Source organism: Thioalkalivibrio sp. ALMg3 (assembly GCF_000381225.1).
Taxonomy (GTDB): Bacteria; Pseudomonadota; Gammaproteobacteria; order Ectothiorhodospirales; family Ectothiorhodospiraceae; genus Thioalkalivibrio; species Thioalkalivibrio versutus.
The window spans coordinates 57,672-113,217 of record NZ_KB906226.1; the positions used below are offsets into that span (position 1 = coordinate 57,672).

Here is a 55,546-nt window from a genome sequence, read left to right on the forward strand (position 1 = left end):
GCATCTGGGTATCGACGCCCGAGCCAATCATCAGATCACCACCAGCTCCGCACGCAGGGCACCGGCCTCGCGCAGGGCCTCCAGGATCGCGACCAGATCGCCCGGGGCCGCGCCCACGTTGTTCACGGCGCGGACAATCTCGTCCAGCGAGGTGCCCGGGTCGAACAGGAACATGGTGTTGTCACCCTCCTCGATCGCGATGTCGGTATCCGGCTGGATGGCGGTCTCGCCCCCGCCAAAGGGCGCAGGTTGGACCACTTGCGGTGCCTCGCTGATGGTGACGGTCAGGCTGCCGTGGGAGACGGCCGCAGGCGTCACCTGCACACTGGAACCGATCACCACGGTCCCGGTACGCGAGTTGACGATCACGCGCGCCGGCGGTGTGCCGCGTTCGATCGGCAGGTTCTCCAGCTCGGCCACGAAACCGACCCGGTGATCCGGGTTCGCCGGCGCCCGCACCCGCACGGACGAGCCGTCCAGGGCATGGGCCACGCCATGGCCGAAGGTATCGTTCACCGTCTGCACCAGGCGATTGGCGGTGGTGAAGTCCGGCCGGTTGAGGTTCAGGGTGACGTGATCGCCCTGGGCAAACGCGGTCGGGACCTCGCGCTCCACGGTTGCGCCGTTGGGGATACGGCCGACGCTGGGCACGTTCACGGTGATGCGCGAGCCATCGGTGCCCTCGGCGCCAAAGCCACCCACGATCAGATTGCCCTGGGCGATACTGTAGGTCTGGCCATCCGCCCCCTTGAGCGGCGTCATCAGCAGCGTGCCACCGCGCAGGCTGGTCGCGTTGCCCATGGACGACACGGTGATATCGATCCGCTGGCCCGCCTTGGCGAACGGTGGCAGTTCAGCCGTGACCATCACCGCGGCCACGTTGCGCAGCTGCGGGTTGCCCGCATCCGGCGTCAGCCCCAGCTGGCCCAGCATATTGTTCAGGCTCTGCACGGTGAACGGGGTCTGGGTGGTCTGGTCCCCCGTACCATCGAGGCCGACCACCAGGCCATAACCGATCAGCTGGTTATCCCGCACGCCGGAGACACTGGCCACATCCTTGACCCGCTCCATGTAGCTGCGCTCCTGCATGGCCACCTGCTGCTGCATCGCGGTTTGCGCCGAGACCGCGGCACTCCCCAGCCCCGCCACCAGCAGCGCCGCCAGGAGCAGCAGTCCCAGCCGGCGCCAGTCGCCGAACGGCGCAGCCGGTAAGCCTGAGGCGCGTTGTGTCGTGCGTATGGGATCCATGTCGTACCTCGCCACGGTCATGCCGGGTCAGAAGGGCCAGATCGGGCTGTTGAAGAAGCGCGTGATCCACCCGGGTGTGTTGCTGTCCGCCAGTACGCCGGAACCGCCGTAGTACACACGGGCGTTGGCCACCTGGGTGGAAAGCACGGTGTTGTTGGTAGTCACATCCACTGGGCGCACGATGCCGCGAAAGCGCACGTACTCCTCGCCCTGGTTGATGCCCAGCCATTTCTCGCCCTGCACGACCAGGTTGCCGTTCGCCAGTACCTCGGCCACGGTCACGGTGATCTCGCCGTCGAGCTGGTTGCTCTGCGAGGAGTCCCCGGACCCATTGAAGTCCCGCGAACTCGAGTTGCTCGCCCCAAACAACGGGCGACCGTTGAACGTGGCATCGCGGCCGAAGGCCGAGAGATTGCCCAGCTCCAGGTTGGAATCCTTGCCGGTGGAAGTCGACGCCGACTTCTGCGCGTTGGTGCTCTCCGCCAGGATGACCGTCAGGATGTCGCCGACATTGCGCGCCTTGTAGTCCTCGAACAGCCCCTGGGAGTGGGCGGCCTGGTAGATGCCGCCATTGTTCTGCGACTGCGGGACCGGCTGCGCCGGCATCACCGGCTGGTACTCCGGGTTGTCGTCCGGCTTGGTCGTCTGAGTGGCGGCGCAGGCGGACAGCAGCAACGCGGCGGTCACGGCCAGGGCCGGGCGGAGAACGGTTCCGAGGCGCGTCATCAGATCACCCGATCGTCTGGTTGACGAACTGCAGCGACTGGTCGGCCGCGGAGATCGCCTTGGAGTTGACCTCGTAGGCGCGCTGGGTCTCGATCATGTTCACCAGCTCCTCGGCAATGTTCACGTTCGAGGTCTCCAGTGAGCCCTGCACCACGGTGCCGGTGCCGTTCAGGCCCGGCAGGGACTGCTGCGCCACGCCCGAGGCCGCAGACTCGCGGAACAGGTTCTCGCCCACCGCCTGCAGACCGGCCGGGTTCACGAAGTCCGCCAGCTGGATATTGCCCAGCTCCACCGGTGCGGCCTGCCCCGGGATCTGCGCGGTCACCGTGCCGTCCTTGCCGATCGAGAGGGACTGGGTGTCCTCAGGCACGAACAGGCCCGGCTGCAGCGGGTAGCCATTGGACATCACCACCTGGCCGTCCGAGTTCAGCTGGAAACTGCCGTCCCGGGTGTAGCCGACATTCCCGTCCGGCAGCAGGATCTGGAAGAACCCGCGCCCCTCGATGGCCATATCCAGCGAGTTGTCCGTCTGCTGCAGGTTGCCCTGCTGGAACATCTTCTCGGTGGAGACGGCGCGCACCCCGGTACCGATCTGCAGGCCCGAGGGCAGCTGCTGATCCTGAGTGGCCTGGGCGCCTGGCTGGCGCACGGTCTGATAGATCAGATCCTCGAACACCGCCCGGTCCTTCTTGAAACCGGTGGTATTCACGTTGGCCAGGTTGTTCGAGACCGTCGACATGCGCGTGTGCTGCGCGTCGAGGCCGGTCTTGGCGATCCACAGTGCCTGGTTCATGGTGTTCTCCTGTTTTCTCTCAAGTGCCGCGCGAGTCCCGGGAAATTACCCGAGGCCCAGCAGGCGGTTGCTGCTTTGTTCCAGCGTGTTGGCGCTATCCATCATCTTCACTTGCATCTCGAAGTGGCGGGACAACTCGATCATCCGGGTCAGCGCCTCCACCGTGTTCACGTTGCTGCCCTCCAGCATCCCGGAGACCACGCGCACCTCGGCATCCGCCGGGGCCTCGCCCCCTTCCGCCAGGCGGAACAGGCCGTCATCCCCGCGCTGGAGCTCGTCGGTGTCCGGGTTGACCAGGCGGATGCGTTCCACCGCCGCCAGGGCCTCCGGGCCCACGCCCAGGGGGCGCACGCTGATGGTCCCGTCAGTGCCGATCTCGATCTGCTCCGCCGGCGGGATGGCAATCGGACCGCCATCCCCCAGTACCTGGTGACCCTGCGCGGTGCGCAGCAGCCCAAAGGCATCCACATGCAGCGAGCCGGCGCGGGTGTAACCTTCCTCCCCGTCCGGGCCCTGCACCGCGATAAAGCCTTCGCCCTCGATGGCGATGTCCATATCGCGCCCGGTGCTCTGCATCTTGCCCTTGCTGAAATCCACCGCATCGTTGCCGATCTGGGTGTAATCACGCGAGGCATGGCCCGGCCCGCGCACCGGCAAGGTGTCCGCCGTAGCCAGGGCCTGGCGAAAGCCGTCGGTGTTGGCGTTGGCCAGGTTGTGGTTGTTGATGGCCTGTGCGTGCATCGTCTCCTTCGCACCGGACATCGCGATGTACAGAAATCGATCCATGCTCAAGCCCTCTTCAGCGTCTCATCCGCGACTTAACGGATGTTGATGATCGTCTGGGTGACCTGATCGGCCGTGGAGATGGTCTGCGCATTCGCCTGGAAGTTGCGCTGCGCGGTGATTAGGTTGACCAGCTCCTGGGCGATATCCACGTTCGAGGCCTCAAGGGCACCCGCCTGTACCGCCCCGAGGTTGCTGGATCCGGGGCGACCCATTCGCACGTCACCCGCCGCGAAGGTCTCGGCCCAGTTGTTATCACCCAGCTGCTCCAGCCCCTGCGGATTGGAGAAGTTCGCGAGCGTCAACTGGCCCAGCGCAGTGGATTGGCCGTTGGTGAAGCGGGCAAACACGACACCGGTGTCGTCGATATCAATGCCGGTCAGCTGTCCGGAGGCAAAGCCGTCCTGGTTCAGATCGTTCACCGAAAAATCTCCCCCGAACTGGGTGGTACCATCGAAGTCGATGTCGAAGACCAGTGGTTCTGCCCCGTCCAAATCACCTTCCGGTCCGCCCGGGACAGTTAGACCCTCAGCCGCGGGGTCAACAACGTCCAACTGACCGCTGGGATCGAATTCCAGCGTCAACGGGCCTTCGGATCCTCCCCCGTAGTCCTCAAGTTCCATTAGGTTTCCGTCGTCCCGTCGTACCGCGACGTGGGCATTCCACTCATTCGGGGCGGTCTTCACGAAATACAGGCTGGCGTCCCGAGCGATGCCCAGGGAGTCGTACATCGTCAGCGACGTTGAGAAGTTGTAGGTCTCGGGCTTTTCCAGGTCGAATTCGTCTTCAATCGTGCCGGCATCCGAGCGCAGGTTGATCAGGGCCTCGAGGTTCGTGGTGGCCTGGGGTGCCGCGGTATCGGTCTGAAGGCGTAGATCGTCAACACGGTTGCTATCAACTCCGTCATAGCCCTGCAGACGCTGCCCCTGGCTGTTCACTAGAAAGCCGTCGCGATCGACCTGGAACTCCCCCGCCCGGCTGTAGACCTTACTGCCCTGGTCGTCCAGGACGAAGAAGCCCTCGCCGTTGATGGCCAGGTCCAGACCGTTCTCGGTGAACTCCGTGCGGCCCTGCGAGAATTGCTGGGTCACCGCCTGCAGGCGCGTGCCGGAGCCGATCGCCGTCTGGCTGATGCCGCCGAAGCTCTGGGCAAACACGTCACCGAATTCCGCCCGCGAGCGCTTGAATCCGGTGGTCCCCGAGTTGGAGACGTTGTTGCCGGTGGTCTGCAGGTCGGCCTGCGCCGCGTTCAGTCCGCTCAATCCAATATTGAAGGGCATGGGGTCTTTCCTCCGTTAGGGTTCTTTTGTCGCGGTTTGGGCGTCAGCCGCCAATCCGTCGTACATCCGAAAAGCTGATCTCGCCCAGGCCTTGCACGGTCAGTGCCAGCCCGGAATCGTTACCCACCGCGACGCTCTCCACGCGGGCATCCAGGAAGGTATCCACGGCCTCGGACTGGGTACCGGAGCGGGCCGTGGCCTTGAACTCGTAGACGCCCGGGGGTGCGAAGGTCCCGTCGTCGCGCATGCCGTTCCAGCTGAACTCCTGCAGGCCGCTGCCGGCGGCGCCCAGGTTCATGCGGCGGATGCGCTCGCCGTTCGGGCTGTAGACGTCGATCTGCAGCTCCTCCGTGGAGCGATCCAGGTCCACCGCACCCTTGATCAGGCCGTCCGGACCCAGCTCGCCGAATTCGACGGGAACCAGCACGTCCTTGCCTACCAGGGATGCCGCCTGCAGCGTCTGGTTCTGCCCCAGCGACTGCGCCAGCTGCTGGAACGACTTGGACAGCTCCTCGATGCCGGTTACGGTCGAGAACTGCGCCATCTGGCCCAGGAAGTCGCCGTTGTCCATCGGCTCCATCGGGTCCTGATTCTCCAGCTGGGTCGTCATCAGCTTGAGGAAGTCGGACTGGCCCAGGCGGTCCATGTCCTTGTCCTGTTTCTGCTCGGGGCGCGAGAGGCCCAGGCGATCCAGCAATTCGGGGGATATCTGTGTCATCGATGGCTCCCTAGCCTTGACCGATCTGCAATGTGCGCTGGAGCAGCTGACGCGAGGTCTCCATCACCTCCACGTTGGCTTCGTAGTTGCGCGAGGCGGACATCATGTTGGCCATCTCCTCCACCACGCTGATGGCCGGACGGAAGATGTAGCCCTCCTCGTTGGCCTGCGGGTGATGGGGTTCGTAATGCGCATGCGGCGCCGCCTGCGACTCGGTCACGCCGGCCACCCGAACGGCCGTCGACGAACCGTTCGGGTTGGCCTGGTCCATCACGCTCTGGAACAGCACCTGCTTGGCGCGATAGGCCTCGTCGGGGTTGGTCGCGGCGGTGTTCGCGTTGGCCAGGTTCGAGGCCACGGTGTTCAGGCGCACCGACTGCGCCGACAGCGCCGAGGCGGAGGTATTGAACAGGCTGAAGAGGTTGCTCACGACATCGATCTCCCGATCAGGTCCGCGTTAAGGAAACACTGATTGATGTACACGCTCGCGCTCGAGTCGCTTTTGCGTGCGAACAAGGCGCGGTGACTGCCGTGCAGTCATTCTGCACAAAGGAACCGCAACGCCGTTCCCGCGCCCGTTTTTGATAACAACGGGCGGCCGACCCCCTACTTTCTATGACTTGCGGGGGTTGGCACCCCAGGTTCCCCGATCCTGCGTTGCGGCACTTGCCGGTAGAACCACTACCGGCTGCGCACCGCGCCTTGGCACGGAAAACCTGGGGTACCAACGCGAGTGTGTACATTAATCAGTGTTTCCTTAACGATCGCCCCGCAGGGCTTCGCGGATGCCGGAGACCCGGCGATTGAGGAATTCCAGGCTGCTCTGATATTGAACGGCGTTCTCGGCAAAGGCGGCCCGCTCCATCTGCGGGTCCACCGTGTTGCCATCCAGCGACGCCTGCGAGGGGACGCGGTAAAGCGCCTCGACCTGCCCGTTCATCGCGCCAGCGTTGGGGTCGAGATGCGCCGCCTGGCTGCGCGCCATGGGCAAGGTATTGCCGCCGCCGGCCGCGGATTCGAGCACCGCACGAAAATCGATATCCCGCGCCTTGTAGTTCGGGGTATCCGCGTTGGCGATGTTGGAGGCCAGCAGCTCCATGCGCTGCGCCCGCACGTTCACCGCCTGCGGAGAAATACCCATCGCCTTGTCGAGAGAGAGACTCATCGCTTCCGTCCTGTCCGCCCGTGGCGGACCCTCGCTTGGAGAACGGGGCGCACCGATTGCGACCCTTCGCAGGGGAACTGAAGCAATCGTTATGCCATTCTCGAGCGACGTGCCGCAGGGGCGCAGGCACAGTGGGCAGCCAGGGGAAGGGATGGAGCGACTCGCCGCCCGCATTGCACGGGCGTTCCCGGGGATCAGCCCCGGGGCTGGATTACGTCAGGACTTCAGACGAAGTACCGAGCCGTACTCGGTTCGTACGGTCTCGAAGGCCTGGGTGTAGGGCCCTGCGGTCTCGGAAGCGCCAAGAAACAGATACCCGCCCGGATTCATCTGCCGGGCGATAGCGTCAAGAACCTGTCGCTTGGTGTCGCCCGAGAAATAGATCAGCACGTTGCGGCAGAACACCAGGTCGAACTTGCCCAGCGCCGCATAGCTGTCGATCAGGTTGAGCTTCTGAAAGCGACAGCGCCGCTGCACATCCGGGATCACCTTGTGGCCATCCGCGACGGTCTCGAAGAAGCGCGCGCGCCGGCTCTCGCTGAGCCCGCGCACGATGCTCAGGCCGTCGTACACGGCCCGTCGCGCATCGTCCAGGATCTTCTCTGACAGGTCCGTGCCCAGAATGGAGACCGGCACCTTCCGAGCCGGCCGCGACTCCTCCCATTCCGAGACCACCATCGAGATCGTATAGGCCTCCTGCCCACTGGAGCATCCCGCGGACCAGACCTTGATGCTGCCTCCCTTCGCCGCCAGTTCCGGCAACAGCACGTGGCGCAGGATCTCGAACGGAAAGCCATCGCGGAACCAGGACGTCTCGTTGGTCGTCATCGCATCGATCACGCGGGTGCGCAGGCGCGGATTCGGGGCCTGCCGCATCGCATGCAGCAGTTCCGGGACGCTCTTGAAGTCGAACTCGTCGAGCAGCCGCGACAGACGACTGGAAACCAGGTACTGGCGGCTGTCACCCAACACCAAGCCGCAGCAGTCCTGCAGGAAGCGGGAGAACTCCTCGTAGTCGCGGGAATCGATCACCGAGTCATCCCTGAGCGCTGTCCATCGTGATTAGGCATCCTGATGACGAATCCTTGACCGGGGCCGCTTGGCCGGAAAACCGGGGTAAGCCCGAAGATCGGATCGAGTATACGGCGTCGCGCGCATGGCACCATACACACCGACTTCCGGCCACCCATCGCCGCTCCGGGCTTGGCGGGCGGCAACGCGGTTCCGCCCGACCGCTCATTCGGCCTGCTGACTCTCGCGCCCGGTCTGATCCAGTACGGCATTGGCCAGCTCATCGGGATTGAACTTGGAGAGAAAGGCATCCGCGCCCGCGCGCTTGACCATGTCGGTATTGAACTCACCGCTCAGCGAGGAGTGCAGCAGCACCTTCAGGTCCTTCAGCGCGGTGTTGTCCCGGATGCGCGCGGTCAGGGTGTAGCCGTCCATGCGTGGCATCTCGATATCCGAGATCACCATCTCGATCTGGTCACCCACCGGCCCTTCCGCGGCCTTCTGTTCAAGGAAATCCAGTGCCTCCTGGCCATCCTTGAAGACGTCGTATTCGAAACCGAGGCCCTTGATCGCGCCCTCGATCTGCTTGCGCGCCACCACCGAGTCATCGACGATCACGACCTTGCGCCCGCTGGCCTCTCTGGCGTTCTCGCGGATGGATGGCGAGACCTCGCTGGGCAGCGGATTGACGATGGAGAGCACCCGTTCGACGTCGATGATCTCGACCAGCTTGTTGTCGATCTCCGTGACGGCCACCAGGAAGGATTCGCGTCCGGTTCCGCGCGGGGGCGACTTCACGTCTTGCCAGTTCACGTTGACGATGCGGTCCACCGCCGACACCCAGAAGCCCTGCACCGAACGATTGAACTCGGTGACCACCACTTTCTGCTCCCCGTTGTCGACCGCCCCGACGGCGCCACGCAGGCCCATCGCTCGCGCCAGGTCAATGATCGGCACGGTACCGCCACGCAGCGACGCCACCCCGCGCACCACGCTCATGGAGCCGGGAATCTGACGCAGCGGTGGCGACGGAATCACCTCGCGGACCTTGAAGACATTGATCCCGAAGGTCTGCGACCCGCCCAGATGGAACAGCAGCAGCTCCATGCGGTTCTGCCCCACCAACTGGGTTCGCTGATTCACATCGTCAATGAATTGACTCATCGTGCCGCTCTCCTTGCCCCGATTGCTCTAGGCACCGGACAGGCCTCAAAGGCCAAGTGTGCACCGCGCAACCCCGGCCTGTCATTTGCATTCGCGCGCATGCGCCTGCTGGCGCCGCCTCATGGTGATAACGGCCGCCCGCGACGGGCCTTGAATGCACGCGTGGCGCCGGATGATCAGTCATTGGCACGACATCTGCATGTTTTTGCGTACTGAAACCGCACGCGATTCGCTCGACAACGACGCAAGATCCGTCAAACCCGAGCCATTCGCGCACAGTCCGACGCCCGCACCGACCTGGCTGCGCAGGACAGGACCAAACAGGACCGCAACATGAACCAGCGCCGACCCATTTCAGAATTTTCTTCCGCTTCCAGGGAGACGCTGATCCGTTCGCTCGTTCGCGTTGGGGCCCTCTTCGTTCCGGAAAAAGGCGGCCGGTCCGGTGCCTCGCCAGCGAGCGCAATCGACTCGAGCGCAAACGTGCGAACCCTTCCGCGTCTCCTTGCCGGAGTCGCCCTCTTGTTCACCCTGGTGCTGCTGTCTACCAGCGTCCGGGCCGAAGTGCACCCGGTTGACGACATCCGCCACGCCGCCGAGCAGTTCCTGATTCAGGAACTGGGCGTTACCGATAGCGAGGAGGATGTTTCCATCGAGATTGGCCAGCTCGACAAGCGTCTGCGCCTCGTCCCCTGCACGGACGGCCTGGAAGCGCGTTTCCCACCCGGCGGGCGGCGTGACGGCAACACCGCTGTCCATATCCAGTGTGCCGGCCCGGTGACCTGGCAGTTATACGTGCCGGCAACCGTCGAACGGTACGCCGAAGTGCTGGTTGCGAACCGCACCCTGCCGCGCCAGCACACCCTCTCGGCGGGCGACCTGCGTTTCCAGCGAATCGAGACCTCGCGCCATGCCGGCAGTTATCATGAGGAAAAGAATGCCCTGATCGGCCAACAGACCCGCCGCAGCATCCGCCCGGGTCAGATCATCGGCACCCAGCACGTGAGCCCGCGCGAGATCATCAGTCGCGGCCAGCGGGTTACCATCCTGGCAGAGAACGGCTCCATCGCCATCCGCATGCAGGGCGAAGCGCTGGAGAACGGGACGCTCGGCGAGCGAATCCGCGTCAAGAACGCATCCTCCGGGCGCGTCGTCGAAGGCGAAATCCAGGCCTCCGGCCACATCCGGGTAGCGCTTTGAGGCCTCGCCACACCAGGCACGCCGATGATTTTCGAAGCGGACTGTGAAGCCCGTTACACTTTTCCGCCCCCGAGGCCTACAGTTTCAGCACCGCTGGCCGTAAACAATTGCAGCACAGTTACAACGACAGGAAGGCATCATGGATATCAAGGGCCTCAACACGAACAGCCTGCGCCCCGACAGCCAGAATCCCGGGGTAAAGGGTCGCGACGAGTCCGGCAACACGGCGAGCCGTGCCCCGGCCTCCGGTAACGCATCGGCGCCAAACAATGATTCGGTCACGCTCACCGGGGCCGCCCAGGCGATGAATGCCGCGGCCGGCGCGGGTGACACCGCACCCTTCGACGCCGCCCGCGTTGCCGAACTGCGCGAGGCGATCTCCAGCGGCAATTATCCGGTGGACAACCAGCAGCTGGCCGATCGCATGATCGACCTCGAAAGCCTGCTGCGCTAACCCGGTCTATCGCCCATGAATGCCGACGCGCACCACAAACTGCAACGCTCGCTCGAGACCTCAATCCGGCTGGCTCATCAGCTGGAAGAGAGCCTGCTACAGGAGACGCGCGCAGTCGAAGCGCGCCAACCCGATACGCTGCAGGACGTGGTGACCGGCAAGCAGACCCTGCTGCATGAGCTGGAAACCGAGACCCGCAACCAGCAAGGCCTGGTCGAGGCCGCCGGCGAGGCCTTCAGCCCCGAGGGCGTCGCGCGCCTGTTCTCGAAGATGGACGATGGCGTAGTACTGAACGACCTGTGGCAAGCCCTGCGCCAGTCCATCGAACGCTGCGACACTCTGAATCAGGGCAATGCGCGCCTGATCGACCGTGACCGCCAGCGCGTGGAACTCTCCATGCAGATCCTCCGCGGCGAGGAAACCGGCCCCGCGGCCACCTACGACCCGTATGGCCGCGCCCGCCCCGGAAGCCGCGGCGGACGCCAGATCACCCAGGCCTGAGAGCCCGGTCCTGGTGGAGGCTGGCTTTTCGCGGCATCCACCAGTACCTTGCGTCCTCACACTTTCCTAACACTTCGGACGCATGGACGACACCGACTATACCGTCGACAAGCCGGACCGGATTGCCGGCATCCTCAAGGACCTCGACCACAAGCTCACCGTCGTGAGCGTTCGCGTGGATACCGACGGCCCCCTGTACACCTCGGCCCTGGTCCGTCTGGACCCAGCCGCCAAGGAACTCTTTCTCGACGAGCTGACCCCGCCTCGGGCGCACCAGCAGGTTCAGGCCGGCATGGACTTGCGCGTATTCGCGGCGCTGCGCGGGGTCGCAGTGCGATTCGGCACGCACGTAACACGCATCGAGCAGGAGCAAAAAGGCGCGCTCTACGTCTGCACCTATCCGGAGACTTTGCACTACCTGCAACGCCGCGAAACGTTCCGCGTGCACATTCCGATGGCACAGCGCCCTCAGATCGAACTCCATGCGAAGGCCTGGAGGGATCCCGTGATCGGCGAGGTTGCCGACCTCTCTGCCCAGGGCATGTGCATCGAGCTGCCCACCACCCTCCTGGATGCGCTTGAGGAGCAGGCGAACCTGGCCTTCGAGAACCTCTTGCTCCCCGATGTCAGGGAACGCCTTTCCGGGAACCTGCGTCTGGCCAACCGTCGCCGCAGCACACGTGATGGCTTCGAGTTTGCGGGCTTCGAGATCGTCGGCATGACCCAGTGGATGGAACGCCAGACCAACATCGCCCTGCTCCATTACCAGCGCGAGGCACGCCGCCGCTCGATGGATTGAGCCTGAGCCCAGGCGACGCCGCAACCTGCAACCCCGAACACAAAAAAGGCCGCTTGAAGCGGCCTTTTTTGATCGTTCCTGTTTGGTCGGGACGGCAGGATTTGAACCTGCGACCCTCTGCACCCCATGCAGATGCGCTACCAGACTGCGCCACGCCCCGAAGCCGCGAACTATATCCGATTCCCCGCCTTCACGAAAGCATCGGCCACCCCATTGCTGCGAGATCCGTGCGGACCATTCGTGCCACGTACACCGAGAATGGCGCATTGATGCGACTCGCTGCGCTCGTCGCATCCTACAGAGCGGAAATTTCGAACTGGAGTTGGGTTCAGAAGGACACCGCAGGATGCGACGAGCGCAGCGAATCGCATCAATACGACGTCTGGGCGTCCCCTAGGGAGCCTCAGGCGCGCAGAACGCGCAGAACCGACTCGAGCTCGGAGATGGTGTCCTGGATGATCTGCTGGGCCTGCTGACGATCACCCTTGGCCTCATCGCCGGAGAGCTTCTGACGGGCACCATTGATGGTGTAGCCCTCTTCGTACAGCAATGCGCGAATCTGACGGATCAGGATCACGTCCTGACGCTGGTAGTAGCGGCGGTTGCCGCGCCGCTTGACCGGCTCCAGCATCGGGAATTCCTGCTCCCAGTACCGCAGCACATGCGGCTTGACCTGGCACAGCTCCGCGACTTCGCCGATGGTGAAGTAGCGCTTGCCCGGGATGGCGGGCAGTTCCTGGTGGTTACTCGCCTCCAGCATAGCTCTCTACCCGCTCGCGCAGTTTCTGTCCCGGCCGGAAGGTCACCACACGACGCGCGGAGACCGGAATCTCTTCGCCCGTCTTCGGATTGCGCCCTGGCCGCTGGTTCTTGTCGCGCAGGATGAAATTCCCGAACCCGGAAAGCTTCACGCCCTCGCCGGTCTCCAGCGACTGCCGCATCTCCTCGAAGAACATCTCGACGAATTCCTTGGCCTCGCGCTTGTTGAGACCCAGTTCCTCGTTTAGCGCGGCGGCGAGATCCGCCTTGGTTACAGCTGCCATCGGCTATTGTCTCAAGGTTGCGTTGAACCGGGCCTGGAGATGCTGCACCACCGCGTCGGTGACGCCAGCCACGTCCTGTTCGCCTAGGGTGCGATCAAAAGCCCGTAAAATCAAGCCCAAAGCCAGGCTTTTTTCGTCCGGATTCAAGCCTTTGCCCTGGTACACATCGAACAGGCGAACATCCTGAAGGATCTCCAGGCCAAGCCCGTCGATGGCCGCCAGCACATCGCCCGCCGCCACCGACTCGGCCACCACCAGCGCCAGATCCCGACGGATGGACGGGTACGGCGACAACGGCGAGAACTGCGCCACCGGGGCTTGCACCACGGCAGTCGCGTCCAGATCGAACAGGTAGACCGGCTCCACGTCGAAGCGCTCGCACAACGCCGGGTGCAGGCGCCCGACCCAGCCGATCGGCTGCCCGTCGACCAGTACCCGTGCGGATTGCCCGTCATGCAGCGCCGGATGACGGTCTGCGCGAAAGCCGAGCGCGCCGGCGACGCGTTCGCACAGGCCTTCCACGGTGCCCTTGGCGTCGAAGAAATCGACCTTCTTCGCCTCGCCTTCCCAGGCCTCCGGAGCCACCCTCCCACCGAGCAGGCCGGCCAGTCGCGGCTCCTGCCGCAGACCGGACGCATCCGGAACAAAGCGCAGGCCATGCTCGAACAGGCGCAGGTCCGATTGCTGGCGCGCCTGGTTGTAGGCGGCGGTGGTCACCAACCCAGGCCACAGTCCCGGGCGCATCACCGCCAGATCGGACGAAATGGGGTTCGCCAACGCCAGGGGTTCGACGTCCGGGTAGAACGCACTGGCGGCCTCGCGAGCGATAAAGCTGAAGCTGATCACCTCATGGAAGCCCTGGCGGGCAAGCCCGTTGCGCAGTGACCGCAGACCCGACTCCGGTGTCACCGGCGCAACCGGCTTCGGGAGTGTCTGCGGCAGGGCGTCATAGCCGTGCACCCGGGCCAGCTCTTCGATCAGATCCTCCTCGCGTTCGAGGTCGAATCGGGCCCGCGGCGCGCGTACCGACCAGCCGCTCTCGCTTGTCTCCATCCGGCAGTCCAGTGCCTCCAGGATCCGCTCGACCTCGGAAGCCTCTAGGGTCACCCCAAGCAGGCGCTGGACACGATCCGGGCGCAGGACGATCGCCTGTTCCGCATGGGAGGCCGGCGTCTCACCCACTTGCTCGACCGGGCCGCACTGTCCGCCGCAGAGCTCCAGCAGCAGCTGGGTCGCGCGTTCCATCGCCTGCGGGACCAGGGTCGGGTCGACACCCCGCTCGAAACGGTGGGAGGCATCGGTATGCAGCCCGTGGGCCCGCGCCCGACCGGCCAGGGCGCGCGGTGCGAAATGCGCACATTCGAGGATCACGCGGGTGGTGCTGGCATCGACCGCGCTGGCGGCGCCGCCCATCACTCCGGCCAGCGCCAGGGGGACGTCATCACCCGCAATGACCAGATCCTGCGGCGACAATTTCACCGTCTGGTCGCCTCCGAGCAGCGTCAGGGTTTCCCCCTGTTTGCCCTGGCGCACCTGGATCGGGGCGCCCGTGCGATCGGCATCAAAGGCATGCAGTGGCTGGCCCAGTTCCAGCATCACGTAATTGGTCACATCCACGATCGCGCTCAGCGGGCGCACCCCGGCACGGCGCAGGCGTTCGGTCATCCACAGCGGCGTCGCGGCCTTGGCGTCCAGGCCCTCCAGCACCCGGGCGGCATACAAGGGGCAGGCCTCCGGATTCTCGATGACGACGCTCACCCGGGCATCGTTGGCGACGTCCACGCCCGGCATCGCCGGGGCATGCAGCGGCCGGTCCAGCAATGCCGAGCACTCCCGCGCAATCCCGCGCATGCCCAGGCAATCGGCCCGGTTCGGCGTCAGGTCCACTTCCAGGATGGTGTCGTCCAGCCCCAGCGCCTCACGCAGGTCCTGGCCGGCCTCCAGCGTCGCCGGCAGGGACATCAGGCCTTCGGCATCATCTGCCAGGCCAAGCTCGCGAGCGGAGCAGAGCATGCCCTCGGAAGCCACGCCGCGCAGCTTGGAGCGCTTGATACGGAAATCGCCGGGCAATACCGCACCGACCACCGCCACCGGCGCCCGCATCCCTTCATGCACGTTGGGCGCGCCACAGACGATGGTCAGCGGCTCCGCCTCGCCCGCTTCGACCCGGCACACGCGCAGGCGATCCGCGTCCGGGTGCGGATCGACTGCCACCACATGGCCCACCCGCACCCCACTGAACGCGGGCGCCGCCGCTTCCATCGCATCCAGTTCCAGACCCGCCATGGTCAGGCGATGGCCCAGTTGTTCCGGGGTCTCGTCGATCTGCAGCCATTCCTGCAGCCACTGCACACTGATACGCATTAGCCTGTCTGCCCGAATTGCCCGATGAAGCGGATATCGTTGTCGAAGAACAGCCGGAGGTCATTCACACCATGGCGCAGCATCGCCATGCGTTCGACGCCCAGGCCAAAGGCAAAGCCGGTGTACTGCTCGGCGTCGATCCCCACGTGACCCAGCACGTTGGGGTGCACCATCCCGCAACCCATCACCTCCAGCCAGCCGGTGTGGCTGCAAACGCGGCAGCCGTGACCGCCGCAGTGCACGCACTGGATGTCGACCTCGGCCGACGGCTCGGTGAACGGGAAGTACGACGGCCGAAAGCGCGTGGCCAGATCGTCCCGATCAAAGAAGGCCTGAAGAAATGCACTCAACACGCCGCGCAGATCCGCGAACGTGATGTCCGTATCCACGCAAAGCCCTTCCACCTGGTGGAACATCGGGCTATGCGTCAGATCCGAATCGCAGCGATACACGCGCCCTGGCGCGATCACGCGAAGCGGCGGGCGCTCCTGTTCCATGGTGCGGATCTGCACCGGCGAGGTATGCGTGCGCAGCACGCGGTGGGCATCAAAGTAGAAGGTGTCGTGCATCGCCCGCGCCGGGTGATGCTCGGGGATGTTCAGGGCCTCGAAGTTGTGGAAGTCATCTTCCACCTCGGGGCCCTCGGCCACGCGGAAGCCCAATCCGGCAAAGAAGGTCTCGATGCGTTCCAGGGTTTGTGTAATGGGGTGCAGCGCGCCATCGGCCTGACGCCGCCCCGGCAGGGTCACGTCGACCTGTTCGCCCGCCAGCTGTTCCGCCAGCGCGCTCTGCGCCAGGGCCTCCTTGCGCGACTCAATCAGGCCGGCGACCTCGGTCTTGGCCTCGTTCACTTTCTGCCCCGCCGCCGGCCGCTCCTCCGCCGGTAGCTTGCCCAGCTCCTTGAGCTGTGCCGTGAGTGCGCCCTTTTTGCCGAGATAGTGCACCCGGACCTCGTCCAGCGCCTTCAGGTCCGTGGCCCCTTCGACGCGCTCGCGCGCCTCGGCGACCAGCTGTTGCAGTTGTTCCACGACTTCCCCCGACTGGTACGGGCCTCCCCGGCCCCCTATTCGCCTGCAAGGCAGCGGCCCCCGAGTGCGGGCCGCTGCCTTGCAGGCGCCTCGTTTCCTGTTCCCGAAACAAAAAAGGGAGGGCATCGACCCTCCCTTCTCGGGACCCGCCGGCACACCGCCGGCGGGCAGTCCTTCAGGCCCTGCGCCTCAGGCCGGCAGTGCAGCCTTGGCCTTCTCCGCGATCTTGCCGAACGCGGTCAGGTCGTGCACGGCCAGATCGGCCAGGGTCTTGCGGTCGATATCGATCTCGGCCTTGTTCAAACCGTTCATCAAACGGCTGTAGGACAGATCGAACTGACGGGCCGCCGCATTGATGCGGACGATCCACAGCGACCGGAACTGACGCTTCTTCTGGCGACGGTCACGGTAGGCATACTGACCGGCCTTGATGACGGCCTGGTTGGCAACGCGGAAGACGTTCTTCCGGGCGCCGTAGTAGCCCTTGGCTTGCTTCAGGACTTTCTTGTGACGGGCGTGAGCGGTTACACCGCGCTTGACTCGTGGCATGTCTCGATTCCTCGGTCAGTTCAACGGTACGGCAGCAGCTTGCGCACGGCCGGGGCATCCGACTCGTGCACCATCGCCGGACTGCGCAGGTGACGCTTACGCTTGGTAGGCTTCTTGGTCAGGATGTGGCTGCGGTGCGACTGGAACCGCTTGAACTTCCCCGACCCGGTACGGGTGAAGCGCTTGGCCGCACCCCGATTGGTCTTGATCTTCGGCATTACTCTCTCCGGCATTTTGGGCCGTACCCACTGCGGGCCGACCGTTTATGAAAAAGCGATGCGGGTATGCGGAAACCCGATCGCCCTTGTCGTCTGACGGACTTACTTCTTCTTGCCCGTCAGCACCATGATCATCTGGCGCCCTTCCATCTTCGGCCGCTGTTCCACGACCGCGATATCAGCCATGTCTTTCTCGACCTTGTCGAGCAGCTCGCCACCCAGTTCCTGGTGGCGCATCTCGCGCCCGCGGAAGCGGATGGTCACCTTGCCCTTGTCACCGGCCTCGATGAAGCGGCGCAGGTTGCGAAGCTTGACGTTGTAGTCGCCCTCGTCCGTACCCGGACGAAACTTCACTTCCTTGATCTGGATCTGCTTCTGCTTCTTCTTGGCTTCCTGCGCCTTCTTCGCCTGCTCGAACTTGAACTTCCCGTAATCCATGATCCGGGCCACGGGCGGCTCGGCATTCGGCGAGATCTCGACCAGGTCCAGACCACCTTCCTGGGCCATTTCCAGGGCCTCTGCAGTGCTGCAGACACCGCGATTCTCGCCTTCGGCGTCGATCAGTCGGATCTGCGGACTCGTGATCTGATCGTTCAGGCGGACCGTTTTCGCTGCGCTAATAGCCTTCTCTCCAGTTCAGGGTTCAGTGTTGGCGACTGCCGACCTCCTCCCGGAGGCGTTCGCCGAAGTCCTCGAGGCGCATCACGCCGAGGTCTTCCCCACTCCGCGTACGCACCGCCACCTGCCCATTTTCCATCTCCTTGTCTCCAAGGACCAGCAGGTACGGCACGCGCTTGAGCGTGTGCTCGCGAATCTTAAAGCCGATCTTCTCGTTTCTCAAGTCGGCCTCGACCCGGAACCCCATCGCGCGCAGTGTCTTCGTGACCTCGCGGGCGTATTCATCCTGCCTTTCGGTAATGGTCAGCACCTCGGCCTGCACCGGGGCCAGCCACGCCGGGAAGTGTCCGGCATAGTGTTCGATCAGCACGCCGAAGAAGCGTTCCACCGAGCCTAGCAGCGCGCGGTGGATCATGATCGGACGGCGTCGCTCGTTGTCCTCGGCGACGTATTCCATGTCGAAACGCTCGGGCAGATTGAAGTCCAGCTGTACCGTGGAGCACTGCCATTCGCGGCCGATCGCATCGTGGATCTTGATATCGATCTTCGGACCGTAGAAGGCACCGCCGCCCTCGTCCACCGAGTAGTCCAGGCCCTTCTTCTCGATCGCCGAGCGCAGCGAAGCGGTCGCGTGTTCCCAGATTTCATCCGAGCCGACCGCATCCTCGGGCTTGGTCGACAGGTTCACGTCGAACCTCTCGAAGCCGAAGGTCTGCAGAACCTCGAGGGTCAGATCGATCACGCCCATGACCTCGGCCTCGATCTGGTCCTCGCGGCAGAAGATGTGGGCATCGTCCTGGGTAAACCCGCGCACCCGCATCAGTCCGTGCAGCGCACCGGACATCTCCCGGCGGTACACCGTGCCCATCTCCGCCCAGCGCAGCGGCAGGTCGCGGTAGGAATGCAGCCGGTCCTTGTACATCAGCACGTGGAACGGGCAGTTCATCGGCTTGAGCTGGAAGGACTGGTGTTCGTCCTCCATCGGCTCGTACATGGACTCGGCGTAGAAATCCGCGTGGCCGGAGGTCTTCCACAGCTCCAGGTTCGCGATATGCGGCGAGACCACGAAGTCGTAGCCGGCCTTCTCGTGCATGTCGTACCAGTACTTCTCGATCTCGCGGCGAATGCGCGCGCCCTTCGGGTGCCAGAACACCAGGCCACCACCGGCCTCGTCCTGGATCGAGAACAGATCCAGCTCCTGGCCGATCTTGCGATGATCGCGGCGCTCGGCCTCCTTCAGCCGATCCAGATGCTCCTTCAGCTGGTCCTTGTTCGGCCAGGCGGTACCGTAGATACGCGTCAGCATCTCGTTGTCGGAGTCGCCGCGCCAGTAGGCACCGGCCACCTTGGTCAGCTTGAAGGCCTTCAGCTTGCCGGTGGACGGGATATGCGGGCCCCGGCAGAGATCGACAAAGTCGCCCTGCTTGTACAGCGAGATGTTCTCGCCCTGCGGGATGCTCGCGATGATCTCGGCCTTGTACTTCTCGCCCATGTTGCGGAAGTACTCCACCGCCTCGTCGCGGTCCATCAGCGAGCGCTCCACCGGCAGGTCCTGCTTGGCCAGCTCCTTCATGCGCTTCTCGATCTTCTCCAGATCCTCCGGCGTAAAGCCGCGGTCATAGGCGAAGTCGTAGTAGAAGCCGTTCTCGATGGTCGGGCCGATGGTCACCTGCGCGTCGGGAAACAGCTGCTTGACCGCCTGCGCCATCAGGTGCGCGGTCGAATGCCGGATGATCTCCACCCCTTCCGGGTCGCGGTCGGTCACGATCGCCAGCGCGGCGTCTGTGTCGATCTCGTGGCGGGCATCGACCAGTTCGCCATCGACCTTGCCGGCCAGGGTGGCCTTGGCCAGGCCGGGACCGATGTCCTTCGCCACGTCCAGCACGGTGACCGGGTGATCGAACTCGCGGCGGCTGCCGTCGGGGAGGGTTATTGCGGGCATTGCGAGGCTCCTTCGCCGACCCATACGCGGGGTCGAACGTCGCGTATCAGAAATTTGGAGTTGCCGGAAACGACAACGGCGCGAAGCATACCATGTGCCCCGCGCCATCGGCAGATCTCCCGGGCTGTGGCCGGGATTACCGTGCGGTTGTTACATGTTTCCTTCGATGAACAGGTAGGTCCGGTTCACGTTCGGGCGGTGCCAGTCATCGTAGTGGCGCAGGTGCTTGAACTGTTCCAGATCCGCCAGGCGGTCGACCACCTCGTTAAGCGATTCCCAGTCCTCGATGCCTGCCGTCACCTCGCGCACCAGGAGTTCCAGGTAATCACCCGTATCCTGGCGTGCCTCGGCCATGTCGGTCGCGCGGCCGTGCCCCGGCACGACGATCTCCGGATCGATGGATTCCAGGTGCCGGAAGGCCTCGAGCTTCTCCACCGGGTTGCTGAAGGGATGGATGCCCAGCATGCGCTCGGTGTAGACGATGTCACCGGTAAAGACGACGTCCTCACCCGGAAGGTGAACCATGATGTCGCCCGGGAAGTGGGCATCCCCGGCATAGATCAGCTCGAAGTCCACACCGCCGACGGTCAGGGTGTATTCATCGGCATCGATGGGGTTCGGTGCCGGAACCGGCTGGGTGCCCTCCATCGCCTCTTCGCCCACGGAATTGGCCAGCGAGGCGATCTGCCCCTCCCCGCGATCGGCCTGGGTGCTCGCGGTCCGCTGCAGCGCAACCAGCTCCGCCCCCTGCTCGTGGAAGTAGCCGTTGCCCAGCCAGCGGTGGTCCTGGCTGCCCACCGAAATCACGTGCGTGATCGGCTTGTCGGTGACCCCGGCAATCGCCTTCTCCATGCGCTGGGCGACCTGGTAGCTCGGCCCCGAATCGATCAGCACCACGCCTTCGTCGGTCACCACGAAGCCGGTGTTGTTGGTGAAACCGAGATTGGTCGGCGTGCGGTTCTCGAGCGAGCCGTAAAAGTAATGAACCCGGTCGGTCAGCTGAATCGGCTCCAGCACCTTCTCGATCGGACGATCCAGCGACGCTTCCTCCGCCTGCACGGCGGCCATGCCGAAGCCCATCAGGCCCAGCGCGAGGAAGGCCACCTGACCCTGGCGCAACAAAACATTCAATGTCATGGAAAACTCCTTGTGTCGTTCGCGCCCCGAGTCGGACAGCGCACGCAATATGTGACGGGATCGTTCGTTGAACTTCGAGATTGTATCCAGCGGTGCGCGCTCCACGGCCGCCTCCCAACGGTAAACCCTATTATATACGCGATGGCAGATACTGCGTGCGTGCTAGTCCGCGCCCGGGTTCTCCAATCGAGCCCGCCTGCGGCGCACGGCATTCACCAGCCAGCGCGCCAGGAGCGGAAAAAGCCCCGTGGTAACCAGGGACAGGACCAGCACCGGCGAGAGAATGCCCTCGATGCCATCAAGCCGCCCCAACTGCGTCCCGGCATTCGCGAACACCGCCGTGGCCGGCAGCATCCCCACGAGTGATACCCAGAAATACGTCCAGATCCGGATCGGCAACAGGCCCATCCCGGCGTTGATCAACAGGAACGGGAACACCGGAATCATCCGCAGCGCGAACAGGTAGAACGCGCCCTCGCGCTCAAAGCCCGCATTGATGCGCCCAAGTTGGTTCTTGTAACGACGCTGAACAGCATCGCGCGCCAGCGCCCGCGCCACAACAAAGGTCAGGGTCGCCCCCAGCGTCGAAGCCAGCGACGACAGCACGGTGCCCCAGACCACGCCAAACAGGGCACCGCCGGCCAGGGTCATCACCACGATCCCCGGCACCGAAAAGGCGGCCACCACCATGTACAACAGGAAGAACACCCAGGCCGTGACGAACGGGTGCGCGACCCGCCAGTCCTCCACCTGCAGGCGCGCGACCTGCAGGGTCTCCAGATCCAGACCCGGGCCCATCGCAACCACCAGCCAGACGGCGACGAGACCCACCAGGGCAACAACCAACCCCCAGTAATAGCGATTCAATCGCGACTCCTCGCGGTCAATTTGCCGGAACCATGCGCGGCAAACCCGTACACTGCAAGCATGCATGCACATCCGTACGACGAACTGAAACCCGGTGTCATCCTCGACGCGGTGGAAACGACCGGTCTGCGCTGCGACGGGCGCCTGCTGGCCCTCAACAGCTACGAAAACCGCGTCTACCAGGTCGGCATCGAGGACACCACACCGGTCATCGCCAAGTTCTATCGTCCGCAACGCTGGACACCCGCCGCCATCCGCGAGGAACACGGCTTTAGCCAGGAACTTGCAAGCCGCGAGATCCCGGTAGTCGCCCCTCTGGCCGATCCTGAAGGCGAAACCCTGCACGATCACGCCGGGTTCATGTTCGCCGTCTACCCGCGCTGCGGCGGCCGGGCGCCGGATCTGGAGCAGCGCGACACCCTGGTCCGCATCGGCCGCTTCATCGCGCGCATCCACGAGGTCGGACGCGCCGCCCGCTTTCACGAGCGGCCGGTCCTCGATCCCGTCCCGCGTGGCGAGGAGGCGCGCCAGGCCGTGCTCGACTCCGGCTTTCTGCCCCCGGAGCTGGAATCCGTGTACCGCGATCTCAGCGCCGACCTGCTGGGGCGAATCCAGCGGGACCTCGACACGATCGGGCCGGTCCCACAGCTGCGGCTGCACGGCGACACCCACCCCGGCAACATCCTGTGGACCGACGACGGCCCGCACTTTGTCGATCTGGACGACGCCTGTACCGGCCCCGCCATGCAGGACCTGTGGATGTTCCTGTCCGGCGAACCGCCCGAGATGGCCTGGCAGATGCAGGCCCTGCTGGAAGGCTACGAGACCTTCGTACCGCTGGATCGCCGCCAGCTCGGGCTGATCGCCCCGCTACGCACCCTGCGCATCCTGCGCCACGCCGCCTGGCTGGCCCGGCGCGCCGACGACCCGGCCTTTGTCGACGGCTTTCCGATCTTCTACACGCCGCGCTTCTGGGAGGATCACATCCTCACCCTGCGCGAGCAGGCCGCCGCCCTCGACGAACCCGCCCTCGACCTGGGTTACTGAGGCCCGGTCTCACCGCAGGTTCCGGATCAGCTCCAGCACCGAGTCGCGGGTATCGTCGAGGCACGAGAGCACTATCAGAAAAGAGACAATGGCGCCGCCGTACCGAGGCAACTGCGCCCGTATCCGGTGGCGCCTGGGGGACAGCGATTTCCTGCTTCCCTTGCGGCTGCCCTGGACGTTGCCCATGTCCGGGCGTCCGGGTCTGCGACGTGCGCGTCCGGTCCCTCCGCCTCAGGCGGATGCGCGGTCAGTGCGGGTCCCCACAATGGCACCCAGCCCGTGGTAGTGCTGCAGCAACTGGCGTCCACTGGCCACCAGCTCGCCCGAGAGTTCCAGCCCGAAATCGCCGGCCACCCGGCGGATCTGTTCGTCGCCGGTCGCCGGTGTCTCGATCACCCGCCACAGCAGCCGGGCGCCGAGCGGGTTCAGCTCGGCAAACCGCACCCGCTCCTCCCCGGTGCGGTACGCCAGCAGGTAGGTGGGCACCTCTCCCGGTTGATCGGGCTGGAAGTCGGCCCCGATCCGGTGCACCGGGTACTCGTAGGCCAGCAGCCGCGCGGCGGCCGAAAACACCGGAACCTGAGCCATAAGATCACCGTCCGGCGTCACATCCGGAGGTTGCGTGGTATCCGCATAGACCAGTTCGGTCTCCACCCGCTCGTAGTGGGCCAACTCGGCCAGGAAGGGCAGATCGCCGGGCTGCGCCGGGCGTTCTTCCGCCAGGTAGCGCACGAACTCCGCCGCCAACTGCGGAAAATACGGCGTTTCGCTGCCATGATCGCGATAGAAGTCGCGCACCAGCTGTTCCCAGGCGGCCGCCTCCAGCAGTCCCCGCAGGACCGGGAACCCCCGGGCCAGCAGGTTGGCCACGTTGTTGAAGAACAGACGCCGGTAGATCGCCAGGCGCCGGCTCTCGATCCCCTCCGGGGCCGGATAGCGCTCCGGGTCACGCAAGTGCCGCGCGAATGCCTCCTGCACCTGCTGGAAATCCGCCTCAGGCATGCAGGAGCCGCTCTTCCTGGCCGGCGCGCGCCCGCAACTGCAGATCCCGAATCCGGTCGGTCTCCGCCAGCAGTTCCTCCAGCGGCGGCAAGTTGAAGTCGCGCTCGAGCAGGGTCGGCACCGGCCCGATGCGGGCATAGGTGGCCTCCAGCAGCGCCCAGACATCGGAACAGATCGGCTGGCCATGGGTATCGACCCGCAGGTCCGGGGCCTCCTCCTCGTGCCCGGCAATGTGCAGGTAGCGCACTCGCTCCAGCGGCATTGCATCCAGGAACTCGGTCGGCTCGTAGCCGTGATTGATGCTGTTGACGACGATGTTGTTCACGTCGAGCAGGAGGTCGCAGTCGGCCTCCTCCAGCACGGCCCGCACGAAGGTGATCTCGTCCAGTTCGGCCCCCACCGGGGTGTAATAGGAGACATTCTCCAGCGCCACCCGGCGCCCGAGGATGTCCTGCACCTGGCGCACGCGATCGGCAACGTAGCGCACCGCCTCCTCGGTGAACGGGATCGGCATCAGGTCGTACAGATGCCCCTGGCCGTCGCCACAGGCGGAGAGATGCTCGCTGTAATCCTCGATCCCGTGGGTATCCAGGAAAGTGCGCAGGTCCTGCAGGAAGGTCTTGTCCAGCGGGCGCGGCCCGCCGATGTCGAGAGACAGCCCGTGACAGACGAAGGGCTGGGCCTCGGTGTATTCGCGAAAGATGCGGCCCAGACGTCCGCCCAGGTGCATCCAGTTCTCCGGTGCCGCCTCGAAAAACCCCAGACGTTCCGTCGCCTCCGGGGCCTCGGCCAGCGGGCCCAGCAGGGCCCGCCGCAAGCCGAGCCCGGCGCCGCTGACGCGGGCCGGGTTGGCAGGGTGGACGACCTTAGCCGCCACAGGTCCCCTCGCCACAGGCGCCTTCGGAATCCTTCTCGTCGCCGTCCGAGCCACCGCAGGTGCCCTCGCCGCAGCTGCCTTCACTATCCTTGGTATCGCTCGCGCCACCACAAGTGCCTTCGCCACAGGAACCCTCGGCCAGCATCAGCGGCGACTGGCCGCCCTGCTGATAGCCGTGGTTCAGGTCGGCCGAGGCAAACACCGGGCTGGTGGCCATGGCCATGCCGATCGCCGCCGTGCCGACGGCACCGGCCAGGGCCTTGGTGGAAAACAGATCGTTCTTCATGGTCGTACTCCTCGTCTTGCGATGATGGATCCGCTGGACCCGTTGTGAAATGGCTGCTGAAACAGCTCTTGGAGTTATCCCCTGCTCATCATCCTCCGACGGATGTAATAGTCGATGCTGACATAACGTCCCGCTCCCCAGAAGAACAGAACCAGAAGCATCACGAAGAAGGTCGCGGCCATCTCGATGCCGTTGTTCACGATCGCGAAGTTTCCGGTCTCGGTCAGCCAATTGTAGTTGCCATGCTCCTGCAAAATGGACTTGGCGCGATCCAGACGCATCTGCGCCTGTTCGACCCCGGAACAGTTGAACAGGCACATCATCGGATCGGAGATCCGCTGCCACCCGTGTTCCAGATGCACGGTCACGGCCGCCACGACCATCGTGATCATCAGCGGGATCGAGAACCAGCGCGTCGCCAGACCGAGCAGCAACGCAAGCGCGCCCAGAACCTCGGCATACGCCGACAGCATCACCATCAGATAGGGGAAGGGCATGCCCAGCCCCCAGTCCGCGTTGCCGTACCACATCACCACGTTCTCTTTCGGCAGGATGCCGTCCAGCTTGTTGGTCCCCGCCATCCAGAACACCGGGGCGAGGTAGAGCCGCAACAGCAAAGGCGCCAGGAAGTCCGCACCTCGCGTCCAGTCCAGCCAAGCCTGCAAGCGCACTGCCAAGGTTCCAGTCGCAGCCATCGTCCTGATCTCCTTTTCCCCTTCTACTGGGTATAAAGCCTAGACCGCGGGCTCACGCTGTACGCGGGGTGATCCGCCGGCTTTTATGTCCGATCGTCCGGGACCACGCGGAGAGGCCCGTGACGCCCGGCAACCGGGCGCCCAAAGGTCTAAGGTGAAGAAAGGCAAAAGGAAGGTTTGATGGACATCAGCCCCCACGAAGACGTGCTGTCGACGGTTCTGGCCGCCTACAACTTGCGTGCCCGCATCGACACCAACCCGCGCCTGTGCGGGGAGTGGCAGCTCAGCACGACGGGCTCGGGGAATGCCAGCTTTCACCTGGTGGGGGAAGGCGGATGCTATCTGCACATGGAGGCGATGGCCCCCGTCTGGATGGAGGCCGGCGATCTTCTCCTGCTGCCGCATGACGACTGGCACCTGATGTCCAGCCGCGACACCGTGCCCGACCGCGACAACCACCTGACGCTGGTGGAAGGCGAGGATCCGCCGGATATCCCGGTCACACAGCTCCTGTGCGGCCACTTCGAGTTCGATTCCGGCCGCCGCAACCCGATCCTGGCCGCGCTCCCCGATCACATCATCATCCGCCGCCGCGAATCCGGCGACCGGCTGTCACACCTGGCGGACCTGATGAACATCGAACTCGCGGAGCGTTCCTCGGGCTACCGGCCCGTGCTGGACCGCCTCGCGGACACCCTGTTCGTGATGGCCGTGCGCCACCACATCTGTTCGCAACGCGAACACTCGGAGGGATCGCTGCTCGCCGCCCTGGCCGACGACCGCATCCGCCGGGCACTGGATGCCCTGCACGCCCACCCGGAGGCGGCCTGGACCCTGGAGGGGCTGGCCAGCGAGGCGGCCATGTCGCGCAGCAGCTTTGCCGAACGTTTCCACGCGCTGGTCGGCCAGACGCCCATCGACTACCTGACCCAGTGGCGGATGGTCCTGGCGGAACGCCTGCTGCGCGACGGGCGGAAGTCGGTCGCGGGCGTAATGGACGCGGTGGGCTATACCTCGGAGGCGGCCTTTCGCAAGGCCTTCAAGCGGGTGCACGGTTTCGGGCCGGGGCGCATCCGGCAGCTACTGCGCCGGCTCGGTGGCGGCCAGGCTTGACTGCCAAAGAGCGGATCAGAAGGTGTTGGCGACGCTGGCCACGCCCGGCGCACGCGACCGAACCAGGCGTTCGACCACATTCTTGAGATCCAGCGTGGAGCGCGGACAGCCCACACAGGCCCCCTTGAGCCGGACCCGTACGGTGCGGCCATCGAGCTCCACGAATTCGATATCGCCACCGTCCTGCATCATGATCCGCCGCGCCTCCTCGATCGCGGCGCGCACCGCGTCGACGTCGATCGGGCCATCGGCCGGCACGTCGGCCGCCTCGCGTTGCGCATGGGTCTGGGCCCGGTCCAGGCGCAGCGCGAGCTCCGGATCGAGTTCCTCGATCGCGTCCAGTTCATCCTCGCTGTACACGTGATCGGGCTCGTCACTCAGCAGGTGTGACACGTCCACCATCACCTGCGCATTGTCGGGTCCAGCCATGTTCGGGCCTCCGGGTACTCGGCTTTTCGCCAGTATAGCAACGCCCCGCTCCACCCCCGCGCGAAGCCGCACCCGCCAGCCGGGATCCACCACCTCGCGCGCGGGCGACCAGCGCAACCGCACGCGCAGACGGCGCAGGTCCTCCGGATGCATGCGCCCGGCGTGCAGCCACAGGCGCCATACCCGGCCGGTCGCGGGCACCCGAACGACGAGGATGACGACCCGACGCAACACTCGTGTATCGGGCAGCACCTCGACCCAGTCCACCTGCTCCTGGCGCAGGCCCTCGGCGGTGGCCAGCCAGGTTGCACCCTCGGGCGTCTGCCCCAGCCAGTCCCAGGCCGGCGGTTGCGAGCGCCCTTGCCACCACCACCCGGCGATGGCCAGCCCGAAGACCGGGGCCAGCGTCCACAACGGGCTGTACACCAGCACATAGGCGGCCACAGCCAGGAGCAGGAGGATCTGGCCCGCGAGCGCGAGCCGGGGGAGGACCGGGTCAGGTCGGAGCCGAAGCCTGAGTGGCGGCGCGGATCGCCGGGACAAGGCGGGCTATCCCCTCGTCCACCGTGGTCTGGCGACCCATGACCACATCCAGCAGCACGTTGTCGGGGTAATCGAGCAGGCGTTCGAAGGCATCGCGACCCTCCTGGTCCAGTTGCGCATATCCCTGCGCGAGAAAGTGGCCGAGCAGCCAGTCGTTCTCCAGCATGCCGCGGCGACAGCGCCAGCGTGTCCGGTTATCCGGTTCCATCACCGAAATGCCCCACCCGCGCCCCGGTAGATACCGTCTTGCCCTACGGGGGCTGGATACCCGTTGCGGATCAGGCCACTCACAGCGACTTCTTCAGCATGGTGCGGCGGATGTCGCTGATCGCGCGGCTCGGGTTCAGGCCCTTCGGGCACACCTGGGTGCAGTTCATGATGGTGTGGCAGCGGTAAAGCTTCCAGGCATCATCCAGCTGTTCGAGACGGTGCTCGGTGGCCTCGTCGCGGCTGTCGTGGATGAAGCGCGCGGCCTGCAAAAGCGCCGCCGGCCCCAGGAACTTGTCCGGGTTCCACCAGTAGGATGGGCAGGCAGCGGAGCAGCAGCCGCACAGGATGCACTCGTAGAGCCCGTCCAGTTGTTCGCGGTCTTCGGGGCTTTGCTTGCGCTCCACCTCGGGCTCCGGGCTGTCGTTGACCAGCCAGGGCTCGGCCTTGCGGTATTGCTCCCAGAAGTTGTCCATGTCCACGATCAGGTCGCGGATCACCGGCATGCCCGGGAACGGGCGCAGGGTCACGGGTGAGTCCAGCTCCGCCAGCGGGGTGATGCAGGCCAGGCCATTGGTGCCGTTGATGTTCATGCCGTCGGAGCCACACACCCCGTGCTGACAGGAGCGGCGAAAGCCCAGGGAGTCGTCCTGTTCCTTCAGCAGAAGCAAGGCATCCAGCAGCATCATCCCGGGCTCGACCTGGTCATCGGGCAGGCTGAAGCGCTGCATCTTCGGCAGCGTGTCCGTTTCCGGGTTGAAGCGGTAGATCGAGAACTCCATCGGTATCTCCTGTCGGTGACCACGGCCACCGTTGTCACACGCGTCGGTAAGCCCCAATCAATCCTGTTACTGCGCCTCGGCACAGGCAATGCATCGCTCGACCGACGGATCGATCTCCAGCCGCGAGCGCGCAATCGGCTCCAGGCAGTCGATGCACAGTCCGCCCTCGCCCTCCTCCAGCCGCTTCAGCGCCCGGCGGGCACGAACACGCTGGGCCTCGCGCCGCTGCTGGCTCGCCTTGGCCATGGCCTGGCCCTGCAGCGCGTCCATCCGCGAGAGCCGTCCGGTGCGTTGCTGGTCCAGCTCCACGGTCGCGCCGCTGTCGGCGGCGCCCGCGAGCGCGGCATCCAGCTCCGTCAGCAGCGCCTCGAGCTGCTCGTGCAGCCACACCTCGGGTACCGGTTCGGCAGGGTTGCTCATTGCTCATCTCCCATTGGGCGCAATGCCCATGGTTGAACGCGCGGGCTGCCATGCCCCCTGATGCGATTCGCTACGCTCATCGGCATCCTACGGTCGAGTCGACCCATCAATAGACGCGTTCCTTGGGCGGGAACGAGGCCACGGTATTCGGCTGCGTCCGCACCGGCTTGTAGTCCAGGCTGTCATCCGCCAGCGAGTACAGGCTGTGCTTGAGCCAGTGCTGATCGTCGCGCTCGGGGAAATCGATCCGCGAGTGGGCGCCGCGGCTTTCCTCGCGCCCCAGCGCGGAGCGGATGGTCGCGATCGCGCAGTCCATCAGGTTCTCCAGCTCCATCGCCTCCACCCGCGCGGTATTGAAGGTGCTGGAGTGATCCGCGATCACCGCGTGGTTCAGGCGCTCGCGGAGCGCGCGGACCTTCTCCACGCCCTCGCGCATCACCACGTCGGTGCGGAATACCGAGCAGTGGTCTTCCATCACCTTGCGCAGTTCGCGCTTGAGCGGCTCGACCTGCTCGGCGGAGCCATCGCCCGGGTCCTTGCGATCCCAGCGCGTGAGCCGCGCCATCGCCTGTTCCACGGCCGACTCGTCCAGCGGCCGGTGGTAACGGTTCTCGGCCAGGTACTCGAGGATGTGATTGGCCGCCGCGCGGCCGAACACCAGGATGTCGAGCAGTGAATTGCCACCCAGGCGGTTGGCCCCGTGCACCGAGACACAGGCCGTCTCGCCGGCCGCGTACAGCCCCGGGACCGGGTCCTCCGGCGTGTCCTTCTCGGGCGCCACCACCTGCCCGAAGCGATTGGTCGGGATGCCGCCCATGCTGTAGTGACAGGTCGGGAAGATCGGGATCGGCGCCTCGATCGGATCGACCCCGAGAAAGGTCATGCTCGTCTCGCGAATCCCCGGCAGGCGCTGCATGATCGTATCGGCCCCCAGATGGCGCAGGTCGAGCAATACGTGATCCGCATTGCGCCCGCAGCCGCGTCCCTCGCGCACCTCGGTGGCAATGGAGCGGCTCACCACGTCGCGCGAGGCCAGGTCCTTCGCCCGCGGGGCGTAGCGCTCCATGAAACGCTCGCCCTCGGCGTTGATCAGGAACCCGCCCTCGCCGCGCGCGCCCTCGGTAATCAGCATCCCGCGCCCGGCGATCCCGGTCGGGTGGAACTGCACGAACTCCATGTCCTCCAGCGGTACCCCGGCGCGCAGGGCCATCGCCATGCCGTCACCGGTGTTGATCAGCGCGTTGGTCGTGGTGCGGAACAGCTGTCCCGCCCCGCCGGTCGCGATCAGGGTGGTCTTCGCCTCGATCACGATCGGCTCGCCGGTCAGGATCTCGAACGCCAGCACGCCCAGCACGTAGCCCTGCGCGTCGCGCAGCAGGTCCACCGCGAAATACTCGTCGAAGAAGTGCGTGCGCGCGCGCAGGTTCTGCTGGTACAGCGAGTGCAGGATCGCGTGCCCGGTGCGGTCCGCCGCCGCGCAGGTGCGCGCGGCTTGATCCTGACCGAAATTCTGGCTCTGCCCGCCAAAGGCGCGCTGGTAGATGGTGCCGTTGTCCAGGCGCGAGAACGGCACGCCGAAGTGGTCCAGCTCGTAGACCACCTTGGGCGCGGCGCGACACATGTATTCGATCGCGTCCTGGTCGCCCAGATAGTCCGAGCCCTTCACCGTGTCGAACATGTGCCAGTGCCAGGAGTCCGGCAGGACGTTGGCCAGGGCGGCGTTCACCCCGCCCTGCGCCGCCACCGTGTGCGAGCGCGTGGGAAACACCTTGGAGACCACCGCGACCTTGGCATCGCCATTGGACAGCTGTAGCGCCGCGCGCAGGCCGGCCCCGCCGGCCCCGATGATCAGGGCGTCGAACTTGCGTCGCGCCACGTTCATGCCAGTCCCTTCATGCCAGTCCCGCCCGAATCAGAATGAAAAATGCCCACAGCCCCGTCAGGAGCAACCCGCCGGCGGCCAGCACGAACACCAGGAGCCGCGTGCCGGGCGCATGCACGTAGTCCATCACCACGTCGCGCAGCCCGATCCACGCATGCAGCAGCATCAGCAGCACGAACACCGCCGTCAGCAGCCCAGTCACCGGGTGCCCGACCACACCCAGCCATGCGGCATGATCCGCCGGCGCGGCCAGCACGAAGAATCCGAGGGCCAGGATCACGTACACGCCCACGTACACCGCCGTGATGCGTTGCAGCAGCCAGGCGCGCTGTCCGCTCAGCAGCCTCATAGCACCAGCCCCAGCCACACCAGCACGGTGCCGAGGATGCCCGCGTACAGCGCATCGCGCGCCGTGCGCAGCGAGCCCGCGCGATCCTCGCCGATGCCGAATTCCATCAGCAGGTAGCGAATCCCGGCAAACAGGTGATGCAGCAGCCACCAAAGCCCCAGGGCCAGCGCCACCAGGCCGATCGGATGATGAATGATCGCCACGACCTGGGCGAAGCCCTCGGGGCTGGCCAACGAGCGGTCCAGCAGCCAAAGCAGCACGGGAATCGACAGAATCAGGAAGACACCGGTGATCCGGTGCAGAATGGAGACCACGGCATTCAGCGGCAGTCGGATCTTGCGCAAATCCAGAAAGACGGGACGTCCCTGCCGAGTCATGCCAACCCCTAATAGCCGGAAGAAAAGGACCGTCAGGCTGACACCCCGCGTGGGGTTCGTCTACCATCGATCCACCGAATCAGCTTACCACTCCATGCTGCCGTCGTGACCCCGTATCGCCGCCTCCCTCGCGGTACGCCCGGCGATGGCATGGGCAGCAGTCCACTGGAGATCCTCGATGCGCGAAGACTGGAAAGACCACATCACCGATGCGGGTGCCGAGTTCGAGGAGGACGACCTCCTGCACTACGGCAACCCGGAACGTGAACGCCGCATGGCCATCAACGGCGAGGTGATCTGCGACCTCTCCCATCGCGGCCTGCTGGAGGTTCGCGGCGACGACGCCACCGACTTCCTGCAGGGCCAGTTCGGCAACGACATCCGCGCGGTGGACGCGCAACACAGCCAGCTGTCCAGCTACTCCAGTCCCAAGGGCCGCGCCTACGCCGTGTTCCGCGTGCTGCGTACCCGCGACGGCTACCTGCTGGAGATGCCCGCAGACCGGATCGAGCCGGTGGCCAAGCGCCTGCAGATGTTCGTGCTGCGCGCGAACGTAATCATCGAACAGGCCGGCGACTCCCGCATCCACTTCGGCTGCTCCGGGCCGGATGCCGAGAAGGAGCTGCAAAGCGCGCTGGGTGTCTGTCCCGCCGAGGTCGAGGAGGTCGTCGAGAAAAACGGCGTCACCGTGGTCCGGGTACCCGGGGTGCACCCGCGCTTCGAGCTGTTCGGCGAGATCGACGCCATGCGCAAGGCGTGGGACGGCCTGAACGTCCACGCGGCCCCGGTGGGCCCGCGCGACTGGGCACTGCTGGACATCCTGGCCGGGGTCCCCACCGTGGTGGAGGAAACCAGCGAGAAGTTCGTGCCGCAGATGCTCAACCTGCATGCCCTGGGCGCGGTCAGCTTCGAAAAGGGCTGTTATCCGGGCCAGGAGGTCGTGGCACGCATGCACTACCTGGGCAAGCTCAAGCGGCGCATGTTCCGCCTGGCGATCCATACTCAGACTCCACCCCAACCCGGCTCGCCTGTGTTCCAGGCCGGCGGCAACCCGGACCAGTCGGACGGCGAGATCGTCGCAGCCGAATTGCACCCGGACGGGCTGTACTCCGCCCTGGCGGTACTGCAGGTCGCGGCCGCCAAGGGCGAACTGCGCTGGGACGCACCCGACGGCGCCAAGGCCGAGGTCGTCGAACTGCCCTACGCAGTCCCCGAAGGAGCCTGACGCATGCGCTTTTTGTTCTTCTTTTTCGTCCTGATCCTGCTGGCACTGTGGGCGGCCTTCTTCAGCCGCCCCGACAACCCCACGCTATCCAACTGGCTCTACGCCCTGGCCGGTGTATTGGCAGTGCTGTTCCTGATCGGCTATTTGCGCCTCGACGGGGTCATATGACCCGAACCCTCTGATCCGCATCGCCGCACCCCCGCGGGCCCGGCACCGGCCGGGCCACGCGTCTCAGGACGCCAGCCGGGTTCGGGTATCCGCCACCGGCTCGCCCAGGCGCGTCTCCAGGTCCCGCGCCTGGCGTGCATGGCAACCCGACAAGGCAAACCCCTCGAGCCGTGCATCGACGTGATACTCCAGGTGACGCCCTTCGCCGTCGCCCGAGATCTCCACCCATTCGCCCCCGTCCGTCTGCGGCGGGCAGACGTTCAACGGCAGGCTCCCGGTCTTGACCTGCACGATCCCGGCATCCGGCCGGTACACCGTCGGCTCGCCGGACAGCGTTCGCGCCAGCGCAGCTGCTTGCCCGCGCAGGGTCTCCACGTAGGGGCGTAACTGGCCGTCGAACTCGCAACCATCGCCCAGGGCGAAGACCGCCGGGTCGGTGGTGCGCAAGAGTGCGTCCACCTCGATCCCCGCGTGGCAGGCCAGACCGATCCGCTCGGCCAGCTCGCGGTTGGGCACCAGCCCGAGCGCGCTGATGACCACCTCGGCCTCTACCGATTCGCCGCTGGCAAGGACGAGACGGGTCGTTCCCTCCGCCACCGGTTCGATGCGCTCGACGGTCGCCTCGGTGTGCCACTGCACGCCGCGGTCGGCCAGCGCCTTCTCCAGATCGACGCTCAGCGGCTCGGGCAGCAGATTCGGCAGCGGCCGTGACGCACACTCGATCAAAGACACCGGATGGCCACCCGCCGCCAGGTCGTCCGCCAGCTCGCAGCCCACCAGGCCGGCGCCGATGATGGCCACACGGGTATGGGCCGGTGACCCGGCTTGCGCCTCGAGGGCCGCACGCAGCGCGCGGTAGTCCTCCAGCGTGTTCACCGACAGCGGCGCCCCGGCCCCACCCGGGAACGCCATTTGCCGCGGGCGCGCCCCGGTGGCCAGCACCAGCTGGCCGTACGGCACGCCGCCACGGGCGGTGATGATTTTTTGCTGCGCCCGCTGGACATCGAGCACACGGACAAACGGCATCAGGTCAATGCCTAGCCGGGCCGCCCGCGCCACGCCAGTCTCCTCCACCAGATCCGCGACCGCGACGCCCCGGGCAAAGGCATTGGAGATCCGCGGCTTGGTGTAGTAATCACCGGAATCGGCGGTCAGCAGGCGGATCGTACGCCGCGGATCCCGCTCGCGCAGGGCCTCGGCCAGGGCCCAGCCCGCCATGCCGCCGCCGACGATCACCACCGCATCCGGATCGGCCGCGCCGGCTCCGGCACTCCAGGCCATCGCGGCGGCACCGGCGTCCGCGGTCTCGGCGCGCGGCTCCAGGGCGGTGAAATCCGCCTTGGTCACATTACAGTCGGGGCAATACCAGTCGTCGGGGATATCCTCGAAGCGGGTCCCAGGGGCCAGACCGGAATCCGGGTCGCCCTTGGCCTCGTCGTAGATATACCCGCAGACTTTGCAGATATAGCGCTTGAACTCGTCGGTTTCGGTGCTCATCACGCGGCCTCCACGGCATCGAGAATGGCCTTCAGCTTGGGGTCCAGTTCGGACCCGATGGCGTCCAGATCGGGGTTGGCCCACGGCGCGAAGACGTCCCGTGCGGAGCGCGCGCTGACGCGCAGCATCTCGCCATCGCCGGAGACGTGGATGCGCAACGGGATGTCGATGCCGGCCGGCTTGCAGGCCTCCCAGACACGCACCGCATAGCTCGGGTGGAAGATCTCCAGGATCTGGTCGGTCGGGACCTCGACCCCGATCTTCGCGGCATTGGCCTGGCCATTGATGTGCGAGACCAGCTTCAGCCCCTGGGCGTCAATCGCCTCCTTCAGGGTCGCGACCGCGGTCTCGGGGTCCAGTCGGGTAGTGGTTTCCAGCATGACGATTCCTTCGTTCGGTGCGGGGCCCCGGTAGGCCCCGACCGTGGGTGGTGGACTAGTGCGCGTGGATCCGCGCCAGCTCCTTGCGCAGGTGCTTGATCGCCGGGGTGACGATGGCCACGAAGTACGACTCGCGAAGCTTGCGCTGGGCGGCGGCATTCGCCAGATACCCCCGGGCCCCGGCATGCAGCAATGCCGACTGCGACGCACGCAGCGACAACTCGGAACCGGTCAGGCGCATCTGCAACACATCGGCAAAGAAGCCTTCGGACTCGTCGAAGGGCGTTTCCGAAAGCGCATAGCAGGCTGCACGGCCATCCTCCAGCGCCTCTTCCAGTTCGCCCACCTGGTCATCCAGATAGCCATTCACGTGGGACAGCGTCTCGTTGGCCTCGCGCATGGTCTGGATGCAGCCATCGATCAGCCCCAGCCCCATCCCCATCTGCAGCAGCACGAACCCCGGTCGGATCCGGCGGATGTACTCGGGCAGGGCGTCGGCCAGCACGTGCTCATCGGGCACGAACACGCGATCGAAATGGCAGCCAAAGGTGCGCGAACCCTCCAGCGCAGTGAACTCGGGACAGGCCGTCAGGCTGAACCCGGGGTCGGAGCAGTTGATCAGCGCCATGACCGGCCGCGGGTTCGCGCCGGTGGTGCGGAAGATCGCGCCGAAGTAGTGGTCCTCGCCCAGGTTGGATACCCAGGGCAGCGCACCGGAGACCACATAACCGCCGTCCACACGTTCGGCGGAGAGCTTGAGGTCCTCGATATTGGCAAACCACTTCATCGGGTTGGACAGCGCGGTGGCACCCAGTGCCTCGGCATTTGCCAGCCTCGGCAGGGCCTCGCGCTTCAGGGTGTCCGAGGCACTGTTCTCCACGTACCAGGCACAGGCGTTCTGGCACCAGGCGACAAAGCCGGTGGTCATGCACTCGGCCGAGATCACCTCGTTGGCGCGGATGGCGCTGGCGATATCCGTGGTGCCACTGGCGTTCTGGCTGGCCAGGTGGCGATTAAAGGCGCCGAGGCGCCCGGCCTCGCGCAGGAAGTCTTCGGGGTACAGGCCTTCGCGGTCGATGCGGGCGGTCAGCGGAGCCAGATCGCGCTCCACCAGCGCCTGCAGCGCGGCATCGGCATCCGCCGGCCCTGCGGCCGGCGATACCCCCGTCACGTCTTGAGTGCGGGTTTCAAGCATTGGGGTTTACTCCCGTTGGGCAGCAGGACCGGAATCAGGCGAGCTCGACACTGAGCTTGACCGGGTTTCGCATGGTGTTGGCGACCGGCGACCAGAAGTCGGCATGGGCAACCAGTTCCTTCAGCTGTTCCTCGCTGGCATCCCCTTCCAGGTGCGCCTTGACGCGGATATCGGAGAAGCCGAGGTGCTTGTTCACGTCGGTGTCCCCGACGCCCCATACGGCGGTCACGTTGATGTCGCCCTCCAGGGTCAGCTCGAGCTTGGTCAGGGTGATACCGCGATCGATGGCGTTGGCGTGCATCCCCACGGACAGGCAGGCACCCAAGCTGGCCAGCGCGGCCTCGGAGGGGTTCGGCGCGGTGTCGTCGCCCAGCAGGTGCGGCGGCTCGTCGATCACGTGGGCCTCGAGGTCGCGCACGAAGGTCAGGTTACGGAACTTGCCTTCGCAGACCGTGGTGGCCTTCAGCGTCACGATGTTCTCGGGGTTGGCCTTGCCCTTGGCGGCGAGGTTATTGAGGCCATCCTGGTCGATCGGCTCCAGGGCGTTGATGGACAGGGAGGTGGTGGCTTCGGCTGCAGACATGGTGGTGCTCCTGATAGTTGGGATTCGTGGACCCCCGGCATTCGACCGGGTCGTCCATCCCGGTGCAGAAGCCGTGCCAAAACCGTGCGGACCGCACCACAAAGCCATTTCCAGCCGGGCCACCCGAATCCAACCCATCCCCCCGTCGGACAATCCGTCCGCTTTGTCCACTCGAACTGGTCCGCATTGTCCGGATTGTCCACTTCTCGCCCCCCACGCCGGATCCCCCCGCTTCTGCGATGCCTCGTTCGCCGCTCCCTGTATTGCGCACCAGCGCGCCGTTTCGCCCCCGGTCCGGAGGAAATTCCCGGGCAACACGACGGGTTTGGCACGCCCCTTGTAAGGAACCCCCTTGAACGCGCCGCCGATCCGATCCATCCGGCGGCTCATGAACGAAGGTCAAGAGGGAAACGCCATGGGCGCCGCCATCTCCATCGACTACATCACCCACCACTATCCCGGGCAGGAAGCCCCCACGCTCCAGGACATCCAGGTCACCGTCGCACCGGGCGAGACCGTGGCCCTGATCGGCCAGAGCGGCTGCGGCAAGTCCACCCTGCTGCACATGCTCGCGGGCCTGCTGCTGCCGAGCGAAGGCTGCGTGCGCATCAACGGCCACCAGGTCATCAAGCCGAGCCCGCGCTGGAACATGATGTTCCAGAAGCCCTCGCTCTACCCCTGGATGACGGTGCGCAAGAACGCCTCGCTGGGCCTGATCTTCCAGGGCCGCAAGACCGACATGCGCGAACGCATCGACCAGCTGCTGGAGACCGTGGGCCTGAGCGAGAAGTCCGAGGTCAACGTGCAGTCGCTCTCCGGCGGTCAGCAACAGCGCGTCGCCCTGGCCCGCAGCCTGGCCACCGACCCCGAACTGCTGCTGCTCGACGAACCATTCTCGGCCCTGGACGCCTTTACCCGCGTCGCCCTGCAGGACGAAGTCACCCGCCTGGCCCGGGAACGCGGGATCTCGGTGGTGTTCGTCACCCACGACATCGAAGAGGCCGTCGCCATGGCCGACCGCGTGCTGGTCATGGGCTCCAACCCGGGGACCATCACCGCCGAACTGCCGATCGACATTGCCCACCCACGCGATCGCAACAGCCAGGCCTTCGTCGACCGCAAGGCCGAACTGATGGGCTACTTCGGCGCCACCCGCACCCCGGCCGCTGCCAAGGGTTCAGCGGAGGCCGAAGCCCCGACGCCCGATACCGAAAGCGAAAGCGAACAAGACGAGTCTTCTTCATCCGAATCCCGGGCGCGCGTACGCGCCGCCTGATCCATCTCCACCACTGCCCCGAACCCGAGCGAGGAACCGCCACCATGTGCAACTGCGACAACCACCACGACATCGACAGCGAACTGGACCGGCTGCTGGATCGCAGCTTCTCCCGTCGCAACTTCCTGCGTACCGCCGCCGTCGGCGGCCTGGCCGGGAGCGGGCTTGCCCTGCCCGGTTCCCTGTTCGGGGCCGAACCCGGGAGCCTCGAAGAGCCCGAAGGCGTCGTCAGCGACTTCGACGGCGTCGTGCGCATCGGCTACATCCCGATCACCGACGCGGCCGCCCTGCTGGTCGCCCACTCCGAGGGCTATTTCGAGGACGAAGGACTGGAAGTCGCCGATCCCCAGCTGATCCGCGGCTGGTCGCCGCTGATCGAGTCCTTTGCCGCCAACCGATTCAACCTGGTGCACCTGCTGAAGCCGATCCCGCTGTGGATGCGCTACCAGAATGACTTCCCGGTGAAGATCATGTCCTGGGCCCACACCAACGGCTCGGCCGTGGTGACCGGCCGCCATGTCGACGTGCAGAGCTTCGCCGACCTCGGCGGCAAGAGCGTGGCCGTGCCTTACTGGTATTCCATGCACAACGTAGTCATGCAGATGGCCCTGCGCGATGCCGGCCTGACGCCGGTGATCCGCGATCAGGGCGACGCGCTGGAGGCGCACGAGGTCAACCTGATGCTCATGCCGCCGCCGGACATGCCGCCGGCCCTGGCCGCGCGCTCCATTGATGCATACATCGTCGCCGAGCCGTTCAACGCCGCCGGCGAGCTGCTGGCGCGCGGCAACGTGCTGCGCTTTACCGGCGACATCTGGAAGAACCACCCCTGTTGCGTGGTGTGCATGAACGAGCGCCTGACCGACCGCGAGCCGGAGTGGACCCAGAAGGTGATGAACGCCGTGGTCCGCGCCCAGGGCACGATCCAGCAAGACAAGAAGAGTGTCGCCACTATGCTCTCGCGCGATGGCAAGGGGTATCTCCCGATGCCCGCCAACGTGGTGGAACGCGCGATGACGAACTACCACGACGACAGCACCTACGCCGACAGCGGCGCGATCCGTCACCCCGAATGGGAGAACGGCCGCATCGACTTCTCGCCCTGGCCCTACCCGTCGGCCACCAAGATGCTGGTCGGCGCCATGAACGAGACGCTGGTCGGCGGCGACACCACCTTCCTCGAAGGCCTGGACCCGGAGTTCGTGAGTGACGACCTGGTGAACTACGACTTCGTGCGCAAGGCGATGGAGACGCACACTGCCTGGCAGGGCGCCCCGGGCGTGGACATGGATTCGCCCTATGCCCGCGAGGAGGTGGTGGTGCTATGAACCGCGAAGCCACTCTCTCCGTCGACACCGCGACCGTGGAGCGGCTGATGCCGCTGCTGCGGCTCGCGGACCGCGCACGCCGGGCGCTGCAGTACCCGGCGCTGGGCATCGCCGGCCTGTTCGCCCTGTGGTACTGGGGCGGCTGGGCCATCGGTAACAACGAGGACACGATGGCCTTCGCCAGCTTCGCCCCCGGGCCCACGCTGGCGGCCTTCTGGGACATCGTCAGCTCCGGGGCCGTGTGGTCACCGATCGAGTCCAGCCTGTACCGCGTGGGCTGGGGCCTGGCCTACGCCATTGCCATCGGCGTGCCACTGGGCGTCATGATCGGCTACTTCCTGACGCTGAAGCAGGTCACCCACGTCCCGTTCCAGTTCCTGCGGATGATCTCGCCGCTGGCCTGGATGCCGGTCGCGGTCCTGGCCTTCGCCACCTGGGATGCGGCCATCATCTTCCTGATTGCCATCGCGGCCGTCTGGCCCATTACCTACGCCACCGCGCACGGGGTGCAACGGATCGATCCAATGTGGCTCAAGGTGGGCAACAACCTGGGCGCCAATCCGTACCACACCCTGCGCTACATCGTGATGCCCGCGATCGCCCAGGATGTGTTCGCCGGGATCCGCCTGGCGGTGGGTGTGGCCTGGATCGTACTGGTGCCGGCCGAGTACCTGGGCGTCACCTCGGGGCTGGGCTACGCCATCAACGATGCCCGCGACACCCTGGAGTACGACAAATTGGCCGCATTTGTCCTGGTCATCGGCATTATCGGCTACATGCTCGACGCCATCTGCGTACGCCTGATCAAGCGCAGCAGCTATCACGCGGAGGGCTGATCCCCTCGGGCAATACCCGGGCCCGGCCATTCATGGCCGGGCCTTTTTGTGCGCCCGCAAAGCGGGCAAGCGCAACCCAACAGTGCAAGGCCCTGCCCCGCCTCGAGGCAACCGCGTCATCCCGACCCTGCCAGACGCCCCCGAACGCCCACCAACACGTCGTTTTCGCACTGGCAGGCTTTCTGCATAACCCACGGCATGGCACTCCACCGCATATCCGATTCGACCCCACCGGACCTGGCCACCCGGGAGCAGGAGATCACCCTGCTGCTGGAGGTTGCCAAGCTCATGGGCCGCTCCGGCGACCCGGATGCCGCGATCTACCGCATCCTCGGGATGATGTCCCAGCTACTGGGGCTCAACCGCGGCCGCGTCCTGTTGCCGGATCCGAACAGCGGCCAGCTGCGCATCCGCCACGCCTACGGCCTGACCGATGCCGAGCGCGACCGCGGCAGCTACAGCCTCGGCGAGGGTGTCACCGGGCGCGTCATGAAGACCGGCCAGATCGCCCTGATCCAGGACATCGACAACGAGCCCGAATACCTCGCGCGCGCCATTGACCGTTCCACCCTGCCGCAGGAGACCGTCGCCTACATCGCCGTGCCCATCGTCCAGGACGAACACGCCATCGGCGTGCTGGGTGTGCACCGGCTGCGACGCCGCTCGCGCCAGTTCCAGGACGACCTGAACCTGCTGCGGGTGATCGCGAGCATGATCGGCCAGGTGCTGCGCATCCACCAGCTGATCGCCGAGCGCACCGCCGAGCTGGTCTCGGAGAACCGCTACCTCAAGAGCGCCCTGGATACCCAGGGCGGGCAGTACGGCATCCTCGGCGAAAGCCCGGCCCTGCGGCACGTCCTCAAGCAGGTCCACCGCATTGCGGATACCCAGGCCACCGTCCTGATCACCGGGGCCTCCGGGACTGGCAAGGAGAAGATCGCGCGCATGGTCCACCGGATCAGCCAGCGCAATGCAAAGCCGTTCATCTCCATCAACTGCGCCGCCATCCCGGCCGACCTGCTGGAATCCGAACTGTTTGGCCACGAAAAGGGGGCCTTCACCGGCGCGTCCAGCGCCAAGACCGGCAAGATCGCCCTGGCCGACGGCGGCACGCTGTTTCTTGACGAGATCGGCGACATGCCGGAGGCGTTGCAGTCGAAGATCCTGCGTGTACTGCAGGAACGGGTGGTCCAACCCATTGGCGGCAACCGCGATCTCCCGGTGGACGTACGCATCATCGCCGCAACCCACCAGAACCTGCAGGCCGCGGTGAACGCCGGGAACTTCCGGCTCGACCTGTTCTACCGCCTGAACGTGATCCCGCTGCACATGCCGGCCCTGCGCGACCGCGCCAGCGACATCCGCCTGCTCACCCGCCACTTCCTCGACCGCTACACCCACCTGCACGGCTGGAACGTGGTCGTCGACGAGGGCGTGCTGGAACGCCTGGAGGCCTTCGACTGGCCCGGCAACATCCGCCAGCTGGAGAACGTGCTGGAGCGCGCCGTGCTGCTGTCCACGGATGGCCGCATCGGCACGCCGCTGATCGACGAGATCCTGCATGAGGAATCCCGCATCAGCCCGTTCGAGAGCGAGAGGCACGGCCTCCGAGACGAGCATGCACCGGCACCATCGCGGCACAACGAGCCCCGAACCCTGCCCTCTTCCGGCGCGTCCTGCACCAGCGCGGTGCGCCCATATCAGCGCGTACACGCCACCGAGGCGGAGCGCCTGAAGCGCGCGATCGAGCAGACCGGGGGCAACAAGACTCGCGCCGCGATGGACCTGGGCTTGACCCCGCGGCAATTGCGCTATCGCCTGAAAAAGCTCGGCATAGAAACCACTTAGGCCCACCGCTCAGACACCAGTGGACCTTTTGTTCCCTTCGTCGACAATGTCGACCAATGGTCCGATCTCCCGGCACTCGCGCGCCGCCCTGGGGGCCCATTGCCCACGCTTGGCATGGCACCTGCAATGACCCTCGACATGCGCGGCAACGATGCCCGCATCGATTCGACCCACGAGGAGAGCCGACCATGCCGACCAAGAGTCTTCACGATCCCTTCGACGCCAACGCCGACCTGCGCCACGGCTCCAGCTGCCGCCACGGGCACACCGGTCCCGGCAGCTGCAGCTGCTTCGACACCGCGTCCCCGGACCTGGAAGAGAAACTGGAACGACGCGCCACCCATGAGCCCGTACAGGCCGATGCCCACGCCACCGGCGAGGACCTGAGCGACGAGGCCATGGTCGATCGCGCGGTAGAGAGCGCCATCGTCCGCGGCATGTTCGGCCACAACGAGATCAACCGCCGCCGCTTCCTGCAGATGATCGGGGGCGGCACGGTGGCCGCGGCCCTGGGCTCCATCCTGCCGCTGGACAAGGTCAAGGCCGCAATCAAGGACGGCGGGCCGCTGGAAAAGACCAAGCTGCGCGTCGGCTTCGTGCCAATCACCTGCGCCACGCCGATCATCATGGCCCACCCCATGGGCTTCTACGAGCGCCACGGCCTGGATGTCGACGTGATCAAGACCGCCGGCTGGGCGGTGGCCCGCGACATGTCGCTGTCCGGTGAGTACGACGCCTCGCACATGCTCTCGCCGATGCCGCTGTCGATGACCCTGGGCTCCGGCTCCTCGCGCGAGCACTACATCATGCCGGCGGTGGAGAACATCAACGGCCAGGCCATCACCCTGCACAACAAGCACAAGGACAAGCGCGATCCCAAGGACTGGAAGGGCTTCACCTTCGCCGTGCCCTTCGAGTACTCCATGCACAACTTCCTGCTGCGTTACTACGTCGCGGAACACGGGCTGGATCCCGATCGCGACATCAGCATCCGCGTCGTGCCGCCGCCGGAGATGGTCGCCAACCTGCGTGCCGAGAACGTCGACGGCTACCTGGCCCCCGACCCCTTCAACCAGCGCGCGGTCTGGGACGGCATCGGCTTCATTCACATGCTGACCAAGGAGATCTGGGACGGCCACCCGTGCTGCGCCTTCGCCTGCTCGGCCGCCTTCGCCGACGAACACCCGAACACCTTCGGCGCCCTGTTCCGCGCGTTGATCGAGGCCACCCAGTACAGCTCGGATATCAACAACCGCGCCGAGATTGCCGAGGCCATCTCCCCGCGTGCCTATCTCAACCAGCCGCAATCGGTGGTCGAGCAGGTGCTGACCGGGCGCTATGCCGACGGCCTGGGCGAGGTCAAGAACGACCCGCACCGGATCGACTTCGACCCCTTCCCCTGGCACTCGATGGCCACCTGGATCCTCACCCAGATGAAGCGCTGGGGCTATGTGGATCGCGACTTCGACTACAACCGCCTTGCGGAAGACGTCTTCCTCGCCAGCGAGTGCGCCGAGGTCATGACCGAGCTGGGCTACGAAGCGCCGAGCGACACCTACAAGAACTTCGAGATCATGGGCAAGGTGTTCGACTACACCGACCCGGAAGGTTATCTCGACAGCTTCGCAATCCGCAGGAGCTAAGCCATGTTGAGCAATCTCAACTTCCGGGCGACCGTTCTCTCGCTGGTGATGCTCGTGGTCTTCCTGGGCGTGTGGCAGCTGGCCACCGCCCCGGAGGTCCTCGCGCCGCAGCAGGGCGAGCTGAGCGAATACGAACAACTGATGGGGGGCGGGACCGATCGCAGTTCCAGCAGCGGCATCCCGGCCCCCACCCAGGTGTTCAGCCACGCCTTCAGCGAACTGAGCAACCCGTTCTACGACGCGGGCCCGAACGACAAGGGCATCGGGATCCAGCTGGCCTACTCGATCTACCGGGTCCTGCTGGGCTTTGCCCTGGCCGCGCTGATCGCCATCCCGCTCGGCTTCGTGATCGGCATGTCGCCGCTGCTGAACAAGGCGTTCGATCCGTACATCCAGATCCTCAAGCCGATCTCGCCCCTGGCCTGGATGCCGCTCGCCCTGTTCGTGATCCGCGACTCGAACATGTCGGCAATCTTCGTGATCTTCATCTGCTCGATCTGGCCGATGTTGGTGAACACCGCCTACGGCGTCGCCTCGGTGCGCAATGACTGGCTGAACGTGGCCAAGACCCACCAGCTGTCGAACCTGCGCACCGCGTTCACGGTGATCCTGCCCGCCGCGGCCCCGACCATCCTCACCGGCATGCGCATCTCCATCGGCATCGCCTGGCTGGTCATCGTCGCCGCGGAGATGCTCGTGGGCGGCACCGGCATCGGCTACTACATCTGGAACGAGTGGAACAACCTCGATCTCGCCAGCGTGATCTTCGCGATCATCATGATCGGCATCGTCGGCTTCCTGCTGGATGCCTCCCTCGCCCAGGCCACCAAATTCGTGCGCTACGCCGACTGAGTCGGCGCAGCCCAACCAGGAGACCTATCATGAGCAAGGGATTCCTCGAAATCGAGAACCTGAGCCAGCGCTTCCCGCAGCCCGACTCCAGCGAACTGATGACCGTGTTCGAGGGCGTCGACGTGACCATCAACAAGGGCGAGTTCGTCTGCCTGATCGGTCACTCCGGCTGCGGCAAGTCCACCATCCTGAACGTGCTCGCCGGTCTGGCCACACCGACCGACGGCAACGTGATCATGGACAACAAGGAGATCAACGGCCCCAGCCTCGACCAGGGCGTGATCTTCCAGAACCACAGCCTGCTGCCATGGCTGTCGGCGCGCGACAACGTGATGTTCGCGGTGCGCGCCCGCTGGCCGAACTGGAGCAAGGCGAAACGCCTGGAACACGCCGAGCGCTACCTGCACATGGTGGGCCTGGACCACGCCATGGACCGCAAGCCCTCGCAACTCTCCGGCGGCATGCGCCAGCGCGTCGGCATCGCCCGGGCCTTCGCCATCGAACCCAAGCTGCTGCTGATGGACGAGCCGTTCGGGGCCCTGGACGCCCTGACCCGCGGGGTCATCCAGGAAGAGCTGCTGAAGATCTGGTCGGAGACCCACCAGACCGTGTTCATGATCACCCACGACGTCGACGAGGCGATCCTGCTCGCCGACCGCGTGCTGCTGATGACCAACGGGCCGCATGCCCAGGTCGCCGAGTCGGTGAAGATCGACATCCCGCGGCCGCGGGAACGCGCCACTTTGCACCAGAACGACGCCTACTACCCGATCCGCAACCACCTGGTCGACTTCCTCGTGAACGGCGCCAAGGAGATGTCGGCCAAGGCCCAGGCGGGCGCCGCCCGCGGTGACAACCCGCGCCACAGCCCGCGCATCGTCAACCCGGCCAAGCCCGAGGCCAACCCGGAACCCGGTCCGCGCATGGTTCGCGCGGTCTGACCCCCAGTCCATCCATCGCATTCAAGGAGCACAGTAATGAGTCTCAGCAAGAGCGCCATGACCACCACCATCCTCGAGGCCAAGGAGAACCGCGGAACTACCTGGGCCGCGATCGCCGAGGCCACCGGGCTGCACGAGGTCTACGTGACCTCCGCCTGCTACGGCATGAACCACCTGGAGGGCGACCAGGCCAACAAGCTGGCCACCTTCCTCGGTCTCGGCCCCGAGGTCTCGCAGGCGCTGCAGGCCTTCCCGCACAAGGCCTGGGACAAGACCATCCCCACCGACCCGGTGATCTATCGCTTCTACGAGGCGATCAACGTCTACGGCGACACCATGAAGGCGCTGATCCACGAAAAGTTCGGTGACGGCATCATGAGCGCCATCGACTTCACCATGGACATCGACAAGGTCGAGGACCCGAAGGGCGACCGCGTGAAGATCACCTGGAACGGTAAGTTCCTGCCCTACAAGAGCTGGTAGCGTCCCCATCGGTCACGCGGCGGCCGGGCGCGCCGCGTGACCGCCCTTTCCCGCGAGCCGGTACCCCAGCGCCCGTTCGCGCCCGAACGTGTACGGCAAGTCCCTTCGCATAGTAGGCTCTTGCCGATGTGCCATCCATCCACCCTGCCCCGTCTGCTGATCCTGCTGATCAGCCTGTCCGTTGCCGCCCCCGCAATGGCGGCAAATAGTGACGACGCCAGCGTATACACCATCGGCGTGCTGGCCTTTCGCGATGCCGAAGAGACCACGGCCCAGTGGCAACCCACAGCCGACTACCTGAGCACGCAGGTCGACGCGGCCGAATTTCGCATTCAGGCACTTAACTATCCGGACCTGGAGCAGGCCGTCGCCACCGGGGACGTCGATTTCGTCCTCACCAACACCGGCCATTACGTGCGCCTGGAGGCGCAACAAGGCATCACCCGCCTGGCCACCCTCATCGCCGAGGAGCAAGGCCAGCCCATTCGTCAGTTCGGCGGGACGATCCTGGTCCTTGACGAACGCAATGACCTCCAGTCACTGGACGACCTTCGTGGGCAGCGGTTGCTGGCGGTGGAAGAAGACTCTCTGGGCGGTTGGCTGGCCGGTTACGGGGCCCTGCGCAGCGCTGGCGTGGATCCGTTCGAGGACCTGGCGTCGGTTCACTACACGGGCATGCCCCACTACCGGGTGATCGAGGGCTTGTTAACCGGCGAGGCCGACGCCGGCATGGTGCGCACCGGCGTGCTGGAGGAACGGCTGCAATCGGGCGACCTGCCCGCCGACACCCTGCGCGTACTGGCGCCCCGCAAGACAGCGGGGTTTCCATTTGCCCACTCCACCCGGCTTTATCCTGAATGGCCGTTCTCGCGTCTTGGACACACCCCTGACCAACTGGCCGAAGCCGTCACGATCGCCCTGCTGAGCCTGCCCGCGGATCACCCCGCGGCGCGTGAAGGCGGCTACCACGGCTGGTCAGCCCCGTTGTCCTACGGGGCGGTACACAAACTCCTGGAAGAACTCGGCTACCCGCCCTACGACCGCACCGTGGCAATCAGCCTGCGCGCCTACTGGGAGGCCCGGCCGGAGGTCCTGCTCGGCTTCATGGCGGGGCTATTGCTGCTGAGCGGGTTGGCTGCGCTCTACTACCGGCGTCTGACGCGGCGGCTTTCACTGGAGGTCGAGCAACGCCGCGCGGCGGAGGGCCGCCTGCGCGCACACGAAGCTCGCCTGGCGTACCAGGCCGGGCATGACCCGCTGACCGGACTGCCCAACCGCACGCTGCTGCAGGAGCACCTTGACGAGGCCATGCAACAGGCTCGCCAGCGGCAAGGCCTGGTGGCCATCCTGTTCGTGGATCTGGACCGCTTCAAAAACATCAATGACAGCCTCGGCCACCGCGTCGGCGATGACCTCCTGCAAATCCTGGGCGAGCGCCTGAAGACGCGCTTCGAGGCCCGCACCGTGGCCCGGATTGGGGGCGACGAATTCATCGCGGTAATCGACGACGCCGCAGAGCATCAAGAGCTCGAGGCCCGCGCCCGCCAGCTTCTGGAGCTCATAGCCGAACCCTTTGCCGTCGGCGGCTGGACCAACTTGCAGGTAGGCGCGAGCATCGGTATTGCACTGTTCCCGGAGGACGCCACCGAAGCCGGTGAGCTTCTCACTCAGGCCGATGCGGCGATGTACGAGGCCAAGGACGCCGGGCGCAACACCTTCCGCTTTTACCGTACCGCCCTCACCGATGCCGCCAACCAGCGCCTGGAGATCGAGAACCGGCTGCGGCACGCCCTGGCCCAGAACGAACTGGAGGTGTTCTACCAGCCTCAGGTACACATGACGTCCGGGAAGATCACCGGGATCGAGGCACTGGTGCGCTGGCGTGACCCCGAACGCGGCCTGATCGCGCCGGACGTGTTCATACCGCTGGCCGAGGAAACGGGCCTGATCGCCGCCGTCGGGGATTTTGTTCTGCGCGAGGCCTGCCGCCAGGTCGTGGAATGGGATCGTCAGGGCCTGCCGCCGCTGGAAGTCTCGGTCAACCTGTCGGCGCGCCAGGTCGCCGCACCGGGCCTGCTCCATCAGCTCCGCCAGGTCCTGCACGAATCCGGACTCCCCGCACAACGCCTGACCCTGGAGCTCACCGAAAGCACCCTGATGGAACAGGCCGACACGACCCGTGGCACCCTGCAGCAGATCAAGGGCCTGGGCATCGCGCTGGCCATCGACGACTTCGGCACCGGGTATTCGTCGCTGGCCTACCTGAAGGAATTCGCGATCGACATCCTGAAGATCGACCAGACCTTCGTGCGCGACCTGCCGGAGGACCGCAACGATGCCGAGCTGGCCATGACCATCATCGACATGGCCCACAACCTGGGGCTGGATGTGCTCGCCGAGGGGGTTGAAACCGAGGATCAGCTCGGATTTCTGGCCGCAGAGGGCTGTGATGCCTGGCAGGGCTATTTGTGCAGCCGCCCCCTGCCCGCCGCATCCCTGGCCGAGCTCGTGAGCCACCACGAACCCGAACCGTTCGCGCGCCGGGCCCCGGTAAAGGCCGCCATGGCCCCACGGGGCCACCTGCGCAGCTGAACCTGAAAAAGGAAAAGGCCTGCGAAAGCAGGCCTTTTCCTTGGTGTTTGGTGGAGCGGAGGAGGATCGAACTCCCGACCTTCGCATTGCGAACGCGACGCTCTCCCAGCTGAGCTACCGCCCCAAACAGGACGCGCATTCTAGCAACTCCGCCGGGTGGCGGGAAGCCCCGCCCGCACAAGATTCGCGAGACGCCCCGCCGTGCCTCGGGATCACCTTTTCGCGCCGCACGTCACGGAACTTGGGCCTGGACCCGGTCTAGCATTAGGGCATGTCCGTCACCCACCTCCAACGACCCGGGGCGACCGACCCCAGCCTCCGGCTCGCGGGTCTGGCCACACGACGGCCCGCTGCTCGCTCGATATACTGTCCGACATGAGTTTGTCCGTTCGCATCCTTGGCGCCAGTGGCGGGATTGGCCCGGGCCGGCGTACCACATCCATCCTCATCGATAACGACATCCTTATCGACGCGGGCAGTGGCGTGGGCGATCTGACCCTGGAGGAGCTGCGGCGCATTCGCCATGTCTTCCTGACCCACTCGCACCTAGACCATATCGCCTTCCTCCCGATGCTGGCGGACATGGTCTACAGCCCGGATGCCCCGCCCATCCACGTCCACGGCCTCCCGGCAACACTCAAGGCCCTGTGCGATCACGTCTTCAACTGGGTGATCTGGCCGGACTTCACCCGTCTGCCACGGCCCGATCAGCCCTTGATCCGCCTGGAGTCGCTGCAACCCGGTCACAGCATCGCGGTGGAACATCGCGAGATCCAGGTGCTGCCCGCCCGCCATACCGTGCCCGCAGTCGGCTACAGCGTCACCAACAGCGACGGGGCCGCCTTCGCCTTCAGCGGCGACACGACCTCCTCGCACCTGCTCTGGCCCGCGCTGAACGCCCTGCCCCACCTCGATCTGCTGATGATCGAGACCGGCCTCCCAGACGAAATGGAGGGCATGGCGGATCTGGCCAAGCACTACACCCCGCAGCACCTGGGCGAGGACCTGGCACAACTGCAGCACCGCCCGCGCATTGCCATTACCCATCTCAAGCCCGGCCACGAACAGGCCATCCGCCAGCAGCTCGCCCGCTCGCCGCACCACGACGGCATGATCTTCCTGCACGGCGACGAACGCTTCGAACTCGGCGCCCACCCTTAGCGGCTATCGCTCGTCATCACGAGGCCCGCAGGGTCGCGGCGATCGGTCGCGAGCCGCCCGAACACGCCACAGGCTGGTTGCCGCCGCACCACCTCCCGTTCACACGCCTGTAACATCCCTGTTATCTAATGCGGACCAGGTAATCACGAGACGGGGCCATGGCCACTCGAATTCTGCTGGTGGAAGATGATGCAGCGATCCGCGAGATGCTGCAGGTGCCGTTCCAGAAGGCGGGCTACGAGGTCCGCGAGTCCGGAGATGTCCGCTCGGCAAAATCCCTCCTGCTGGAAGACCCGCCGGATCTGATCCTGCTGGACTGGATGCTGCCGGACATCAGCGGCATCGACTGGGCGCGTACGCTCAAGACCAGCCCCGTCACCAAGGACATCCCGCTGATCATGCTGACTGCCCGCGGCGAGGAAGAAGACCGCGTGCGCGGCCTGGATGTCGGCGCCGACGACTACGTAACCAAACCGTTCTCGCCGCGCGAGCTGGTCGCGCGCATGAAGGCCGTGCTGCGCCGCACCTCGCCCACCACCAGCGAGGAACCGATCGAGATCGAGGGCCTGCGTCTGGATCCCGTCTCGCATCGCATCACCGGCAACGGCGCGGCCATCAGCATGGGCCCGACCGAGTACAACTTGCTGCACTTCTTCATGACCCATCAGGATCGGGTGTTCAGCCGCGAACAGCTGCTGGACAAGGTCTGGGGCACCAACGTCTATGTAGAGGAACGCACGGTGGATGTACACATCCGCCGCCTGCGCAAGGCGCTGGCCGACACCGGGCATGACCACCTGGTGCAAACCGTGCGTGGTTCAGGGTACCGTTTCTCGCAACTTCCCTGACCTTCGGCGGTCCCCGTGCAGCCCCGCAAGACCTGGCCCGACATCCTCATTACCAGCCTGCTGATCGCGCTGCCGCTCCTGACGCTTGGCTGGGCCACCGGCCAGTTCTGGCCCACCCTGGCGTTTCTGCTTGGGGCTGCACTGGCCTGGAACATCGCCAACCTGCTGTGGCTGGAGACCTGGCTGCGCCGGGGCGGCCGTGCCGACCCACCGGACGTGCGCGGCCTGTGGGGCGTGATCTTCGACCACCTCTACCGCCGCCGCAGACGCCACGAGAACCGCGTGCATCGGTTGCGCCAGCTGCTGGAGCGCTACCGGGACTCGGCGAAGGCCATGCCCGACGCGGTAGTGGTCCTGAACGATGACCTGCGCATCGAGTGGCTGAACGACATGTCCTGCCAGCTGCTCGGGCTCCACTGGCCGCGCGACGAGGGCCAGCGCATTACCCATCTCCTGCGCCACCCGGAGTTCCTGACGTTCATGGAACGTGCCCGCGAGTCCCTCGCGCGGGTGACCGTGCCCTCCCCCCTGGACAGCGAACGCCAACTGGAGATGCGCATGCTCCCCTATGGCGACGCGCAGTACCTGCTGCTGGCCCGGGACACCACCCACCTGCACCGCCTGGAGGTCATGCGCCGCGACTTCATCGCCAACGTTTCGCACGAACTGCGCACGCCGCTGACCGTACTCTACGGCGTCACCGAGAGCCTGGAAGACGAACTGGAGGACCAGCCTCAGCTCGCGCGTTCGGTCCAGATGCTGCGCGAACAGTCCGAGCGGATGAAACTGCTAGTGGACGACCTGCTGCTGCTCTCACGCCTGGAGACCGGCGAAACCACCGGCCCGCAGGACTGGTTCAACCCGTTCCCACTGTTCCAGAAGCTGACGGACGAGGCGCGCATCCTTTCGGGCACGGAAGCGCACGCGATCGTGCTGGACGCCGACCCCAAACTGGAGTTCCAGGGCAACCCGGACGAACTGCGCTCGGCCTGCGCCAACCTGCTGTTCAATGCCGTGAAGTACACACCTGGCGGCACCACCATCACCCTGCGCTGGCGGGTCGACGACGACGGCGCACGCCTGAGCGTCGAGGACACCGGGCCCGGCATCGCCAGCCATCACCTCGGGCGCCTGACCGAACGTTTCTATCGCGTGGATGCCGGGCGCACCCAGTCGCGCGGCGGGACAGGCCTGGGCCTGGCCATCGTCAAGCACGTCCTCGCCCGCCACGAAGGCCACCTCGCGATCGAAAGCCAGGTCGGCCGCGGCAGCCGGTTCACCTGCCTGTTCCCGATGAGCCGCATCCGCCGCGCCGCACCCTCCGGCCCCTCCAACTAACGTCATTGCGAGGGCCCGCCGGGCCCGTGGCAATCGTCCGCAAACACCCCGAACCCATGGGCCTTTCGGACCGATTGCCGCGTCGCTTCGCTCCTCGCAATGACCTATACCAATACCCGTCATTGCAAGCGCAACGAAGTAATCACCCCCACGAACCCGGCCCCATCCCTACCGGGCCAGATGTCACGCGGCTGTCACATGCGCGTCACGCAACTGCAAGCACCGCTCCCGATAATTCGTCATCAAGGACCGAGCCACTCGGCCTTGAAAACCTCAAGCAAGCCCAAGGGAGTACACCCATGTTGTTGAAGCGAAGCATCCTCGCGCTGGCCACGGCCACAGCCCTCGCCATCGCCCCGCTGACCGCCGCGGCTGAAGTCGATGCCGACATCCCGGCCTACGAGACGGTCTCCGGCATCTCCGGCAACCTGTCGAGCATCGGTTCCGACACCCTGAACAACCTCATGACCCTGTGGGCGGAAGAATTCCAGGGCTTCTACCCGAACGTGAACGTCCAGATCCAGGGTGCCGGCACCTCCACCGCCCCGCCCGCCCTGACCGAAGGCACCGCCGACTTCGGCCCGATGTCGCGCATGCCGCGTGACAGCGAACATGCCGAGTTCGAACAGCGCCACGGCTACGAGATGACCGCCGTGCCGGTCGCCATCGACACCATCGCCGTGTTCGTGAACCGCGACAACCCGATCGAAGGCATGAGCATCGATCAGGTCGACGCCGTCTTCTCCTCCACCCGCCGCTGTGGCGGTGCCGAGGACATCACCCGCTGGGGTCAGCTCGGACTGGAAGGCTCGTGGGCCAACCGTGACATCACCCTGTACAGCCGTAACGCCGTCTCCGGCACCTACGGGTACTTCCGCCAGCACGCCCTGTGCGATGGCGACTTCAAGAACGCCATCAACGAACAGCCGGGTTCCGCCTCGGTGGTTCAGGGCGTCTCCGAGTCCCTGAACGGCATCGGGTACTCCGGCATCGGGTACTCCACCTCCGGTGTGCGCGCCATCCCGCTGGGCACCGAAGAAGGCAACTACTTCGAGCCGAACGGCGAGAACGCCGCCTCCGGTGACTACCCGCTGGCCCGCTTCCTCTACGTGATGGTCAACAAGCACCCGGAAGACGGCCTGACCCCGCGCGCCGCCGAGTTCCTGAAGATGGTGCTGTCGAAGGAAGGCCAGGAAGTCGTGGTGCGTGATGGCTTCATCCCGCTGCCGGCCACGGTCGCCGAGCGCGAGCGCAAGAACCTCGGTCTGGAATAAACCGGGCGCAGTACCCGCGCCCAGGGAATGGGTGCAAAGGCCGGGACCCAAGGGTTCCGGCCTTTTTTGTGTGTTGCGCGCAGGCCTTCCTCGCCCACCGGTCAACCAGCCGTCACATGGATGTCACGTCCCTGTCACATAGCGGCCGTAGCATCACGCCCCGACATCCAATGGTTTTGCACGCCCTTCGCGGCGGCTCTCAGGGGAACTTCATGTCCACCGCCACCATCGCCCCGCGTCTCGCCGGTTTCCAGCGCTGGCGCCGCACCAAGGATCGCTCCGCGCGCTACATGATCGGGTTTTTCGGGATCGCCGTGGTCGGCGCCCTCACCCTCATGTTCGTCTACCTCCTGAGCGAAACCCTGCCGATGTTCCAGGGCGCCAAGCTCGACCCCCTGACCGAGTACGACGCCCCCGGCGGAGCCGATACCCGCACCGTGCACCTGGCGGTGAATCGCCACCGCGAAATGGCCGTGCGCATCACCGACGACCGGCGTGCCGTGTTCTTCCGCCCGAATACCGGCGAGATCGTGCGCGAACAGACCCTGCCGATCCCCGATGATGTCCGGGTCACCAGTTTCACCGCGGCCGAGCCGCGCACCCGCCTGGTGGCGCTTGGCCTCGACAACGGGCAGGTCCTCGCCATCGAGTACGAATACAACGAGCGCTTCACCCCCGAGGGCCGCGAATATGACCCGCACGTGATCTACCCGCTGGGTGACGAAGACTCCGCACTGCTGGATATCGACGGCGATGGCCCCGCCATCAGCGTGGTCGGGATCCAGCGCGGTTCCAGTGGGATTCGTGTCGCCGCCACCACGGAGGACGGCCGCATCCGCCTGGTCCAGTTCGAGGAAACCACCTCGATGATGACCGGCGAGACCCAGGTGCGCCGCAGTGCCTACGACATGCCCGCCCTGCCAGAAGGCAGCACGGCCACCCGCATCCTCCTCGACATCACCGGCCGCATCATGCTCGTGGGCGACGACCAGGGGCGCCTGCACTCCTACGATATCCGTCGTCCGGCCAGCGCGACCCTGGAAGACAGCAAGCGCGTGATTCGCGGAGACGAGGCCGAAGTCACCTCGCTCGAATACCTCTTGGGCACGGTGTCGATCGTCGTGGGCGGCTCGGACGGATCGGTCACCCAGTACATGCTGGTGCGCGACGCCGACAACGTGAACCGCATCACCCGCGTGCGCGAATTCCCCGCGCACGCCGGGCCGGTCACCAACACCCAGCCCGAATACATCCGCAAGGGCTTCCTGACCGCCGACGAAACCGGCCAGATCAAGATCCACTACCCCACCTCGCAGCGCACCCTGGTGGAACGCCAGATTACCGATCAGGCGCTGCATCGAGTGTACGTGGACCCGCGCAACCGCCTGCTGATCGCGATCGACGAGGCCGAGAACTGGCACCTGCAGCGCCTGGAGAACCGTCATCCGGAGGTCTCCTTCCACGTGCTGTGGCAGAAGGTCTGGTACGAGGGCCGCTCGGGTGGCGACTATGTCTGGCAGTCCTCCTCGGCCACCGACGAGTTCGAACCCAAGTTCTCGCTGATCCCCCTGACCATCGGCACCATCAAGGCCGCCTTCTACGCCATGCTGTTCGCCACCCCGCTGGCGATCATGGGGGCGATCTACAGCGCCTACTTCATGTCGGCGCGCATGCGCACGCTCACCAAGCCCTCGATCGAGCTGATGGAGGCGCTGCCCACGGTCATCCTCGGCTTCCTCGCCGGGTTGTGGCTGGCCCCGTTCATCGAGGCGAACCTGCCCGCCGTCGCGAGCATCCTGATTCTGCTGCCGCTGTCCATGCTGCTGATGGCCTTCGTCTGGACCCGTGTGCTCCCCGAGCAGGTCCGCGCGTTCATACCGGCGGGCTGGGAGGCCGCGATCCTGATCCCGGTGATCCTGCTGGTGGGCTGGTTCGCGGTGACGCTGAGCCCCCTGATCGAGATCTGGATGTTCGGCGGCGACGCCCGCCAGTGGCTGACCGACAACGGCATCACCTACGACCAGCGCAACGCCCTCGTGATCGGCATCGCCATGGGCTTCGCGGTGATCCCGACCATCTACTCGATTTCCGAGGATGCCGTGTTCAACGTGCCCAAGCACCTGACCCAGGGTTCGCTGGCGCTGGGGGCCACACCCTGGCAGACCGTAGTGCGCGTGGTCCTGCTGACCGCCAGCCCGGGGATCTTCTCGGCGGTCATGATCGGCTTCGGCCGCGCCGTCGGCGAGACCATGATCGTGCTGATGGCGACCGGGAACTCGCCGGTGGTCAATTTCAACATCTTCGAGGGCATGCGCACGCTCTCCGCCAACATCGCGGTCGAGATGCCCGAGGCCGCGGTCGGCGGCAGCCACTTCCGCATCCTGTTCCTCGCCGCACTGGTGCTGTTCGCGCTCACGTTCTTCGTGAACACGGTCGCCGAGATCGTGCGCCAGCGCCTGCG

Annotated in this window: 58 protein-coding genes and 2 tRNA genes (2 of these 60 only partly in view); 22 read left to right on the top strand and 38 right to left on the bottom strand. The window is 65.7% G+C overall.

Translation table 11 applies throughout. The features are described from left to right. The 11 genes from flgJ to F622_RS0109185 all read right to left on the bottom strand — a co-directional run. A protein-coding gene (flgJ, locus tag F622_RS0109135; protein WP_019571782.1) for a flagellar assembly peptidoglycan hydrolase FlgJ crosses the window boundary here: on the bottom strand, window positions 1-31 show its 5' end (the start). Its footprint begins 1,010 nt before the window's first position; 31 of the gene's 1,041 nt are visible here — the first part of the coding sequence; it begins with the start codon at window positions 29-31; its stop codon lies beyond the left edge, outside the window. Next, on the bottom strand, window positions 31-1,248 hold the full coding sequence (locus tag F622_RS0109140) for a flagellar basal body P-ring protein FlgI (protein ID WP_018952000.1): 1,218 nt from the start codon (window positions 1,246-1,248) through the stop codon (window positions 31-33). Before F622_RS0109140 ends, flgJ begins: the two co-directional genes overlap by 1 nt. A 27-nt stretch (window positions 1,249-1,275) precedes the next feature. Next, window positions 1,276-1,974 carry a flagellar basal body L-ring protein FlgH gene (flgH, locus tag F622_RS0109145; RefSeq protein ID WP_018938520.1) on the bottom strand — a complete coding sequence of 233 codons (699 nt, stop codon included), beginning with the start codon at window positions 1,972-1,974 and terminating at the stop codon, window positions 1,276-1,278. 4 nt (window positions 1,975-1,978) lie between these two features. After that, on the bottom strand, window positions 1,979-2,767 hold the full coding sequence (flgG, locus tag F622_RS0109150) for a flagellar basal-body rod protein FlgG (protein WP_018145468.1): 789 nt from the start codon (window positions 2,765-2,767) through the stop codon (window positions 1,979-1,981). A 45-nt stretch (window positions 2,768-2,812) separates the two neighbouring features. Continuing rightward, a complete protein-coding gene (gene flgF, locus F622_RS0109155) occupies window positions 2,813-3,553 on the bottom strand; it encodes a flagellar basal-body rod protein FlgF (RefSeq protein ID WP_018145467.1) in 741 nt (246 codons plus the stop codon). Between the two features lie 32 nt (window positions 3,554-3,585). Next, a complete protein-coding gene (flgE, locus tag F622_RS0109160; protein WP_019571783.1) occupies window positions 3,586-4,830 on the bottom strand; it encodes a flagellar hook protein FlgE in 1,245 nt (414 codons plus the stop codon). A gap of 43 nt (window positions 4,831-4,873) precedes the next feature. Continuing rightward, window positions 4,874-5,548, bottom strand: coding sequence for a flagellar hook assembly protein FlgD (locus tag F622_RS0109165; protein ID WP_018650013.1), 675 nt, complete (start codon window positions 5,546-5,548; stop codon window positions 4,874-4,876). A gap of 10 nt (window positions 5,549-5,558) precedes the next feature. Then, window positions 5,559-5,978 (bottom strand): flagellar basal body rod protein FlgC, encoded by a 420-nt coding sequence (flgC, locus tag F622_RS0109170; RefSeq protein WP_018145464.1) that lies wholly within the window; start codon window positions 5,976-5,978, stop codon window positions 5,559-5,561. 327 nt (window positions 5,979-6,305) lie between these two features. Next, window positions 6,306-6,713, bottom strand: a complete 408-nt coding sequence (gene flgB, locus F622_RS0109175; RefSeq protein WP_018169963.1) for a flagellar basal body rod protein FlgB — start codon at window positions 6,711-6,713, stop codon at window positions 6,306-6,308. Between the two features lie 216 nt (window positions 6,714-6,929). Continuing rightward, on the bottom strand, window positions 6,930-7,745 hold the full coding sequence (locus F622_RS0109180) for a protein-glutamate O-methyltransferase CheR (RefSeq protein ID WP_018145462.1): 816 nt from the start codon (window positions 7,743-7,745) through the stop codon (window positions 6,930-6,932). A gap of 204 nt (window positions 7,746-7,949) precedes the next feature. Further along, window positions 7,950-8,888 (bottom strand): chemotaxis protein CheV, encoded by a 939-nt coding sequence (locus tag F622_RS0109185; protein WP_018169964.1) that lies wholly within the window; start codon window positions 8,886-8,888, stop codon window positions 7,950-7,952. Between the two features lie 522 nt (window positions 8,889-9,410). On the opposite strand from F622_RS0109185, the gene flgA reads away from it, so the two are divergent. The 4 genes from flgA to F622_RS0109205 all read left to right on the top strand — a co-directional run bounded on the left by flgA (window position 9,411) and on the right by F622_RS0109205 (window position 11,842). Then, a complete protein-coding gene (flgA, locus tag F622_RS0109190) occupies window positions 9,411-10,088 on the top strand; it encodes a flagellar basal body P-ring formation chaperone FlgA (protein ID WP_018169965.1) in 678 nt (225 codons plus the stop codon). Window positions 10,089-10,227: 139 nt separating this feature from the next. Beyond that, entirely contained in the window at window positions 10,228-10,542 is a 315-nt protein-coding gene (flgM, locus tag F622_RS0109195; protein WP_018176643.1) for a flagellar biosynthesis anti-sigma factor FlgM, read from the top strand. Window positions 10,543-10,557: 15 nt separating this feature from the next. Continuing rightward, window positions 10,558-11,043 (top strand): flagella synthesis protein FlgN, encoded by a 486-nt coding sequence (locus F622_RS0109200; protein ID WP_018169967.1) that lies wholly within the window; start codon window positions 10,558-10,560, stop codon window positions 11,041-11,043. Window positions 11,044-11,125: 82 nt separating this feature from the next. Further along, window positions 11,126-11,842, top strand: a complete 717-nt coding sequence (locus tag F622_RS0109205; protein WP_019571784.1) for a flagellar brake protein — start codon at window positions 11,126-11,128, stop codon at window positions 11,840-11,842. A gap of 83 nt (window positions 11,843-11,925) precedes the next feature. Here the strand turns inward: F622_RS0109205 and F622_RS0109210 are convergent. From F622_RS0109210 to F622_RS0109260, 11 genes are all read right to left on the bottom strand, one after another. Continuing rightward, window positions 11,926-12,002: transfer RNA gene (locus F622_RS0109210), tRNA-Pro, on the bottom strand. A 243-nt stretch (window positions 12,003-12,245) separates the two neighbouring features. Beyond that, window positions 12,246-12,602, bottom strand: a complete 357-nt coding sequence (locus F622_RS0109215; RefSeq protein ID WP_018140933.1) for a MerR family transcriptional regulator — start codon at window positions 12,600-12,602, stop codon at window positions 12,246-12,248. Continuing rightward, the gene (locus F622_RS0109220) at window positions 12,586-12,885 is read right to left on the bottom strand and encodes an integration host factor subunit alpha (protein ID WP_018140932.1); all 300 of its coding nucleotides are present in this window, start codon (window positions 12,883-12,885) and stop codon (window positions 12,586-12,588) included. The genes F622_RS0109215 and F622_RS0109220 overlap by 17 nt, the downstream gene beginning before the upstream one ends. Before the next feature lie 3 nt (window positions 12,886-12,888). Next, window positions 12,889-15,249 carry a phenylalanine--tRNA ligase subunit beta gene (pheT, locus tag F622_RS0109225; RefSeq protein ID WP_019571785.1) on the bottom strand — a complete coding sequence of 787 codons (2,361 nt, stop codon included), beginning with the start codon at window positions 15,247-15,249 and terminating at the stop codon, window positions 12,889-12,891. Further along, window positions 15,249-16,277: a phenylalanine--tRNA ligase subunit alpha gene (gene pheS / locus F622_RS0109230; RefSeq protein WP_018169970.1), complete on the bottom strand. Its 1,029-nt coding sequence runs from the start codon at window positions 16,275-16,277 to the stop codon at window positions 15,249-15,251. Before pheS ends, pheT begins: the two co-directional genes overlap by 1 nt. 189 nt (window positions 16,278-16,466) lie before the next feature. Further along, window positions 16,467-16,826 (bottom strand): 50S ribosomal protein L20, encoded by a 360-nt coding sequence (rplT, locus tag F622_RS0109235; RefSeq protein ID WP_018145454.1) that lies wholly within the window; start codon window positions 16,824-16,826, stop codon window positions 16,467-16,469. A gap of 20 nt (window positions 16,827-16,846) precedes the next feature. After that, entirely contained in the window at window positions 16,847-17,044 is a 198-nt protein-coding gene (gene rpmI / locus F622_RS0109240; RefSeq protein WP_017942014.1) for a 50S ribosomal protein L35, read from the bottom strand. 102 nt (window positions 17,045-17,146) lie between these two features. Beyond that, entirely contained in the window at window positions 17,147-17,665 is a 519-nt protein-coding gene (infC, locus tag F622_RS0109245) for a translation initiation factor IF-3 (protein ID WP_081620152.1), read from the bottom strand. A gap of 22 nt (window positions 17,666-17,687) precedes the next feature. After that, window positions 17,688-19,604 (bottom strand): threonine--tRNA ligase, encoded by a 1,917-nt coding sequence (gene thrS, locus F622_RS0109250; protein ID WP_019571786.1) that lies wholly within the window; start codon window positions 19,602-19,604, stop codon window positions 17,688-17,690. A gap of 150 nt (window positions 19,605-19,754) precedes the next feature. Continuing rightward, window positions 19,755-20,741, bottom strand: a complete 987-nt coding sequence (locus F622_RS0109255; RefSeq protein ID WP_019571787.1) for an MBL fold metallo-hydrolase — start codon at window positions 20,739-20,741, stop codon at window positions 19,755-19,757. Window positions 20,742-20,903: 162 nt separating this feature from the next. Then, a complete protein-coding gene (locus F622_RS0109260) occupies window positions 20,904-21,608 on the bottom strand; it encodes a TVP38/TMEM64 family protein (protein ID WP_019571788.1) in 705 nt (234 codons plus the stop codon). A 60-nt stretch (window positions 21,609-21,668) separates the two neighbouring features. Here F622_RS0109260 and F622_RS0109265 point away from each other — a divergent pair, with 60 nt between their 5' ends. Further along, window positions 21,669-22,655 carry a serine/threonine protein kinase gene (locus F622_RS0109265; RefSeq protein WP_019571789.1) on the top strand — a complete coding sequence of 329 codons (987 nt, stop codon included), beginning with the start codon at window positions 21,669-21,671 and terminating at the stop codon, window positions 22,653-22,655. A 231-nt stretch (window positions 22,656-22,886) separates the two neighbouring features. On the opposite strand, the gene F622_RS0109275 is transcribed toward F622_RS0109265, so the two are convergent. The 4 genes from F622_RS0109275 to F622_RS0109290 form a co-directional block, all read right to left on the bottom strand. Further along, window positions 22,887-23,657, bottom strand: a complete 771-nt coding sequence (locus tag F622_RS0109275) for a DUF2063 domain-containing protein (RefSeq protein ID WP_019571790.1) — start codon at window positions 23,655-23,657, stop codon at window positions 22,887-22,889. Next, window positions 23,650-24,534, bottom strand: a complete 885-nt coding sequence (locus F622_RS0109280; protein WP_019571791.1) for a DUF692 domain-containing protein — start codon at window positions 24,532-24,534, stop codon at window positions 23,650-23,652. Before F622_RS0109280 ends, F622_RS0109275 begins: the two co-directional genes overlap by 8 nt. Further along, window positions 24,524-24,820, bottom strand: a complete 297-nt coding sequence (locus tag F622_RS0109285; protein ID WP_018650008.1) for a hypothetical protein — start codon at window positions 24,818-24,820, stop codon at window positions 24,524-24,526. The genes F622_RS0109280 and F622_RS0109285 overlap by 11 nt, the downstream gene beginning before the upstream one ends. Before the next feature lie 74 nt (window positions 24,821-24,894). Next, the gene (locus tag F622_RS0109290; protein ID WP_026313044.1) at window positions 24,895-25,515 is read right to left on the bottom strand and encodes a DoxX family protein; all 621 of its coding nucleotides are present in this window, start codon (window positions 25,513-25,515) and stop codon (window positions 24,895-24,897) included. Window positions 25,516-25,695: 180 nt separating this feature from the next. On the opposite strand from F622_RS0109290, the gene F622_RS0109295 reads away from it, so the two are divergent. Next, window positions 25,696-26,628, top strand: coding sequence for an AraC family transcriptional regulator (locus tag F622_RS0109295; RefSeq protein ID WP_019571792.1), 933 nt, complete (start codon window positions 25,696-25,698; stop codon window positions 26,626-26,628). Between the two features lie 15 nt (window positions 26,629-26,643). On the opposite strand, the gene F622_RS0109300 is transcribed toward F622_RS0109295, so the two are convergent. The 7 genes from F622_RS0109300 to sdhC form a co-directional block, all read right to left on the bottom strand. Next, window positions 26,644-27,501: a NifU family protein gene (locus F622_RS0109300; RefSeq protein WP_018176632.1), complete on the bottom strand. Its 858-nt coding sequence runs from the start codon at window positions 27,499-27,501 to the stop codon at window positions 26,644-26,646. A gap of 52 nt (window positions 27,502-27,553) precedes the next feature. Beyond that, a complete protein-coding gene (locus F622_RS0109305; protein ID WP_026305976.1) occupies window positions 27,554-27,808 on the bottom strand; it encodes a succinate dehydrogenase assembly factor 2 in 255 nt (84 codons plus the stop codon). 79 nt (window positions 27,809-27,887) lie between these two features. Beyond that, complete coding sequence (locus F622_RS0109310) at window positions 27,888-28,589, bottom strand: succinate dehydrogenase iron-sulfur subunit (RefSeq protein ID WP_018169984.1); 702 nt, start codon at window positions 28,587-28,589, stop codon at window positions 27,888-27,890. 66 nt (window positions 28,590-28,655) lie between these two features. Further along, window positions 28,656-29,009, bottom strand: coding sequence for a TraR/DksA C4-type zinc finger protein (locus F622_RS0109315; RefSeq protein ID WP_019571793.1), 354 nt, complete (start codon window positions 29,007-29,009; stop codon window positions 28,656-28,658). Between the two features lie 106 nt (window positions 29,010-29,115). Then, window positions 29,116-30,891 carry a succinate dehydrogenase flavoprotein subunit gene (sdhA, locus tag F622_RS0109320; RefSeq protein WP_019571794.1) on the bottom strand — a complete coding sequence of 592 codons (1,776 nt, stop codon included), beginning with the start codon at window positions 30,889-30,891 and terminating at the stop codon, window positions 29,116-29,118. Between the two features lie 10 nt (window positions 30,892-30,901). After that, window positions 30,902-31,240: a succinate dehydrogenase, hydrophobic membrane anchor protein gene (gene sdhD / locus F622_RS0109325; protein ID WP_018176629.1), complete on the bottom strand. Its 339-nt coding sequence runs from the start codon at window positions 31,238-31,240 to the stop codon at window positions 30,902-30,904. Further along, window positions 31,237-31,617 (bottom strand): succinate dehydrogenase, cytochrome b556 subunit, encoded by a 381-nt coding sequence (gene sdhC / locus F622_RS0109330; protein ID WP_019563546.1) that lies wholly within the window; start codon window positions 31,615-31,617, stop codon window positions 31,237-31,239. The genes sdhD and sdhC overlap by 4 nt, the downstream gene beginning before the upstream one ends. Before the next feature lie 178 nt (window positions 31,618-31,795). On the opposite strand from sdhC, the gene F622_RS0109335 reads away from it, so the two are divergent. Beyond that, complete coding sequence (locus tag F622_RS0109335; protein ID WP_018145435.1) at window positions 31,796-32,842, top strand: folate-binding protein YgfZ; 1,047 nt, start codon at window positions 31,796-31,798, stop codon at window positions 32,840-32,842. 3 nt (window positions 32,843-32,845) lie between these two features. Next, window positions 32,846-33,010 carry a hypothetical protein gene (locus F622_RS14130; protein WP_018140916.1) on the top strand — a complete coding sequence of 55 codons (165 nt, stop codon included), beginning with the start codon at window positions 32,846-32,848 and terminating at the stop codon, window positions 33,008-33,010. Between the two features lie 63 nt (window positions 33,011-33,073). Here the strand turns inward: F622_RS14130 and F622_RS0109345 are convergent, their stop codons facing one another. Genes F622_RS0109345 through F622_RS0109360 form a run of 4 tightly spaced genes read right to left on the bottom strand, consistent with a single transcriptional unit; the run spans window position 33,074 to window position 36,665 of the window. Further along, the gene (locus F622_RS0109345) at window positions 33,074-34,507 is read right to left on the bottom strand and encodes an FAD-dependent oxidoreductase (RefSeq protein WP_019571795.1); all 1,434 of its coding nucleotides are present in this window, start codon (window positions 34,505-34,507) and stop codon (window positions 33,074-33,076) included. Continuing rightward, window positions 34,507-34,887 carry a DUF302 domain-containing protein gene (locus F622_RS0109350; RefSeq protein WP_018176625.1) on the bottom strand — a complete coding sequence of 127 codons (381 nt, stop codon included), beginning with the start codon at window positions 34,885-34,887 and terminating at the stop codon, window positions 34,507-34,509. The genes F622_RS0109345 and F622_RS0109350 overlap by 1 nt, the downstream gene beginning before the upstream one ends. Before the next feature lie 55 nt (window positions 34,888-34,942). Next, complete coding sequence (locus F622_RS0109355; RefSeq protein ID WP_019571796.1) at window positions 34,943-36,082, bottom strand: acyl-CoA dehydrogenase family protein; 1,140 nt, start codon at window positions 36,080-36,082, stop codon at window positions 34,943-34,945. Window positions 36,083-36,116: 34 nt separating this feature from the next. Next, window positions 36,117-36,665, bottom strand: a complete 549-nt coding sequence (locus F622_RS0109360) for an OsmC family protein (protein ID WP_019571797.1) — start codon at window positions 36,663-36,665, stop codon at window positions 36,117-36,119. A 415-nt stretch (window positions 36,666-37,080) separates the two neighbouring features. Here F622_RS0109360 and F622_RS0109365 point away from each other — a divergent pair, with 415 nt between their 5' ends. The 9 genes from F622_RS0109365 (at window position 37,081) to F622_RS0109405 (ending at window position 48,464) form a co-directional block, all read left to right on the top strand. Then, the gene (locus tag F622_RS0109365; protein ID WP_019571798.1) at window positions 37,081-37,941 is read left to right on the top strand and encodes an ABC transporter ATP-binding protein; all 861 of its coding nucleotides are present in this window, start codon (window positions 37,081-37,083) and stop codon (window positions 37,939-37,941) included. 44 nt (window positions 37,942-37,985) lie between these two features. Continuing rightward, on the top strand, window positions 37,986-39,269 hold the full coding sequence (locus tag F622_RS0109370; protein ID WP_019571799.1) for an ABC transporter substrate-binding protein: 1,284 nt from the start codon (window positions 37,986-37,988) through the stop codon (window positions 39,267-39,269). Further along, window positions 39,266-40,105, top strand: coding sequence for an ABC transporter permease (locus F622_RS0109375; protein WP_019568537.1), 840 nt, complete (start codon window positions 39,266-39,268; stop codon window positions 40,103-40,105). The genes F622_RS0109370 and F622_RS0109375 overlap by 4 nt, the downstream gene beginning before the upstream one ends. Before the next feature lie 198 nt (window positions 40,106-40,303). Then, window positions 40,304-41,953 carry a sigma-54-dependent Fis family transcriptional regulator gene (locus F622_RS0109380; protein WP_019571800.1) on the top strand — a complete coding sequence of 550 codons (1,650 nt, stop codon included), beginning with the start codon at window positions 40,304-40,306 and terminating at the stop codon, window positions 41,951-41,953. A 188-nt stretch (window positions 41,954-42,141) separates the two neighbouring features. Then, window positions 42,142-43,596, top strand: a complete 1,455-nt coding sequence (locus tag F622_RS0109385) for a CmpA/NrtA family ABC transporter substrate-binding protein (RefSeq protein WP_019571801.1) — start codon at window positions 42,142-42,144, stop codon at window positions 43,594-43,596. Window positions 43,597-43,599: 3 nt separating this feature from the next. Beyond that, window positions 43,600-44,448 (top strand): nitrate ABC transporter permease, encoded by an 849-nt coding sequence (gene ntrB, locus F622_RS0109390; RefSeq protein WP_018176619.1) that lies wholly within the window; start codon window positions 43,600-43,602, stop codon window positions 44,446-44,448. A 29-nt stretch (window positions 44,449-44,477) separates the two neighbouring features. Continuing rightward, window positions 44,478-45,389: an ABC transporter ATP-binding protein gene (locus F622_RS0109395; RefSeq protein ID WP_019571802.1), complete on the top strand. Its 912-nt coding sequence runs from the start codon at window positions 44,478-44,480 to the stop codon at window positions 45,387-45,389. 36 nt (window positions 45,390-45,425) lie between these two features. After that, window positions 45,426-45,872: a cyanase gene (gene cynS / locus F622_RS0109400; RefSeq protein ID WP_019571803.1), complete on the top strand. Its 447-nt coding sequence runs from the start codon at window positions 45,426-45,428 to the stop codon at window positions 45,870-45,872. Between the two features lie 126 nt (window positions 45,873-45,998). Continuing rightward, complete coding sequence (locus F622_RS0109405; protein ID WP_019571804.1) at window positions 45,999-48,464, top strand: bifunctional diguanylate cyclase/phosphodiesterase; 2,466 nt, start codon at window positions 45,999-46,001, stop codon at window positions 48,462-48,464. A gap of 48 nt (window positions 48,465-48,512) precedes the next feature. On the opposite strand, the gene F622_RS0109410 is transcribed toward F622_RS0109405, so the two are convergent. Next, a tRNA-Ala gene (locus F622_RS0109410) sits at window positions 48,513-48,588 on the bottom strand. A gap of 251 nt (window positions 48,589-48,839) precedes the next feature. Here F622_RS0109410 and F622_RS0109415 point away from each other — a divergent pair. The 5 genes from F622_RS0109415 to F622_RS0109435 all read left to right on the top strand — a co-directional run. Next, entirely contained in the window at window positions 48,840-49,625 is a 786-nt protein-coding gene (locus F622_RS0109415) for a 3',5'-cyclic-nucleotide phosphodiesterase (RefSeq protein WP_018170002.1), read from the top strand. A 158-nt stretch (window positions 49,626-49,783) separates the two neighbouring features. Next, on the top strand, window positions 49,784-50,473 hold the full coding sequence (gene phoB / locus F622_RS0109420; protein ID WP_018170003.1) for a phosphate regulon transcriptional regulator PhoB: 690 nt from the start codon (window positions 49,784-49,786) through the stop codon (window positions 50,471-50,473). Window positions 50,474-50,488: 15 nt separating this feature from the next. Continuing rightward, window positions 50,489-51,811 (top strand): phosphate regulon sensor histidine kinase PhoR, encoded by a 1,323-nt coding sequence (gene phoR, locus F622_RS0109425; RefSeq protein WP_019571805.1) that lies wholly within the window; start codon window positions 50,489-50,491, stop codon window positions 51,809-51,811. Between the two features lie 299 nt (window positions 51,812-52,110). Beyond that, window positions 52,111-53,085, top strand: coding sequence for a PstS family phosphate ABC transporter substrate-binding protein (locus F622_RS0109430; RefSeq protein ID WP_018145418.1), 975 nt, complete (start codon window positions 52,111-52,113; stop codon window positions 53,083-53,085). 212 nt (window positions 53,086-53,297) lie between these two features. Then, window positions 53,298-55,546 carry the 5' portion of an ABC transporter permease subunit gene (locus F622_RS0109435; RefSeq protein ID WP_019571806.1) on the top strand. The gene runs 22 nt beyond the window's last position, so the window shows 2,249 of its 2,271 coding nt (coding positions 1-2,249); its start codon is at window positions 53,298-53,300; the stop codon falls past the right edge of the window.

Coding starts and splice junctions, on each gene's coding strand:
- rpmI (WP_017942014.1), bottom strand. CDS start 17,044: ATGCCGAAGATCAAGACCAATCGGGGTGCGGCCAAGCGCTTCACCCGT.
- F622_RS0109405 (WP_019571804.1), top strand. CDS start 45,999: ATGTGCCATCCATCCACCCTGCCCCGTCTGCTGATCCTGCTGATCAGC.
- F622_RS0109415 (WP_018170002.1), top strand. CDS start 48,840: ATGAGTTTGTCCGTTCGCATCCTTGGCGCCAGTGGCGGGATTGGCCCG.
- F622_RS0109315 (WP_019571793.1), bottom strand. CDS start 29,009: ATGAGCAACCCTGCCGAACCGGTACCCGAGGTGTGGCTGCACGAGCAG.
- F622_RS0109290 (WP_026313044.1), bottom strand. CDS start 25,515: ATGGCTGCGACTGGAACCTTGGCAGTGCGCTTGCAGGCTTGGCTGGAC.
- F622_RS0109380 (WP_019571800.1), top strand. CDS start 40,304: ATGGCACTCCACCGCATATCCGATTCGACCCCACCGGACCTGGCCACC.
- flgF (WP_018145467.1), bottom strand. CDS start 3,553: ATGGATCGATTTCTGTACATCGCGATGTCCGGTGCGAAGGAGACGATG.
- F622_RS0109310 (WP_018169984.1), bottom strand. CDS start 28,589: ATGGAGTTCTCGATCTACCGCTTCAACCCGGAAACGGACACGCTGCCG.
- pheT (WP_019571785.1), bottom strand. CDS start 15,249: ATGCGTATCAGTGTGCAGTGGCTGCAGGAATGGCTGCAGATCGACGAG.
- phoB (WP_018170003.1), top strand. CDS start 49,784: ATGGCCACTCGAATTCTGCTGGTGGAAGATGATGCAGCGATCCGCGAG.
- flgG (WP_018145468.1), bottom strand. CDS start 2,767: ATGAACCAGGCACTGTGGATCGCCAAGACCGGCCTCGACGCGCAGCAC.
- sdhD (WP_018176629.1), bottom strand. CDS start 31,240: ATGAGGCTGCTGAGCGGACAGCGCGCCTGGCTGCTGCAACGCATCACG.
- F622_RS0109275 (WP_019571790.1), bottom strand. CDS start 23,657: ATGCCTGAGGCGGATTTCCAGCAGGTGCAGGAGGCATTCGCGCGGCAC.
- sdhA (WP_019571794.1), bottom strand. CDS start 30,891: ATGAACGTGGCGCGACGCAAGTTCGACGCCCTGATCATCGGGGCCGGC.
- F622_RS0109370 (WP_019571799.1), top strand. CDS start 37,986: ATGTGCAACTGCGACAACCACCACGACATCGACAGCGAACTGGACCGG.
- F622_RS0109200 (WP_018169967.1), top strand. CDS start 10,558: ATGAATGCCGACGCGCACCACAAACTGCAACGCTCGCTCGAGACCTCA.
- flgE (WP_019571783.1), bottom strand. CDS start 4,830: ATGCCCTTCAATATTGGATTGAGCGGACTGAACGCGGCGCAGGCCGAC.
- F622_RS0109215 (WP_018140933.1), bottom strand. CDS start 12,602: ATGCTGGAGGCGAGTAACCACCAGGAACTGCCCGCCATCCCGGGCAAG.
- F622_RS0109305 (WP_026305976.1), bottom strand. CDS start 27,808: ATGGAACCGGATAACCGGACACGCTGGCGCTGTCGCCGCGGCATGCTG.
- F622_RS0109345 (WP_019571795.1), bottom strand. CDS start 34,507: ATGAGCACCGAAACCGACGAGTTCAAGCGCTATATCTGCAAAGTCTGC.
- F622_RS0109335 (WP_018145435.1), top strand. CDS start 31,796: ATGCGCGAAGACTGGAAAGACCACATCACCGATGCGGGTGCCGAGTTC.
- F622_RS14130 (WP_018140916.1), top strand. CDS start 32,846: ATGCGCTTTTTGTTCTTCTTTTTCGTCCTGATCCTGCTGGCACTGTGG.
- F622_RS0109360 (WP_019571797.1), bottom strand. CDS start 36,665: ATGTCTGCAGCCGAAGCCACCACCTCCCTGTCCATCAACGCCCTGGAG.
- F622_RS0109355 (WP_019571796.1), bottom strand. CDS start 36,082: ATGCTTGAAACCCGCACTCAAGACGTGACGGGGGTATCGCCGGCCGCA.
- F622_RS0109350 (WP_018176625.1), bottom strand. CDS start 34,887: ATGCTGGAAACCACTACCCGACTGGACCCCGAGACCGCGGTCGCGACC.
- thrS (WP_019571786.1), bottom strand. CDS start 19,604: ATGCCCGCAATAACCCTCCCCGACGGCAGCCGCCGCGAGTTCGATCAC.
- F622_RS0109165 (WP_018650013.1), bottom strand. CDS start 5,548: ATGACACAGATATCCCCCGAATTGCTGGATCGCCTGGGCCTCTCGCGC.
- F622_RS0109365 (WP_019571798.1), top strand. CDS start 37,081: ATGGGCGCCGCCATCTCCATCGACTACATCACCCACCACTATCCCGGG.
- F622_RS0109395 (WP_019571802.1), top strand. CDS start 44,478: ATGAGCAAGGGATTCCTCGAAATCGAGAACCTGAGCCAGCGCTTCCCG.
- F622_RS0109295 (WP_019571792.1), top strand. CDS start 25,696: ATGGACATCAGCCCCCACGAAGACGTGCTGTCGACGGTTCTGGCCGCC.
- F622_RS0109265 (WP_019571789.1), top strand. CDS start 21,669: ATGCATGCACATCCGTACGACGAACTGAAACCCGGTGTCATCCTCGAC.
- F622_RS0109285 (WP_018650008.1), bottom strand. CDS start 24,820: ATGAAGAACGATCTGTTTTCCACCAAGGCCCTGGCCGGTGCCGTCGGC.
- F622_RS0109205 (WP_019571784.1), top strand. CDS start 11,126: ATGGACGACACCGACTATACCGTCGACAAGCCGGACCGGATTGCCGGC.
- flgM (WP_018176643.1), top strand. CDS start 10,228: ATGGATATCAAGGGCCTCAACACGAACAGCCTGCGCCCCGACAGCCAG.
- F622_RS0109220 (WP_018140932.1), bottom strand. CDS start 12,885: ATGGCAGCTGTAACCAAGGCGGATCTCGCCGCCGCGCTAAACGAGGAA.
- flgH (WP_018938520.1), bottom strand. CDS start 1,974: ATGACGCGCCTCGGAACCGTTCTCCGCCCGGCCCTGGCCGTGACCGCC.
- F622_RS0109375 (WP_019568537.1), top strand. CDS start 39,266: ATGAACCGCGAAGCCACTCTCTCCGTCGACACCGCGACCGTGGAGCGG.
- ntrB (WP_018176619.1), top strand. CDS start 43,600: ATGTTGAGCAATCTCAACTTCCGGGCGACCGTTCTCTCGCTGGTGATG.
- F622_RS0109255 (WP_019571787.1), bottom strand. CDS start 20,741: ATGACATTGAATGTTTTGTTGCGCCAGGGTCAGGTGGCCTTCCTCGCG.
- F622_RS0109185 (WP_018169964.1), bottom strand. CDS start 8,888: ATGAGTCAATTCATTGACGATGTGAATCAGCGAACCCAGTTGGTGGGG.
- F622_RS0109430 (WP_018145418.1), top strand. CDS start 52,111: ATGTTGTTGAAGCGAAGCATCCTCGCGCTGGCCACGGCCACAGCCCTC.
- flgB (WP_018169963.1), bottom strand. CDS start 6,713: ATGAGTCTCTCTCTCGACAAGGCGATGGGTATTTCTCCGCAGGCGGTG.
- F622_RS0109385 (WP_019571801.1), top strand. CDS start 42,142: ATGCCGACCAAGAGTCTTCACGATCCCTTCGACGCCAACGCCGACCTG.
- sdhC (WP_019563546.1), bottom strand. CDS start 31,617: ATGACTCGGCAGGGACGTCCCGTCTTTCTGGATTTGCGCAAGATCCGA.
- F622_RS0109140 (WP_018952000.1), bottom strand. CDS start 1,248: ATGGATCCCATACGCACGACACAACGCGCCTCAGGCTTACCGGCTGCG.
- cynS (WP_019571803.1), top strand. CDS start 45,426: ATGAGTCTCAGCAAGAGCGCCATGACCACCACCATCCTCGAGGCCAAG.
- rplT (WP_018145454.1), bottom strand. CDS start 16,826: ATGCCACGAGTCAAGCGCGGTGTAACCGCTCACGCCCGTCACAAGAAA.